The sequence below is a fragment of the Veillonella sp. genome, assembly GCF_015058545.1.
Classification (GTDB): Bacteria; Bacillota; Negativicutes; order Veillonellales; family Veillonellaceae; genus Veillonella_A.
This window is the reverse complement of the sequence record NZ_SVCB01000147.1, coordinates 1-57,671: the sequence shown is the minus strand read 5'-3', so window position 1 is coordinate 57,671 and position 57,671 is coordinate 1. Positions and strand designations below refer to the sequence as shown.

The following is a 57,671-nucleotide window of genomic DNA, read 5'->3' as shown; positions in this document are numbered from 1 at the left end:
TATCGTATACTTTCTGATACGGATAGGCATGAATTTCAGCCAAAGCAGCTTCGCCGTAAATAATATTGGCTGCTGCGGTCACCCGAATCGTCATCGGTTCCGTAGCACTGGCCACCTGTTTGGCTACTTCTTCCAAATTATTGCGACTTACATAAATAACGGCACGGTTTTCATCAATACCGAGACGGCGCAAAATCAAACCGTTTGTGTCATTCAAAATGCTCGTAATCGCCTTAGCGCTTTCATCTTCGGACAAGCCCGGGCGAACCAAGGCCCCACTTAATACTTCACCGACACGGAAAAGAACGGTGCCCTCACGAACATGGGTAATCCCTTCTTCCAAGCGTTTTGTCGTTACCCGTAAGTCTTCAATATGTTGTTCCAATTCGGTTCTGGTACTTTCCAAAGTTTGAATATCTTTGGCCGATTGAGCCAAGCGTGCATCAGCCTGACGGTACGCTTCTTGTACAGAAACGAGCTCTTCACTCATAGCATTACGGGCGGCACGAGCTTCTTCCAATTCTTCCTGCGTTGCCTGCACATCTTTACGCATCGTATTTAAAGCGACAGTCTTTTCACTTAATTCTTTTTTGCCCGCTTCCAATTCTCTATTCTTGGCTGCGACATCACTGTTAAGTTGATCCATTTCCGCCCGCAACTGCTCCATGCCAAAGAGGGCTATCCGAACATTTTCCGATGCAATAGCCAACACCCCTAGGGTAAAGGCGGAAATTAAAATCCCCGTAACAATTGTCATAATAATGGATGTATGTTTAGGCCTGAGGCCAAAAATGGACATACGACGCTTCCCGATTTTAGTACCTAATTTATCGCCAATGAAAGCAATGGCGCCGCCCATGATAGCAATAATTAAAATAATATTTAAACCGACCAACATGTCGAGCGCACTCCTTCCTCTTATAATCAAAATTACCAATTTATCATTAAAACATTTATGGGAGAGACTTATAATAAACCTTTATGCCAAGTCCCGAGGTTTTTATCGTCTTATTAACTCTGCTAATTGAAAACTGAAATATATAGTTTCCGTTTCTATTGTACTCTATTTTCAAGAAAAGAAAAAGTAAACTTCATGAAAAAAATAACCTTGGCAAAACAAATACCAAGGTCATTGTATTTATGTCCCATATTTTATTGCAAAACTTCCTGCATCTACTGTAATCAGCAGCCTGTCGTTTGCCTTTTATTTAGACACTTTCCAGTTAAGCCACAAACCGGCGATAATCCCCAGCGTATCAGGAATAGCGGCCGCCACAAGCGGTGGCAACGCGCCCCCTTTACCAAGCGCACCGGCAAAGGTCATTACCCCGTAATACACGAAGATAATGATAACGCTGAGACCAAACCCGATGGACGAGCTGGAACGCTGTTTTTGAAGGCCTAACGGCGCCCCAACCAAGGCAAATACGAAGCTAGCAATCGGAATGGTAAAACGTTGATACATTTCCATTTCCCATTTAGTAGTACTTACATAGCTTGAACTTAACGCTTTAATTTGCTGACGAAGTTCTTTAATCGTCATTTCGTCAGGATCGCGTTGTTCCTGTGAAATCTGGTCCGGATCTTTAGCGATTGGCAATATCTGGTCTTTAAAACGCATTGTACGTTCTACACCATTGCCGTCAGCCGCCAAATCATAAATGACACCATTGTGCATTACCCAATAAGTACCGTTCCAGGTTGCCGTATCGGCATGTTCAATCTGGGTTACTTCACCATTGGTAAAGAGCTGTGCCGTAACGCCGTTAATAAGCTTGGTAGTGGAGTCATAACGTTTCGCGTACATGAGGGTACTGATATTGTCCCCTTCCATGGTTTTCAAAACAATATGTTCCTGAGCCGGCGGTTCCGCCTGCTTCTTAATTTCATTACGAATAATGTTTTGGTACGCATGGTTAGCGGCCGGCACTACATATTCATTGAACGCAATGGCGCCGATAGAAATGAAGAATGCCGCAATATACACCGGCATGGCTAAGCGCAAGAAGCTCATACCGCCGGCGCGCATTACGATAATCTCACTGGTGCCGCTCAAACGGCCGAAAGCCAAGAGCGAGGCCAAAAGGACCGCCATCGGGAATGTAAGTACCACAATGCTCGGCAAGGCTAAAATAAAGGCCCTGGTTACCGACCATAAGGAGGCCCCGTATTCCGTAATATATTGAGCGATACGGAATAAAGTACCGGTCCCTACGAAAATACTGGTAAAGGCAAAAATACCGAAAAGAAAGGGGCCTATAAAACTTTTTAAAATATATTTATCTAATATTCGCATGTTCTTATATCACCAGCCCCTACATATTAAAACTGTCGCCTAAATAATGCTTACGAGCTATCGGACTGTTAGCCACTTCATCAGCGGAACCTTCCAGCAAAATTTTACCGTTGCTCAAAATATAAGCACGGTCAACGATGCCCAAGGTTTCACGCACATTATGGTCCGTAATTAAGACGCCGATGCCACGTGCTTTCAGATGGCGAATGATGGATTGAATGTCGGCTACGGCAATAGGATCGACCCCGGCAAACGGTTCATCCAACAAAATAAACCGCGGTGCCAAGGCGATACAACGGGCAATTTCCACACGGCGTCGTTCACCGCCGGATAATTGCATCCCCGTGCGTTGGCGCACATGTTCAATGTGGAATTCCTGCAATAACGCTTCTACCGTTTCCTCAATCTCCGCCTTCGATTTAGTCGTTGTTTCCAACATGGCGCGGATATTGTCTTCCACGGAGAGTGAACGAAATACAGATGCTTCCTGCGGCAAGTAACCGATGCCCTGATCGGCTCTTTTATACATAGGCATTCTGGTAATGTCTTTCTCACCGATGGTAATTGTACCGCTATTTGGTTTTTCAATGCCAATAATCATGTAGAAGGTGGTTGTCTTACCGGCCCCGTTAGGGCCCAACAAGCCCACTACTTCGCCTTCTTCGACACGAACACTGACACCATCTACAACATTGCGCCCTTTATAGGTTTTTACTAAATCTCGGGTTTCAATAAACATTCAAGTTACTCCTTACTGCTGCGGCGTGATAATCAACGTACTACGTCCACCTACAGTTTGTACCGAATTATCTTTCATTTCTAATTTTAATTCCGGCGCATTAAGCACATTACCGTTTTGAACGGCATGGGCATTACCGGTTAAATACGCTACCCCATCATCCTGACCGGGCGTCTGGGTGTACACCGCATTATCGGCGCTGGCATCCAAATTGTGCTTAGCACTGTGCAAGGTTACATTGCCCTGTGCAGTGGCACGAATTTCATTGAGCCAACCCTGCACATAGTCACCGGTCAAAACGGCATCATCCATAACGAGTTTGGCATTGCCGCGGGATGTACCGTATTCCGTTTTAGTATTATACGTTACTATATCACCGAAAACTTGCTTATTTTCTTTTTGCAAACGTACATTACCGGTCGCCTGAAGCTGTTCATTATTGGTACTGTGAAGCGTCTGAGCGGATAAGGATGTATCCGAACCAATCATGCTGACACCGCCGGACAAATCAGCTTCCTGCGTTTTTGTATTATACCAGCCGGTTTTACCGGTCATCGTCTTGTCTTCATTGATAATTACCACATTGCCGTTGGCTCTGGCAATACCGCTGTTACCGTCATATTCCAAGGTATCGGCGGTAATGGACAGATTGGACTGAGCCGCCCAAACCGGCACGGCAAGGCCTATTGCAAGCGCGGTAACCGCCATTATTTTTGACAATTTCATCTGTCAAATCCTCCCATCACTTCTTAACTAATTTAGCATGACCTTTAGCCATGACTTTATTCAATACCACATCGGCTTCCAATTGATCACCGGTCACGACAGCATCGCTGTTAGAGAATGTAAACGGTGTTTCAGAAGTCAATTTCTTCGTTTTATTATCAAAAGCGATTGAATCCGTTACCAACTCCGTATCAACGCCGTTTGTGCCTTTAACACCACCGGCCAATTGCATTTTATTATGGTCCCCCGTCATGTAACCGCGCGGTGCCGTTACAACGAGTGTTTTATCACCATCATAAAATGTTCCTTTCATATTCGTCAGGTAAATTTCCTTAGTGTTCGGATTTACTTTAATTTGTTCCGCCGAAACAGACCAAGCCGTCTTACCGTCTTGTTCTTCTGTGATGGTCGATCCTTCAAACGTCACTAAATTCCCCTTCGGTTGTGTCGGATCCGTTTTCGTTTCCGCTTCACCGCTTAGTAATATCCAGATAAACGCCCCTACCAGAGCAAGTACGATGGCTATGACTAAAATCGTCTTCTTATTTTTTAGCATGAACTGCGTCCCTCACCTTCAGTTTTGCCTCAATATCCACTATTTCATTCAGTTTGGTATTCCAACGATGTTGGAACCATAACCATTCGGTAGGATGCTGTCTGATAAAGTCTTCCGTAACGCGTACGGTGGCTTCCGTCAAGCGGTAAATATCTTCTTCTTCATTCCCCGTATCTTCATAGTAAAGCGGTGGCAGTATTTCCACTACATGGCCTACGCCATCCGGCTTGCGATGCGTAAATACAGGTACCACGGGGGCTTTAAATTTCTGAGCAAAGGTGGCCGGACCGGTTACAGCCGATGATTCCTGTCCCAAAAATTCAACCGGTAATCCCTGAATGTAACCATCCTGATCCGCCAAGAAACCTAACAGTTTCTTTTGTTTCATCGCTTTTACGGCGCGAATCATTTCGGAGCCGCCTCGAGCAAACACTTCAAGCCCTACCATTTCACGATATTCATTAAGCAATCGTGTAACTTGTGCATTCGGCTGTTTTTTAACAATCGTTGTGGACGGATAACCGCTGGCAGCCAAAGCTGCGCCCATCCATTCCCAGTTGCCTACATGAGCCGTCAAAATTACAACGCCTCGCTTCTCGGCCAATGCTTTATCCAAATATTCCATACCGTGCATTTCAATATGCTCGGCAATAAATTCCTTCGTTAAGTTTGGCATGTATAAAATTTCCAAAGCGGAGCGACCCAAATTCTTAAATAATTCACAGAGAATTTGTTCCGCTTCTTTTTCTGAAACATTCATGCCCTTCATGACATTATAAACGCCACGTTTAATTTGTTTTTTAGCAAATAGCGAATATAAAGGCCCTAAGCCTGCCCCTATACGAAGTATCGTGCGATACGACAACTTACAAGTCAATGCGCTTAAGCCTTTTAACAGTTTATATTGCCATTCATTTGACATACCGTACGTACCTCCTTTCGCTATTGACCTTGACTATATATTTCATTCTTATAATCTTCAACCAATTCGTCCCAACGTCCGGCTTCTTTAAAAATATGTTCAATGGCTTCACGAATGGCCCCATGGCCGCCCGCTTTAGAAGCCGTGAACTTAGCAATCGCTTTTACTTCCGCTACACCGTTAGCCGGTGCCATAGGATACCCCACCGTGGTAAGGGCTCCCAAATCATTTAAATCATCGCCCATATAGGCCATTTCAGCCGTAGAAATACCTAATTCCTCGGCCAGTTCTTTAATGGCAGCCGTCTTATTATGACAGGCCATGCGAACAAAATCAAACTTTAATTCTTCCGTGCGACGCTCTACCATCTTGGAGTAACGCCCCGTAATAACGGCCAGCTTCAAGCCGCCGCGACGGGCTAAGGCGAGGCCCAGTCCATCCTGTGCATTGAACACTTTTATTTCATCACCGGTGGCGGTATAAATGATACCGCCTTCGGTCATGACGCCGTCCACATCTAAGATTAAACAGCGTACTTTCATTATACAATACCTCGACGCAATAAGTCTGTAATATGTACAATTCCCAAACATTCTTTCTTATCATTAACTACCGGCAACACCGTAATAGGTCGCGGTTGATTCTTTTCCATTAAGTGAAGTGCTTCGGCGGCTAATTTATCCTTCGTAATGGTGCGCGGCATAGCCGTCATCATGTCCTCTACGGGCCATTCCAAGAAATTGCTGCCCGCATCAAGACCGCGGCGAATATCACCGTCCGTAACGAGACCGATTAAACGACCTTCTTCGTCTACCACATTGGTAGCACCAAGGCCTTTTTCCGTCATTACGAATAAGGCATCGCGCACGCTGGCACCTTTATGAACCACCGGATTGTCTTCACCGCTATGCATAATATTTTCAACCGTTAAGAGCAATTTTCGGCCCAACGATCCGCCCGGATGGAAAATGGCAAAATTTTCCGGTGTAAATTTATGACGATCCAACAAGCATACCGCGAGGGCGTCGCCTAAAGCGAGGGCTACCGTCGTACTGGTAGTCGGTGCCAAACCCAAAGGACAAGCTTCTTTTTCCACTTCCACCAACAATACAATATCCGAATTCTTGGCTAAGGTAGAATTATGCTTGCCGACTACACTGATTAACTTCGCCCCGATACGACGTAATGAAGGCAATAAACTAATCACTTCGCCGGTTTCACCGCTATTGGAAAACGCCAGCACGATGTCTTCCGACGTAACCATACCAAGGTCTCCGTGCACACCTTCGCCGGGATGTAAAAATAACGCCGGGGTGCCCGTGGATGCCAAGGTAGCTGCCACTTTACGGGCAATGTGACCGGATTTACCCATACCCGTACAAACTACGCGACCATGGGAATTTAAAATCATATTCACCGCATCGATGAAATTACCGTCTAAAGTTGTGATTAATTTTTCAATGGCTTGTGCTTCTTCATGAAGCACTTGAGCCGCTTGCTCCAAAACGTTCATGGATGTTCCATCCCCTCTATTCGTATTCTTCAATTAGCCTTTAACAATTTTGTCGATAGCTACCAAATCACGTAACATTGCTTCCAAATCGTCCAAACGAACCATGTTAGGGCCATCGGACAAAGCTTCTTCCGGATTATCATGAACTTCCATGAAGAAACCGTCAACGCCGGCGCCGGCAGCGGCTCTTGCCAAATTAGGCACGAACTCACGCTGACCGGAAGAGCTGGTGCCCGCACCGCCCGGCAACTGCACACTGTGCGTAGCATCAAAAACTACCGGATAACCGAAACTGCGCATGATTGGGAAGGAGCGCATATCCACAACTAAGTTATTGTAACCAAAGCTGGCCCCACGTTCCGTTAAGAACAAATTAGGATTGCCTGCTTCTTCTACTTTTTTAACAACATTGCTCATATCCTTCGGCGCCAAGAACTGGCCTTTTTTAATGCTGATTGCTTTGCCGGTTTTGGCAGCACCGTATACGAGGTCGGTCTGACGACATAAGAACGCCGGAATCTGCAATACGTCGAGTACTTCAGCGGCCGGTTCAATCTGTTCAATGGAGTGAATATCGCTGATAACCGGAACCTGTAATTCTTTTTTAATATGAGCTAAAATTTTAAGACCTTCTACAAGACCGGGTCCGCGGAAAGAATTAAAGCTGGAACGATTGGCTTTATCGAAGGAAGCCTTAAAGATATAAGGAATGCCTACGCGTTCACAGATTTCTTTGGCACGACGACCAATATTGAGCGTCCGTTCCGGATCTTCAATTACACAAGGACCGGCCATTAGGAAAAGACCTTTACCACCACCAAGGGTTAAGTTGCCTACTTTAACTTCTTTCATGAGTATCTCCTTATATAATACACTTCAAATTTAAAATTTTTATGGAAAAACCGATATTTTTGCTCTTAGCGGCCTTGTTTTTTTAAAATTTCATTAACAGCAGCCAAATCTTCCGGCGTATCAACACCGATAAAACGAGCATCGGTTTTTATAACTTGAATAGCAATTCCATTTTCTAAAGCACGAAGTTGTTCCAATGATTCCGTAAGTTCTGCCGGAGTTGGCTCCATCTTCGCAAATTCCAGTAGAAAATCGCGCGTATAGGCGTAAATGCCGATATGCTTAAGCGGTGCATTCTTAAAAGCATTGCGAGGATAGGGAATCAAAGAGCGTGAGAAATACATGGCCTGCCCTTTAAGATTGCAAATAACCTTTACTGCTGACGGCTCATTATATTCCGCTTCAGCCAATGGGGCGCCTACGGTCGCCATTTTAAGCGCACCGTCATGACGGAATAAATCACCCAAGCTATCGATTAAACCCGGCGCAATCAAAGGTTCGTCGCCCTGTACATTGATGATTACATCAATATCAGGTCTTGCTTCAGCCACTTCCGCCAAGCGATCGGTACCGGTCAAATGATCGGCCTTCGTCATAATAGCTTTGCCGCCAAAGCCCGTAACAGCATCAAATACGCGCTGATCGTCCGTAGCCACAATGACTTCATCAGGCACCGCAGCCTGCGATACTTGCTCGTAGACACGCTGAATCATCGGTTTGCCCGCAATATCCGCCAATGGCTTACCGGGTAAACGGGTTGACGCATATCGTGCGGGAATGACACAAGCTATTTTCATAAAGTATCCTTCTTTCCTACGCCTTTAATATAGGCCTTAAACTCTTCTTCCCCTTTGGCAAATTCAATGCCGATAGGGATTACATATACCGGTATCTTCAAATCATGCACGGCTTGCATTTGACTTAATTTAACCGCATCTTTTTCTGTCGTCACAATGGCTGTAGCACCTTTGGCAAACGCGGTACACCACATTTTAACCACATCATCGGTAGTATATTCATGATGATCGCCAAAATCCAAACTTTCAATCACTTCATAGCCAAGGCTGTTTACAGTATGCTGAAAGGATTCCGGACGACCGATACCGCTCACCGTTAAAAACTTGTGAGACACTACGAGCGAAGGTTGTGCTTCTTCATTGCGCTCCCAAGAATCCAAAGTTTGCATGCCCAACGGCTTGTGAATGGTTTCTACAATCGGAATATTCGGCGCCAACTGAGTGAGGCGATGTTTAATACCGAATAAAATATCTGCTGGTACCTGATCCGTCTTAGTCAAAACGAATACATCGGCACGCCGCAAACCGTCCAGCGGTTCACGCAAAAGGCCGCGCGGTAATACATGGTCATAGCCGAACGGATTGGCCGCATCAATAAGCACGATATCTAGATCGCGAGCCAGTTTGCGATGCTGAAAACCATCGTCTAATACAAGTATATCACTACCGAGCGTTGCTGTCGCTACTTTGGCCGACGCTGCACGCTCACGACCGATAACCACACTGGTGTGCCCCAGCCCTTTACCTAAGAGCCAAGCTTCATCACCACTCACGGCAGGGGTAACTTCCAAGCGACCGCGGCGCGATACAATGATGGTATCCTGATTATCCTCGGCCCGATAGCCTCGACTCAGTACAGCCGGTGCCATATTAAGCGATTCTAAATATTGACAAATATAGCGCACCATCGGTGTTTTGCCGGTACCGCCGGCCGTAATATTGCCAACGCTGATAACAGGCACGGTAGCCCTGGTAACGCCTTGGAGCTTATCAAATTTCTGATTGCGATAAGTCGCCCCTTGCGCATATACCTTACTTAACAAACCGAGACCGCCTCTGGCAACGTCTGCCAACGGCCCTTTCGCCCGACCGCTCACCAACTCTTTGAATAGTTGTTCCCCTTTCATGAGCTCTTACCTCCTTTGCCGTAACTTTATAATTCAATTCAAGTTACGGAATGATGTGATAGTTTTCAAATAATTTACGCAACTCTTCCGTATTGCGCTGGGTGGCACCGCGGTTTTCATAAATGATTTCCAAACAATTCCACCCCATCGCTTCGCGTCGCTCCTTATCGCGGCAAAGCTCGAGCATTGTGTCGGTCAATGCTTTGCCGTCCTTAACCATAAGACACGCATCTCTTGAGCTTAAGAGTGAGTAAATTTCTTTAAAGTTGAACATATGCGGCCCTACCAAAATCGGTTTGCCGTGAGCCGCCGGTTCTAAAATGTTATGGCCCCCGGTCCGTACTAAGGAACCACCTACAAATATAATATCACCTAAGCTGTAAAGCCTACCCAATTCACCGATTGTATCGAGTACCACCACCGGCGTTTTCTCGTGAACCGGTCCGGTCATAACACTGCGACAAATCGCCTTGAGACCATACTTTTCAGCCAAACTTTTAACGTCATTGCCGCGCATAATTTCACGAGGCGCAATGAGTAAACGAGCTTCCGGATATACCTTTAAAATCTCATTAAAGGCTGTCAAAACAGCATCTTCCTCGCCGCGATGGGTACTGCCGGCTACAATAATCGGATGATTGCGACCAAAGCCGAATTCATCTTGAAGTTTCTTTTTCTCTTCGTCCGTTACCTGAGCGTAAGTCTGATCATACTTCGTATTACCGGTTACAGTAATGCGGTCCTTAGCCGCGCCGAGGTATTCGATATATTCCGCATCCAATTTAGACTGCATGCAGAAATACTGAATGGACGCGAGCATTTCTTTCGTAAAAGAACGAATCATCCAGTACCGTTTCATACTGCGATCGCTGATGCGGCCGTTTACCATCATAACCGGAATTTTTTCATCTTCCGCAATACGCAAGAAGTTCGGCCAGATTTCCGTTTCTACGAGTAAAATCGTAATCGGTTTAATGATATCCAAAATACGACGGGTCAAAAACGGCAAATCCAACGGGAAGAAAATAATCCCCTCCGCTTCCGGAATAATGCGATGGGCCATAGCATGGCCGGTAGCGGTAACTACCGATACGACTACGACCGCTTCTGGGAATTTCTTTTTAATATCTTTTACAATCGGACTGGTTGCCACAATTTCACCTACCGATGCGGCATGTACCCAAATAGCACGACGACCTTCGATTTTGCGCATCAATGAATCGGGCATAAAACCAGCACTCTGCCGAATACGCTCATAGAAACCTTCTTCAAACGCCAGTCGATAGAGGATGACCGGTATCAAACCAATCCAATATATAATTAGTAATACGTTGTATACCCAATACATCCTTAATGTCCTTTACTTGCAAATTGCACGGAATATAAATGTTGATAGAGACCATTTTGAGCGAGGAGCTCTTCATGGGTTCCCACTTCTTCAATATGTCCCTGACGCAACACAATAATTTGATCTGCATTCTTGATTGTGCTGAGACGGTGAGCAATAACGAACGCCGTACGGCCTTTCATCAATCGCTCCAACGCTTCCTGCACGAGCTTTTCGCTTTCCGTATCGAGGGCCGACGTAGCTTCGTCCAAAATCAAGATTTTCGGATTTTTCAAAATCGCACGGGCGATGGCAATGCGTTGACGCTGACCGCCGGATAAGGAGCTGCCCCGCTCGCCTACCAGGGTATCAAAGCCGTGCGGTAATTTTTCAATAAATTCCAGCGCATTAGCCGCTTTCGCTGCGGCATACACTTCCTCTTCCGTACCGTCTAAACGACCGTATAAGATGTTATCGCGAATGGTGGCGTTAAAGAGCATTGTTTCCTGCGGTACCAAGCCTACCTGTTCACGCAAGGAGTTAAACGTCACATCGCGCACATCAATGCCGTCGATACGGAGTGCCCCCGCCGTTACATCGTAAAAACGCGGCAACAAATTGGCAATGGTTGTCTTGCCCGCACCGGATGGACCAACAATGGCCACTACACGACCGGCCGGTACGGTAATGGATACATCCGTTAAAGCCGGTTTTTCACCATCATAGGAGAAGGACACATGGTCAAATTCAACTTGACCAGAGAGTTCCGGTAAGGCAATCGCATTCGGCTTCTCCTTAACCTGTGGCTCAGTGTCCAAAATTTCAAAAACACGGTCGCCCGCAGCCATGGCTTTTTGAATATTGCCGTATACTTGACTCAAGCGTTTTACCGGATTCGATAAGTTAATCGCATAGATTAAGAAGGCGATTAAGGAACCGGCGGAAATAGCCCCCGTTACTACATTATAACCGCCATACCAGAGAATGACCGTTACCGCAATGGCTGCAGAAAATTCAACGAGCGGACTCAATAAGGCGGATAACTTAGTGGCTTTCATAGCAGCCAAAAAGTTACGCTTATTTTCCTTCTCAAAACGCACCACTTCATAATCTTCACGGGCAAAAGAGCGCACTACGCGAATACCGGAAATAACTTCCTGCAAAAGGGATGTAATATCCGCAATACGGCCCTGCACATCATGACCGGCCAAGCGAAGTCGCTTGCCGAAAACATTGATAAGGCCAAGCACGACCGGTACGATGATGAAGGTTACCAAGGTCAACTTCCAATCGATGAGAATCATGGAAACCAAGGAACCGATTAAGGTAACCCCTTCCGTAATGAAGGAGATCAAATTATCGACGATGGCCGTCTGCAAAGCACCGACGTCATTGGTTAAATTACTCATGACTACGCCCGTTTTACGACGGTCGAAATAAGCTTGATCGAGGCGCTGTAACTTTTTAAACAAGGCTTCGCGAATATCGATGATAACTCGCTGACCTACATAACTCATGGTATAGGTCTGACCGTAAGTGGCAAAACCGCGCACCAAAAAGACCAATAAAATGGCAACCACGATGAGATTTAACATCTGCATATCTTTCGCCTGCAGCACATCATCCACTACATTTTTGATGAGCCAAGGCACCACTAAATAAGCGGCTGCCGCTATAATCATACAAATTAAACCGAAAATCAAACGTCCGATATACGGTTTAATGTACACTAATAATCGTTTATAACTTCCCATTCATATCCTCCGGAACCATTTATTTTGCAGCGCCGGCCACAGTAGCTACCAATTGAGCTACCCGCTTAACCGCGCCTTCACCGCCTAAGGCTTCTTTGACGGCCTGCAAATCATCAATCATGGTATTTCGTCTAACTGAATCCTCCAATAAAGAGGTCAATTCCTTAGCAATATTCACAGGAGTTACCTGCCCTTGCAATAATTCGGGAATCACTTCGCGGCCCGCCACAATATTCGGCAAGCCCACATGGGTTAAATTCACCAATAGTTTGCCCAACATAAAGGTAACCGGTGACAGACGGTACAATAAAATTGTGGGTAAACCCATAAGTGCCGTCTCCAGCGTGGCCGTCCCTGATGCAGCGAGACACACATCACAGCTTTGCATCAAATCATAAGTATGGTCTTCCGTAATCGTAACGGGCACCTTATAGTTAGCAACAATAGCTTCTAATTCTTCTTTGTCAATCGTATGGGCCCGAGGCAAGAAAAACGCCAAATTGTTATGCTTTTGTATAACAATCTCCGCCCCTTTGAGCATGCGGTCGAGGAGCCCCAGCACTTCCTGCTTACGGCTTCCCGGCATAAGCAGCACCCGCTTAGTGGCGGGATCCATATGGAAGTAAGCCATCGCTTCGTCCTTCGTCATGGACGGTTTCACAATGTCCACCAAAGGATTACCTACAAATTCCACATCTACGCCGAATTCACGATAGGCCGCCGCTTCAAAAGGAAATATGGACGCCACTTTGGTCACCGTCTTGGCAATATCCTTGCCGCGACTGCGATGCCATGCCCATATGGTGGGCGCAATATAATAGACAACGGGAATCCCCAAATCATGAGCGACTTTCGCCAGTTTCATATTGAAGCCGGGATAATCAACACAAACCAAAACATCCGGCTTTTCCCGAATCATAATATCTTTTAAATAGGCTCTCAGTTTGAAAAAAGAAGGCAAGGCCTTAACAATTTCCACGATGCCGATATAGCCGAGCTGTTTAATATCGTACACAATATTAACGCCCGCATCAGCCATGCGCGAACCGCCCATGCCAAGCATGGTTACCTCGGGATATAAGGTTTTTAACGCGCCGGCAACACTGGCCGCATGCGTATCGCCCGATGCTTCTCCGGCGGAAAACATGACTTTCATCAGAACCTCCAAGACATTAATTACGCTCTATCAAATTGTAATTCAAACATCTTTGCCATTTGAATTACAATGTATTCTCTATCAGAATTATTCTTCTTCCGGCCCGTCAACGGCACAGATAATAAGGCCTTTTTCGTTAGCCAATTTAATAACTTCGGCCTGCTCCACAAAGATAGTGCGCTCCGCTTCCATAGCCAGAATTTTGCAATCACTCTCCAACATGGATTGAATGGTTGTAAGGCCTACAGCGGGCACGTCAAAACGCACATCCTGTCGCGGTTTGGCTGTTTTTACCACAACCGCATTACCACGACCCAAAGCACCGCCGCGCTTAATACACGCATCGGTCCCTTCAATCGCTTCAATGGCCATAACCGCCATATCTTTGACGACAACGGTTTGACCGATGTCGAGTCCGCCCATTTGTTTTGCCACATCAAAACCGAAGAGGATATCCGCCATTTGTTCCTTATTAGGTTTGGCCTTCGTCAGAACACCCGCTTTCGGCATAAGAGGTTTCATATAAACGGTTTGGTCCACCACCTGAATACCTTCTTTAGCCAATTCCTCCACGATAGTCAACATAATCGTGTCGTCCTTGCGATTGCGAAGTTTCGTGAGTAACTTAATGGTCCGCAAATCAGGCATAACCAACCCTTTAAATAAAATCTCTTTGGTTACTTTGCCGAGCATGGTCACTTCCGTGATGCCTTCCTTATGAAGTGTTTTAAAAATTTTATCTATCTTCGCCACATTGATTTCATAGAAAGCATCAGCTTCCGCTTTCAGCTCCGGTTCCGTGTCGGGAATAACAGCAATAACGACTACTTCATAGCCTTCCGATTGCGCTGCTCGTAAAAATTCCACCGGCAATTTACCTACGCCGGCCAGTAATCCGACTTTTGCCATCGTTTCCTCCCAGTTCTTTGTATTTAAAGACATAATATATAATATTATATCAAATTTTACCTCATTTTTGAACAAAAAGAGCCTTCCCTTTCAGGGTCAAACCACTCTTTTGACCCGTCAAGGCAAGACTCTTACTTTTTAATCGCGGCGAAGACGCATAATGCCACGGTCTGCATTGCGCAAGAAACGCAATAAGTTCTCAATTTCTACGGAAGAGTTTAATTGCATTTCCATTTCTTCAATCGCTCTGGACAAACTGAAACCGGAGCGATAAATGATGCGGAATGCCTGTTTCAAATCATGGCGTACTTCTTCAGAAATTCCGGCGCGGGATAAACCTACGGAATTAAGACCGATTACACGAGCCGGCTGGCCGTCGGCAATTACGTAAGGCGGAATATCCTGCACTACTTTAGCCATACCGCCGACCATGGCGTTACGACCGATTTTTACAAACTGATGAATGCCCGCAATACCGCCGATAACTACTCGATCTTCGACGATAACATGACCGGCGAGACCGGCACAGTTACTCATAATTACATTGTTGCCTACGATGCAGTTATGGGCCACATGAGTGCATGCCTGGAATAGGCAGTTATTGCCTACGCGAGTTTCTTCACCTTCACCGGTAGCACGACTGATGGTAACGCATTCACGAATGACCGTTTCATCACCAATATTGCAAAAGCTCTTTTCACCTTTGAACTTTAGATCTTGAGGTTCTAAACCTACAGCCGAACCCGGGTAAAGTTCACAACGTTGTCCAATGGTAGTCCAACCGCCTACGACTACATTGGCACCGATTTTGGTTCCGTCACCGATGGATACATTTTCACCGATTACGGCACCGGGGCCGATAATTACCCCTTGGCCAATCTTAGCGTCCGGATGAACCACCGCGGTGCTATGTATATTAGAGGTAGCATTCTCCATGCCTACTACTATCATCTATGTCACTCCTTGCTCTGTTGAGATTGCGACTATTACGCTAAATGTTGCTTTATTAATAACATAATCGTAATAAACTTAAATTAGTGAACATTCATTTTAGAAAGTTTTACAATCAAGAACAGAGAAATTTTATAATAATTACGAGAAAATATATGTTTATCACATTTTATCTCGATTTTTTAAGGTTTTACTTCTTAACAAGTGCAAACATGTACTCGCCACTGGCTACCAATTTATCACCAACGTAAGCTCGGCCTTCTACCTTACCCATCATGCCCTTAATTTTTACAACATCCGCTTCCATGCGAACTTGGTCGCCCGGTTTTACAGGATGACGGAAACGTACTTTATCAATGCCGGTAAACATAGGTGTAAGACCACGGTTTTCTTCCGGATACAGAAGGGCAATGCCGCCAACTTGAGCAATCGCTTCCGTTAACAATACGCCCGGCATTACCGGATTACCCGGGAAATGACCTTGGAAGAATAATTCATTCATCGTAGCATTTTTAATGCCTACGGCACGTTTCATAGGTTCCAATTCAATAATACGATCAACCAATAATAGCGGGTATCGATGCGGTAAAATTTCCATAATGTCTTCAACTGTAAGAATCATCTTAATCCTCCTTCATTTCTTGCAAAATTTCACGGGCCAAGCGCGAATTTAATTCATGACTGGACTTCAACGCAATAATGTGTCCTTTAATCGGACCGAGGAGAAATAAGTCCCCCAGAATATCCAATATCTTATGTCGAACCAATTCGTCATCAAAACGCGGTACGGATAAACATTTGGTATCATCATAAACCAAAACATTATCTATATTGCCACCTTTAGCCAATCCCATGGCTTGCAACTGCTTTAACTCACTCATAAAACCAATGGTTCGAGCCGGTGAAATTTCACGGGCAAACACGTCAGAATCTATATCAATATCCACCTGTTGCGTCCCCAGTAGCGGATGATTGTTGACCGAAGTAAAAGTTACTCGTAAACCATCATAAGGTACAATTAAAATATAACGATCGCCGTCGTATACAGTATGAGCCTGTTTTACGGCATATACCTTGCGCTCCGCAGCCAATTCTTTAACGCCTGCGGTTTGCATCAAATCGACAAACACAGCTGCACTGCCGTCACCAATCGGTGGTTCCGGCGAATTCAATTCTACATAGCAGTTATCTATGCCCAATCCATAAAAAGCAGCCAATAAATGTTCTACCGTAAATACTTTGGCTTCACCCGATTCCAAGGTGGTTGCTCGGTTTGTATTGGTAACATTGGCCGGAGTTGCTTTAACTGAAGGATTCCCCGGTAAATCAGTGCGCACAAACACAATCCCTGTATCAGCTGTTGCCGGACGTAATGTCATGGTCACCGGCAGACCGCTATGGAGTCCTGTGCCTTCATAGGCAATTTCTTTAACGAGGGTCTTTTGCTTAAGTACCATCAGACTCCTCCTTTCCTTGTCATAACCTGGGAACGATAAGAGTGACCCCACTATTCGATTGCACATACATTGCGAAAGGTCACTCTTTAATACACTGTCTTTTATTATATACTATTCTCAAAAGACATGGCAAGTATGGCGTCAGTCCTTCATTGGATCCGGTGGTACTTCCATTTTACCTGCATAATAACGGCGTGTCCACTTCCAACGATTATGAAGCCAGAACCAGTCTTCCGGATAGCGTCTGATATAGTCTTCAATCCATTCATTCAAGCGAGTCAACGTAACCGCCGTATCTCGTTTTTTGTCATCCGTATGTTCCGCATAGAACGGCGGATGAGCGGTAACGATGTATTTTTCTTCAAATTCATCGTAGCGAATGGTTACCGGTATAATCGGAACATCTTGCATACGGCCCATTACGGCCGGTCCTACAGGGGTCAAGGTTTCATAGCCGAAGAACGGCACCAATTGCCCTTGAGCCGCCGGATCCTGGTCCATAATAAGACCAATCATTGAACCTTTTTGAAGCTCTCTGATCATTTCGCGCACACCGGTTTTATACGTCACATGCTGATGCATGAGCGCTCTATATTCATTGATAAATTTATCGGCGTCCCCATTTTGTCTCATGGCAACCGATATTAACGGATAGCCTTCGGATGCTAAAATACCGCCCAGAAGTTCCCAGTTGCTGCTGTGAATCGCCATGAGCACAGCCCCTTTACCGCCTTCTTGAGCATCATCCAAATATTCACGGTCAACCCATTCGAACATCTCTTTATATTTGCCATCCTTAATTTCAGGATAACGCAATACATCGATAATCATACGTCCGAAGCGGGTTGTACTCTTTTTAGCTATTCGTCTTGCTTCTTTAGGATCGTCTGTAATATTGCAGAATAAAATCTGCCCTATAGCCAGTTTGCGGCGTTTTGGCGGCAAAAACAGCCAAAAAATCTCGCCCAGCAAATAGCCAATACCATATTGTATACTATGAGGCATCATACAGATAAAAGCACTAAAGAGCTTCATAAACCTATACATATACTCTCCTATTTCGCCGCCAATTCTTCTTTTAAGGCAGCCAGTTCTTTTTCTAAACGCTTAATTGTTTTGGCCATATCCGGCAAACGATTTTCATAAGCAGCCAATTTAAGCCATTCCTTATGAGGTCGATGCGGATAGCCGGCATAGGTTCCGTTGGCCGGAACATTCCCGACAATGCCTGTTTTCCCTGCAAAAGTAACATTGTCACCAATGGTAATGTGGCCGGTACAACCGGTCTGACCGGCAAAAATTACATGATTGCCGCATTTGGTACTGCCTGCAATACCAACCTGCGCAATGAGGAAGCAATCTTCACCGATTTCAACATTGTGCCCTAAATGCACCAAATTGTCAATCTTAGTGCCTCGTCGAACCAATGTGGAGCCCATGGTTGCATTATCAATACAGGAGCAAGAGCCTACTTCCACATCATCTTCAAGGATTACATTGCCAACTTGTGGGATATGCGTATGTTTCCCCGCTTCGGTAGCAAAACCGAAGCCTTCACCGCCAATAACGGCTTTAGCTCTAAGAATTACGCGTTTACCTAAAATACAATTTTCATGAACAATGGCACCGCTGTATAAAGCGGAGTCATCGCCGATGCGTACATTATGACCTACGTAAACATACGGATGTAATACGACATTGTCACCGATAACCGCATTATCATAAATAATGCAGTATGGTCCTACCGTTACATTCTTGCCCAATGTTACATTGTTGCCGATAATCGCCGTTTCATGAATACCGGTAGGAAATACTACCGGCGGATGGAATATCTGTAAAATCTGCGCAAAAGCGGCCTTAGCATTATGAACTACAATTTGAGGAATGCTCACATCGGCCAACGGTGCTTCTACAATGACAGCGCCTGCTTTGCTTTGCCCTACATGTTCACAATATTCGCCTATGGCAAATGAAATTGCCTGCGGTGCCGCTTGATCGAGACCACGGGTTTCTGTAATCTCAACGCTGCCGTCACCTACTACTTTACCTTCTACACTCTTTGCCAGTTCCTCAACTGTATACTTCACCGTGAAAGTCTCCTCTCGCTGCCCCTATTAATCGTTATTATTTGTTAGCTTCAGTGCTGCCGGATGCTGCGGAACTTGCTGCACCGTTATTGGCATCACTGCTTGCTGCCTGGTTAGCATTGGCATCGCTGGCATTAGCCGCTTTGCCCATTTTGTTCAATACTTCTTCAGTCAAATCAACGCCACCGCTGATTAACGCATTCTTTTCAACTACGGCAGTAATATTTTTTTCTTTCGCAATCGCCTGTACATTCGTATCTACAGCGTTACGGAAATCATTAATCATAGCCTGCTGATACGCCTGGAATTCCTGCTGTGCTTTTTGCTGATTCTGCATCATAGTGTTGGCATCCTGGCCGGCACTCTGATCCTGAGCCAAACGAGCATTAATTTCAGTAAATTTAGCCTGCAATTTAGTATTCGTATCCTGACCTTTTTGGCTGTCAGTCATGATTTTTTGCATATCTACATAACCAACCTGTTCAGCAGTACCGCAACCGGCAACCACACCTACAGATACCATCATAGTTAAACCGGCCAAAATACGTTTTACATTCTTATTCATTGTAAAAAACTCCTTTTATTGAGCAACCGAATAGGATGCAATAATAGCATCGGTCACATCAGTTGCATTAACATTTGAAACTTCATCAATAACTATTAAATCAAGGTTCTTTTCCTTTGCCACCACCATGGCGCGCATGCGTACATCTTCCAAAATGGCGTCATGAAGGGCTTCTACTTCACTTTGTTTTGCTTTCATGCGTGAATCCCAGGCCGTATTCCACTCTAGCGGGTTTGGCAGATTATTGGTTGCCATAATAGATTCCGCTTTAGCTTTTACCATCATATCACGACGGGTGAGTAATTCTTTTTGAAGATTAGCCGCATAGTCATCCAGTTCTTTTTGACCGGCTGCGCGAATCGGGGTCAACTCGGCATCGACTTTCTGCTCTAAGTCTTGCAAATTACCCTGTACGGATTGACTGCGCGATGCCAAGAGTTCTTGTAACTCTTTCTCTTTGGCAGCCCGTTCGGCCTCAATAACAGCCTTTTGTTCTTCCGTTACCGCTATCGGTGCCGTATTACTGCTTAATTCCAATTGTAAATTAACAATTCGCAAATCCGCTTCCGTCATTTCCGTTTTAACTTCACCGCGATACTTATTGATTAAAGCGATACGCTGTTTTTGATAAGCTACATTCAGTTCCTGTTCTTTAGCTTTTATCTTAGTCATTAATTCCGTATTCAGCAAATCGGTGATTTCTTTATCGGAACCTAAGGCCTGAAGGGCTAAAGACTGTTGCTGCGATTTTTGCGTTAAGCTTTGCTGCTCATTTTTATATTGAGCTTGCAAATCATCCAATTCTTTTTTGGCTTTCATATATTCATCATAGGAAGGATTAAATTTGATGACCTTTTCCATTTTTACAATACCGATTTTCGGCATATTGGGAGTTGCCTTCGTTTTTTGATTATCCAATCGATTATGAATAAACAAGCCCGCGAGTAAGGCGGCTATGACAACGACAACAACAGAAATCCAACGATACTGCGGCTTCATTGTACCGCCTCCCCTCTATTTCGCAAACAAATCATACTCTCAATTATTTCTGACTGCTTGAAGCGTCAGAATCGGAGTTACCGCTCAATTTACGCTGTACTTGATCGGTAATGTCTACACCGCCGTATAATACGGTACGTTTATCCATAACAATGGATAAACCTTTAGCATCGGCTACTGCTTTAGATGCATCACTTACTTCAGATTGAACCTTTTTCTGAATTTCCATCATTTTATCCTGAAGTTTACCTTGGTATTCAGAGGATAAAGCAGCTTTTTGATTATCATCCATATTGGCGGATTTAGCTGTAAATTCATCGTTTAATTGCTTTTTATAATCATCCAATTCTTTATTGGCTGCTACTATTGCCGGTGAAGCAGCATTCAATACTTTAGTAGTATCGATAACACCGATATTACTGTTAGTATCAGATGCCATGGTTGGCGTAGCCATTTGTGTGTACGCGATGGCGCCAATACCTAAGAGGAATATAACGGCAACAAATAAGGATACAAACTTCTTGTTCTTTTGGTTATTAATTAACCGCATCATAGGTAATATACCTTCTTTCTTTTTTGAAAAAATCTATGCATAATCGACTTAAACTTTATATGTCAAAATTCTTATTTAACATTAAATATAGCCGATAAGGCGTAACCAATTATCGTCATCATTGACCACGTATTCCAAAGTCAAATAATTATTCAAATCATAGGCTAAACCGAACTCATTACGCTTGATTTCAAAATCTCGCTGAGCTCGTACATGCCAACGGTCGCCGATGTCCTGACGGAGCCACATACGACTGTATTTATCGGACAAATTGTACTGATACGCCAAGGTCGTGTCTTTGGTAAAATGATACGCATAGGACGGATAAAACGCCCATTTGTAATCATCGGGGAAGAAATTCGTTTCCAAATAGATATCCCCACGGCCCTGCTTGATACCGGTAAACAATTTAAGCCCCACATTATGATCCGTTTCCGTGCCCATATCGAGATAGGCTTCGCCACGCACGATATAGCGGGATGAATCGACTTGAATCTTGAGCAATAAATCGGTACCCAACTGCAACGACGGCTTCATGGAAATACCGAAACGCTGACTGGCCTTGCTATTGTCGAGGCCTTGTTGGATAACTCCCAGCAAATCGCTTTCATGACGAGCAATGAATGATACCGGCACGCCTTCTAAGCCGACTAAATACTCATCATAATAGCGTTTAGTCGCATAGAAAACCGTACTTGGCAATGTGTTTGAAGCAATTTCCGTACTGCTGTGACGGACCACCGCCCCTTGGGGAATTAAATAAACTTTAACCTTCGTCTTGGCGCCCGGTATAATTTCAACTTGCGGAATAAATTCCGACAAAGCCCCTTCCAGCTCATTACGAACCAACTGACTCGTAACAGCCGTCGCCCAATCCAAGGAATCAAGAGGGGCTCCCAAAAGGATTTGTTCAATCCGCGACTCCACAAAGGAAATATCGCGAGCTACCCATTCTTGGGCAAGAGGGGTTAAATTACCGTAATCCACCGTAACAGCTACGGCTTGAATGGTCTGACCGTACGGTCTGAGTCGCACGTCAAGTTGACTGTTCACCCCCGGTGTTATCGTCAAGGACTCCACCGTATAACCGTATAAAATTCGATCGATAATATCGGTTGTTACTTTCTGATATGTCGCTTGCCCGGCTGCCAATGCTTCCGTATCGGTTCCTACATACAACTTATCGGCCGCTGTTTGCACGGCGGCGGTCATACGTTTAGCCAAAACGGCCGGCAACGGTTGCCAACTACCGGAAAGACTCACCGTTACCGACTCAATGGGCTCAGCCTGAGCAACTGTCGTCACCGACGCCATCATACAGAGAGCGGCGGTGACGCGTAAGCCCCATTGTTTCATAATTAGAACTGTCCACCAAAGCTGAAGTGGAATTTGTTATCATCTTTACTTACACCATAGTCGAGACGGATAGGTCCGATTGGTGTGGAAATACGAACACCGGCACCTACGGAGATATTGAAGGATTTATCACCATCGTACCAAGTTACATTCGGTGCATCCCATGCATCCCCCATATCGGTGAAGAGTACACCGGTTACTTTATTGAAGATAGGCACACGATATTCCAAGGTAGCATTGTACATTTTCTTACCGCGGAACTGATCGTCTTCAAAACCACGCAATGTATCGGCACCACCTAAGGTGTAGAGAGCGCTGTACGGTACATCACCCTGTGCCCAACCTAAACGAGCACGGAACGCGATTACCTGATTGTTGCCAATAGCTTTATAGTTACGATATTCGCCGGTGAATTTGTAGTAATCGAAGTCACCGCCTAAGCCGTGGCCCGCCCATTGAACGGTAGCGGATACACGTTTACCGCGTTTAGGATCGTAGATGTTATCACGGGAGTCGTACACTTTCTGCCAAGATACGCTGTTCGTACGACCGAAGTTGTTCTCGATGTAGTTATCGTCTTTAAAATTATACGAAGTATAAGTTCCATCATCATTTACTTTGCCATTGTTCCAACGATAACTACCATATTTCTCTGGCATATAACCTTCTCCACCATTTTCAGCATAGTTATAACCGCTGTTTTCATCTTCGTCAAACTTCCAGCCGTCTTTACGGGTTTCCAACGTTACATAGTCACGGGTATATTCGCCGGTCTGACGACCTAAGGACACGTTAATCCCTTTCTGCGTTTTTACATATTGAGAAATTTCATCCCCGTCCGAGTTATAGTCGGTATAAGTATCTTCACGGTCGAAAATAGTTAAGCCAAGGGATGTACCCTTGCTGTCAATCCAAGGACGCAAGTAGGATACGGAGTAGTTTTTATAACCGGCCGTACCGCCGAATTCCCAGTGAACTTTGATTTTGTCACCGGTACCACGCAAGTTATCTTCCCCAACTTCTACGATACCAACGAAACCGTCGGAATCAGAGTAACCGGCACCTAAAGTAATCGTACCTGTTTTATGTTCCAATACGTCGATTTCGATAACTACTTTGTCAGGTGTGGAACCTTCCAACAAACGTACGTTAACGTCATCGAAGTAACCTAAGTTATATACTTTTTCAACGGAACGACGAACGAGGAATTTATTGAATGGCTGACCTTTTTTCTGGTTGAATTCACGAAGAATTACATAATCTTTAGTCTTTTTATTACCATGTGGCACAATATCTTCTACGATACCTTCCGTAATGGAAATATGAAGGACACCGTCTTGGTCAACGGCCATATCGTTAACACGAGCCAAAATGTAACCGTCACGGTTATAAGCGGCGTTGATCCCTTGAATACGTTCGCCTACTCGAACTGTATTAAGCACTGTATTCGGCTGTACGTTCAAATAGTTAACAAGCATTTCGTTGCTGTAAACTGTATTGCCTTCGAACTGTACGGATTTTACAACCGGGTTAACCGTTACTTTGTAAGCCACTTTAACGCCTTCCGGTACAACAGTAATCACCGGATTAATTTCGGACAAATAGCCGCTGGAACTTAACGCGGAAATATCCGCTTTAATGGCATCAGCCGTTAAGGTGTCACCAATGTGGCTTTTTAACAAGGCGAGGTATTCATCCTGCACTTCAGCCGGTAAACCTTCAATAGAAAAACCGGTCATTACTTTGCCTTCATAAGGCTTTAATTCTTCATCCGTAACGCCGGAGAAATAGCGTGCGTCCGGTGTGGTAATGGCTGTCTGTACGCCGGCTGCCTGTTGTTCTTCTAAACGGGCCCCTTCACCTTTGGCAACGGTCAAAACCGCTGAGTCGGTAGTAGCTAACGATGAATTGTCCAACTCGATACGTTTGGCTTCTTGTTCGTCAGATTTCTGTGCTTCTTCAATCCCGCCACGAGCCGCTGTAATAGCGTCTTGAGCCGCTTGGTCTTGAGCACTTACCGCTGTAACTGCGGCAGTTGAATTCTGCGTAGTTGCTGTACTCGTTTCATCCGCAGCCCATACGGTAGTACCGCTCAACGCGGCTACCACTGCTACAGCCAACATGTTTTTATAGGCTCTCTTATTCATCATTTACTACATCCTCCTAAAATAATGCCTTCTTATTTATAAACACATTGCTTTTAATGCTTTTAATGTTCTCATTCCATTATTTTCACTGACCTATGGCCAGCTTATATATCCTGATTCTCTATTGTTCTTGTCCGCGCAGACTTCGTCCCCCTTCACGTACGGCTTCTTGAATCTGAGTTGTACTGATTACCGGTGCCGCTACTGATTCGCTAGTTTGTGATTCAGGTGTTGCCGTCTGAACAGCTTCTTCCGTAGCTTGTGGTGTTGCCACAGCATTGTCCGCTTGTGTCGTTACCGCTTCCACATTTTGATTCGTATCAGCAGTAGCTGTTTCAGCTGAAGCATTGACTGTGCCGCCCGCTGTATTCGTTGTGCTATTAGGCGCATCAACAGAATTTGTCGGGGTTTGTGAAACGGCCGGCATATTGCTATGAGGCGTTTCAGACATCGGTTGGTTCTGCTCTTCCATCACGGGTGCTGTATTTTTGACATCACCTTGATGTTGCCATACATAATAACCGCCACCCACCAGCAAAGCCAAACCTACGGCAATGGACCAATAGCCTAAGCGTTGCCACAAAGCGGGTGCTCGTTTTTCGTTAAGATGTTGCATCTCCGCCTGAGCCAGCATCAATTGTAATTGACCTTTAGTGGCAGAATCATCCGCATAAGCCTGCTCAGCTTTATCCAGCCAAGTCTTAACGGAGCGGATTCGTTTCTCCATATTGTCGCCAGTCTTATTCATAACGGCCTCCTTTCATACATTTATATTCGTAAGAAAGGATGATTTTGTGAACCATTTATATCACATTAATCGAAATTATTATATCATATTTACGCTTATTTATTAACAATTTATTGCAATCTTCGCCCTTTTTACCGTAATCAGTCCTTATATTTTAAACGATTCGTATAGAAAACCAATGAATAAAAATCTATAACAGCCAAAATTATAGTTCGTAACTCAAATTAAACGTATTGGCTAGTGTAAAAAAGAATATAGGACAACATCCAACTAAGAAGATACGACCAAGTCAAAATAAAGCAGACAGGAACAATAAGCCGGACAAAACAAAAAGGTTGCAACCCGTTCAGCTTGGCCCTATGTCTGACCTTGCTGCAACAGATTACAACCTTCATCTCTGAATGCTATTTTAATTGAACTTATTAATCATTCCAGAATTTTCGCGTACGACTGAGCATACCGCGCAAACGCTTAATCCCCTGGCGGTGCAAACGATGGATATAGCTGTTGCTCGTATCCAGTTCACCGGCTACAGACGCAATGGAGCGATCCGCTAAATACACTTGCTCCATTACATGCCGTTCTTTGCCCGGCAAGCGTTCCAACGCTTCTACCACCACCTGCTGAAAAGCTTTCGTTTCTACCGCCGATTCAATGGACGGCCCTTCATCAGGAAGCTGTTCCCACCAATATTCATCCTCATCGGCAGAACCGGCTAACACGACACCGCCCTTGCCTTCTTTACGAAGGTAATCCAAGATACGCCCGCGTACGCGATGGACCGCATATAACGAAAAGGCTACCCCCTTCGCATAGTCAAAACGTTCCACCGCTTCAATGAGGCCTACCGTACCTTCCTGGACACAGTCCATCACATCCGGTACCACACGATAATACGCCATGGCTTCACGGAAAACAAGGGGCTGATAATGTTCAATAAGGGCCGTACGTGCCGACTCATCATCATGCTCTTTGTATGCCTGCCATAAAGCACGCTCTTCTTCAGGCGACAATAATTTAATTTTCTCTAATTCCGCTAAATATGAGTCAAGCATGCCGACCCTCCTTTCTTAATTAAAACTGAGTAGTCCACTGACCGCCAAAGTATGAATGGCCATTACTGTTCATCCACCCGTTAACGCTATAGTGGCTATTAATATCATACATAATCCCATAAGCTTGGGTATCATTATTAATACCCGTACTAAAGGTTACCATTAAATCCGGTAACAAGTATTTGCCGATTTCAATATTATAGTAACTGTTTGTATCTTCATTTACCGGTTCATTCGGATCCAACGAGCCCGTAGTAATGTTGATTAAATCCAGACCTAAGGTATCCTTAAAGGCCCCTTCAATATAACCCATTAAAGCTGATCGTACACCGGCTGCAAACAAGGCGTTTACATCATCGGACGATACACTGCTGTCATTACCGGAGCTGTAACCGAATGTTAAGAGCGATACAATTTGACGTTGTTCCAGATGCGGATCGGATGTCAATTTTAAATCCATCTGTTCCACCGGACCGTTTACTTCAAGATATACGCGATAAGAGCGAACCCGGGATTCCGCTTTTACACTTAAAATCGGCAAGAAGGATCCGCGTACAAAGTCGGTTTTACCTTCCGTAATCTTAAACGTATTGTTAAGATACTTCAAATTACCTTCTACGACATGGAATTCGCCGTCAATAAACGGATCTGTCGTAGTACCGCCGATATGAGCCCCGCCGCCGAGGGTGAAGTCATAAAGACCACCGCTGTAGAGGCGAACTTTTTTGCCCACATTCACAGTGAAATCAAGTCCTATCGGAGAACCGCCTTCCTCACTGGTGAGGGATAACGGAATCGTCATGGTATCATTTTCCAGATCAAGGTGACCTACCACCGTCGGCAAGCCGTCTTTGAGCATAACGCCAACTTCACCGTTCAACGGACCCTTGAAGAATTCATGTTCCACTTCAAGGTCGTTCATTTGGATAACGCCGGCGTAATTCGTCAAGGTTGTTCCATTCCAGCTGAATTCACCGGAAAGGCCCGCATTACCTTTACCCATGGACGCACCGCCGATTAACTCGGCTTTTTGCCCTTTAAAAATAAGTTGCGCCGATATATCAGATAAATCTTTTTTAACATCTTTAAAATGTACCAAACCATGGTCCACACTAAGAGTGCCGTTAACCATTGGTTGATCATAGGTACCGGTAATATGAAGGGCACCTTTTAACGGCCCCGTCCCCTCCGTAACAGCTGGGAATAAAAGCGGTAATACGCCAAGATCCGCTTCATTTACATCAAAGGTCAAATCCATAGCCGATTTATCGCCCGGTGGCAAATAACCGGATTTATAAAAAGCGGCTAACGGTACATCACCGCGAAGTTTCGCTTTATACTCACCTCGTTGACCTACCAATTGTTGCAGATGAATAACTTTGTCCTCCATCGTCGCCATAGCGTAGAGGCGATCGATTTGTACTCCGTTAAGACTGGCATTTGTCAACTCTGTGGATAATTCAACATGCGGATTTAACGTTTCGCCGGTCACATTGGCAATTAAATGAATATTGCCGGATGCCGGAACCGACGTTTTAAACAGTGGCATTAAGGAGTCGATAGCTACATTATTGGCCGCAATCTGAATGTCACTTTGACCATCCAAATCAGCCGTACCCAAAGCGGCCAACATACCGTCGCCGATTGGTAACTCTCCTTTATGAATCGTTAATTTGCGGTTTTGCAAAGCCACGTCCACATTGGCAGTGCCCCATGGCTTACCGCCCATAACGATATCATCGATAGTGCCGATTAAGCGGAGATCCGGATTCTTAAGTGTACCGCCTAAATCGAGACGACCGTTAATATGTCCATCCGATTCAGGCACATCAAGTTTGGCCAGTTTCATGAAATTAACCAACTCACCATTACTGATGGTGGCATAGCCGAATAATCGTTGCTCGCCGTTTAATGTCATGCCGCCATCGATGTTGAATTTACCATGTTCCCCTTCTTCAAAGGACACATTTTGCAAATGAACTACCGTCGGGTCTGCATATACATTACCGGAGATATTTTTCAAAGCCATGTCATTAACGACTACATCATTGGAACCTAATCGGCCCTGTACAATCGGCTTATCAATCGTACCGGTGAGCGTCCCTTCAAGCGTCATATAGCCTTCCACATCGGCATAGTCTTTAAGCCATGGTCGTAAATAAATCGTATCGCCGAAGAACTTAAAGTCTAAGCCGCCGTTTTGATAGCGGCCGGCAGCATAGAAAGTAGCCCCATAGGCCTGCGCTACCAAATCACGAACGCCGAGGAAGTCATTAGCGTAACGGAACCCGAAACGAACATCACTGTATAATTTGCCCTGTACCGAACCGTCCCAAGCATGGACAAAACCGCGAATTTGCGGATTGTCTAAAGTACCGCCTATTTCCGTACGCACATCGAGCCAACCGGTAACCTGTAAGTCAGGGTCAACCATGCCGGCTATATTTTCAATACGAACCGTATTGGCATTCGCCTGTAGCTGTAAAGCCTTCGACGGTCCCATATCAATAGTACCGTTTAAGCTGTAGTAACCGTGGCCGTCTTGAACAAAGCCGTTGTTAACAGTTATCAATTTATTACTTACAGTTGCTTCCGCATAGGCATTATCGAAACGAATCCGACCTACATGACCACCGTCGGATGCGACAATAGCCATAACATTCGGATTATCCATTGGTCCCGTCACACGACCGGTAACGGTAGCTTTACCGTCAAGATCCTGTTTAGCATAATCACTAAACAAATCAAGCGGAACATCTTTGGCATCGAAAGCTATGTCGAGGGCATCCTGACTTACATTGCCATAGGCACTAAAGGATCCGGAACCGATTGTCCCGTTGAGATAGTTAATAAAATAATTGCCATTGGCGCCGGCAATTTGACCGGATAAAGAATCGGTCGCAATCGAATCATAGCCAATACCGTTACCTTCAAAAGTAGCCGTAATCGCCGGTAAGGAATCCGTACCGATCCCCTTAAGATAAGCTTTACCGTTAACAGTACCGAATAACGGCTGATCCACAGCCTGCCCCACTAAGGCCAACGGAATATTGGTGCCTTCCAGTGATGCCTCGTACTCTTGCGTTTTCGTATTAAAAGTACCGCGCCCACCGGCCTCACCGCCATTCAAACTAAGTCGAATATCGGATATATCCACAATATCATTTTGATAGGCTAAGGTTGCCAAGCCTTTTTCTAAAATATAGCCTTCGTAATTAACATTGGATGCTTCAACCGTAGCATTCACAATCGGCGATGCCGCTGTGCCATACACATGAGCCACAGTGCCTACAGAGCCGGTAATCCCCTTATCAATTAAGGATTCGATTTGAATATCCTGACCACGCAAGGTAAGATTAAAGTTTGGCTCCGCCAAGTCCGTAATATCAACATTGCCGTGAGCAAAGAATTGCTGATCGTTAATGGCCACACGACCATCCGCTACCATAATATTCGTGCCGTTAAAGGTAACATGAGCCGCCCCTTGGCGAATCTCATACGACTTAGGACTTATGGAATCATTCTGATAATCGGCGGCCAAATTATTAATATCAACGGCCCCTTCAAAATTAAATAGATTATCATTGCGACTGATGGTTAAAGCTATATTCTTAGCGGTACCGCCAATTACTTTGGCATTAATATCGCTTGGAATCAAGTCATTCACATAATCTAAACGCAAGCTGTCTGCTTTAACAAAAAGGGTAAAGTCAGCAGAATCATCATTAGTATAGGAGCCCTTAAGCGTTACAGCCTGCTTATCCACATTAGCTGACAAAGCGCCGTCCAACTTAGGATAATCTGCAAACTTAACAGCCCCGTTAATAGCTTCAACCGCTGTGTGGCGACCATTTAGCCAATCAAGGGTTGCTATGCCGTCATTGACTATGACATTCCCTCTAAACTGCAACGGTTCTTCACTGTCACTCTTTTTGATGAGGGACGTAATATTCCACGAACGGTCTGCCTTCTCTACGGCATGCACGGTTGGGTTATTAAGGGTAACCGATTTTATCAATCGAAGCGGAGCCGACTGACCGAACGGCAACTTTACCGCTTCCAACATGTCGAGCGATACTTCCGTACTCGGCACATCGGCCACGACTTTGCCTTCGGTGTCCTTAATAGACAGGTCGCCAATATGAACGGTACCATCCCAACCGATGTTAAAGGATGAATAATCCGCCTGCCCATTAATTGCTGTATTCAATTGTTCTTGTACGATAGGTCCCACTATCTGCTCCCCAACGGGGCGCAATAGTTGTGCTCCGCCAAAGGCTACGGCCAACACAACCGCACCGGCGAGCCATTTACGCTGTCCCTTTTTCATTTAAAACTCCTCGCACAAAACAGTATCTTACAAACAAATTTACTTCACATCACACACTTACAAGGATTTATTATTTATTCGTTTTAGCCGCTTGATCGGCAACCAAAGTATTCAATGTCTGAGTCGGATTGGCTTCATTAACGAGTGGAGCGGCGCCACCGATTGGTGTTTCCAAAGGCACGCCCATCGCGTATTCCAAGGAGGCTACCGCTGTATTGTAGTTAAACAAAGCATCTACATAGTTATTACGAGCCGTTTCCAATTCAGTTTCCGCATCAAGTACATCAAGGTTGGTACCAACGCCGGCACGATAACGTAAGGAAGCAATACGGAAGTTTTCCTGACCTTGTTCTACCGCCACACGCGTGCTGTCAATTGTCTGTTCAGCGGATTTCATATTTAAATAAGCCTTACGAACAGCTAAATTAATGCTATCCATAACCTGGTAGTTAGCTTCTTTATAACGTTCTAAGTTGGCTTCCTGAACTTTAATGCCTTCACTGGTAGCACCGCCGTCCCAGAGGCTCCAAGATACAGCCGCACCGATACTCCAATTGTCATTGGAGGTACCGCCCCAATCACTACCGGACCAAGCCTGGGTGGCCGTAGCACTTAAGGTTGGCAAGTAACCGGATTTAGCGGATTTAATAGCTTCTTCTGCTGCTTTTACCGCCATGGTGCTCTGAATGAGTTCCGCACGATGCAAGAGTGCATACGCCTGGGCATCGGCCAAAGTTACAGGATACGGTGTATAACCGAGTGAATTATCCGCCGTTTCTACGCTCGTATTAACCGGTAAGCCGATGGAGTTATTAAGGGTTGCTTCCGCCAAATTAGCCGCATTTTGTGCTTCTACCAGGGAAGTCTGAGCATTGGCCAATGATGTTTGGGATGCCAATACATCGGATTTGGCCACGATACCTACATTATATTGCTGATTTACATTTGTTAAATGACCTTCATAATCGCGAACCGATTGTTGGGCAATATCCACCTTATTACGAGCCTGAATCAAGGAGTAATAATTGCTGGCTGCATTTAATTTAGCTGTTTGACGCGCTACTTCCAAGGCTGCATTATAACCTTCACGGGAATAACGAGCCGATTCGATAGCTGCTTCTGCTTTACCGCCGGTATATATTGGTATTGCTAATGAGAACGTATTGCTAGCCGAATCGCCGATTGCGGTGGCTCCGGTCTGTAAAGTACTACTTCCGCGTCCGCCTTTATAGGCATAGCTTACGGTAGGGTTCTTAGCCGCTGCCGCTACACTTACCTGTGCACGAGCTGCTTCATACTGCCATTCGGACTGTCTTACATCACGGTTATTAGCCAAAGCCAATTCCACCGTATGAGGTAATGTTAAGGACACTTTGTCGCCTACTACTTCGTCTTTAACGATTCGATCTGCCAAAGTTTGCTGTGTAATCACTAATGCTGCCTGCTGATATTTGGCAATTTTGGCATCATCATTAGAACCGGCGGCCAATACGCCGGTTACTGTCAAAGACATTGCAATGGCTAAAGAAAGAGCTTTTTTATTTAACATGGTATTACCTCCCAAAATTAAAAGACATATCGAATGCCGTAGAAATTACCACCATTTTCTTCGCTAAACGGACGAATGAATTGAGCGATGGCATATACATCATCAAACAATCTCACTTCACTGCGAATCCGATAGCGCACATCATTTAAATCCATAACGGCCGCGGATATTGTAAACGGACCGCCCATGCCGTAATCGACACCGACACCTACGTCACCGTCAAACAGTCCGCCGCGAATCGAAAAATCATCCGCTACGTATTTGCCATATGTAAGTTCCAAGCGGCTGCCGTTACCAATATTATTCGCTCCCAAGGTGAATAAATTTTGACCGAATTGCAAACGAAAATCCGCGTTCGGATTATATTTATTCTTCGTTGTATTATATAAGAGCTCCATATTGGCGCTTGCCTTAAAAGGGTACTTTTTTCCGGATTCACGACTATCTACGTCGCCACCGGTGAGACGATTTAACTTAGTAGTCAACTGCGCCGTATTATGCAAAGTTTCCTTAATATCCTGACTGCTCTGCGGATCCGTTACGATACCCTGCATAGAAGCGGCCATGGAATTCAAGCTGTCAGTTGTTGTTTTCAAATTATCTAAAATAGTACGCATATCACGAGATGCCTGCCCGTCGCCATCCAAGTTTTGTAAGGATGTATCAAGCTGACCCGTAATCGCCGTCATATTACGTGTAATATCAGTCATGTTGGCTGTAATTTCATTAATGTTGCCCTGATTATCCAGAGCCATTTGATTAAAACGAGCCGTAAGTTCCGCCGTATTATTGGCGATGATTTCCGTAGAGCGAAGGGCATTGCGAAGTGATGTCTGGGTCTGCGCATCGCCGATAATATTATTAATGGAGCCCAAGGTTTTATTGGCTTCTTCCATCAATATGGTAGCTTGCTGCATCGTTTTATCAATATCGCTATGACCGTCACCGCGAATCATGTCACCGTCTTTTAAAAAGACTTGGGATCGTCCCGGCGTAATTTGAATGAATTTATCGCCCAAAATGCCGTCATTGGCCAAGGCAAACTCGGAGTCAATCGGAATCTCCGTATCTTTATCAATATCCATAGTAAGCGTTACCCCTTTGGCGGTAACTTCCATAGAGCTCACGCGGCCCACCGTAACGCCGGAATATTTAACCTGGTTACCGGTCTTAAGACCCGTAACCGACTGAAAATCGCCGGTAATATGCATCCGCGGCGGTTCAAATAATTCCAAACGGCCTACAAAAATGATCGCCGCCGCAAATAAGCAAAGGCCGATAATGGTGAACAAGCCCACCTTAGCCTCTGTATTAAACTTCATCTGTTTTCTCCCCCTTACCGGCGTCATCCATAATATCGCCGCCATGTATAAACTGCTGGACCAACTTATTTTTAGATTTCCTAAATTCAGTCGGACTCGAAACTTCTATAAATTTGCCCTTATCCAATAAGGCAATGCGATCGGCCACATAAAAAGCCGATTGCATATCGTGAGTTACTACAATCGAAGTGCAGTGAAGATGCTTTTGCATACTCCGAATGAGTTTACTGATTGTTCCCGATGTTATAGGATCAAGTCCCGACGTCGGTTCATCATATAAAATAATGCGAGGATTTAAAGCAATGGCCCGGGCCAAGCTGATGCGTTTTTTCATGCCCCCGGACAATTCATTCGGCATGTAGTCGCCCGTATTAGGCAGCTCCACCAAATCCAATTTTTCCTGCACAATGTCCTTAATTTGAGTATTGGTTAATTCAGTATGCTGTCTTAGCCCGAAAGCTACATTTTCAGCCACTGTCATGGAGTCGAAAAGCGCCGAGTATTGGAACACCATGCCCATTTTTTCACGAACTTTGTTAAATTCGTCTTCGCTTAAGCCGACTACATCGACGCCGTCCACCAGAATACGTCCGCTGTTCGGCCGTTGCAAACCGATTATGAGACGCAGAATCGTACTCTTACCTGCGCCACTGCCGCCCAGAACAACTAAGGTTTCCCCATCTTCTATTGTCAAATCTACGTGGTCGAGGATAACCCTATCGCCGTAGGCAACGACCACATCCTGTAATTCAATCATGAATCTCCGGCCTCAATTAATCTCAAACTATAAGTCCAATTTTTAAGCGAACCTATAGTTACTACTATAATTATAAAATATCTGTTTCAAAATTCAATGATAAAACGCCCGCCTTTTAGGTAGGGGAGCAATATTTTTCATGAAAAAAATACCAACGCCAACCGGCGTATCAAAATAATAACTAGAATAACGCCATGGATAAGAAATAATTTAATACGAATACTAAAATAATACTGGTTACCACGGAGCTGGTAGTTGCATTACCTACCGCTTCGGCCCCCATTTTAGTATACATGCCCTTGTAGGAACCAACAAGAGCAATTACGGCGCCAAATACACTGGCTTTGATTAAACCGTAAGTTAAATCACTAGTAACGGCAAAAAGTTGAATGGAATCGGTATACGTCATACCCGCCATGCCTTTAAACAGCGTCGCTACCACATAGCCGCCGCCGATACCGATAATAACACCGTAAAAAGCCAGAATCGGCACCATAATCATGCACGCAATCACACGGGGCACCACGAGGTATCCGATAGGATTAACGGCCATTACTTTGAGGGCATCGATTTGCTCGGTTACCTTCATGGTACCAATCTCGGCGGTAATCGCTGCGCCTACGCGCCCCGATAACACGACGCCTACCAGTACCGGTCCCAATTCACGCCCCATGGCAATGGCCATGATGCCGCCAACCGTACCTTGTGCACCGTAACGAATCAAAATATCGGCAATTTGCAAGGTCATTACAGCCCCGGCAAACAATAAAGTTAAACTGATAATCGGTAACGAATCTACACCCAAATGAGCCATTTGAAATATAACATGGCGCCAATTGGCCTTTGATAATTGTTTAATGGTTTGGCCGATTAATATTACAGCTTCACCGCAACGTGCCAACCAACGTATCACTTCACGGCCAAGCGCTTCTAACCACTGCAAAAGCTTTCCTCCTCTTACATCACATCTATTGAAGTTCATCATATCTGCTTATAATTGAGTATGATTACTACCCCTCATTTTATCACAAAACTTTAGCCATTGTCATCAGTACCAACGATGAATATATCTAAATTTTACAATCTTTTTGAAAAAAAGTTGTATTTCCTTTCAAACTGTGGTCCGGCAATGTAAAAAGGCGATGAACAACATAGTCCATCGCCTTCATTGCTTACTATTCAGTTTAATTTTATTGACTTACAATTTCAGTAGATTCATCCGATTCTACATCAGGTGTATTCGTTGAAGAATCCGGTGCTTTTGTTACCGTATTAGCATCCGCTTCGTTTTTAGCCGGTTTAGTCGAAGACTCATCAGCCTTTTTAGCCGCTTCCTTCAACTTTTTCGCATTTTCACGAGCAAGGCGAGCCTTCTCTTTATCACGATCGGCCGGCGACATAACTTTCAATACGAATTGACCGTCACCGCGGATAACATATTCCGTATCGATTTTAGCCTTATACGGTTCTTTGTCATCTTTGTCGTCAATGCCCGGAATATTTTCCTTCGCTTTGCCTTTCGGTACAGCGCCCGGAATTTTAGTCTCATCGGCTACATCAATTTTAGCGCCCTTCGTATCGGCTTTTTCACCGTCTTCTACCATGCTGACGCCATCTTCCAAGATTTCGACCACAATCTGATTATTCGTATCCGTATTGCGCAGTTCTTTGTAGAACTCGTCAAAATCTTTATACGTTTTCAAACGACGAATAATTTCATCGGTTAAATTGTACTTTTGTTTTTCCAAAAGATATGGCAATGGTACTACGCCGCCACCGCGAACTTCCAAGGTTACTTCCCCATACGGCTGATCCTTCGGCACGGTGAAGAAGATTTCCTTCGTTACCGGTTCTTCACGGAACGGTTGTAATTTCACATTAATTACCACCGTATCCCCCGGTGAGGCTACAGCCGGTGATAACGTAGCATCACCGATTACGGCGGTTTTCTTTTCCTTCGTCAGCGATGCATCTACCTGAATCCCCGCAATTTCATAATTGATAAAACGGTTATTCATGAGCACGTCGATAATATTGTAAAATTCATCAACACTCTTGATGCCGATGGAATCATTGGAATAGAACATATTCGTCCGTTCCAACGGCGGAATATTGATATCTCGCGGTTGGATTTTAAGGGTTAAGGTGGAAGTACCTTCGCCATTGCGGTCCAATGTTTTACTGATAAAATTATAAACCGCCGTCGTGCTTAATGTCGGTGTCAACTCATCCGCTTCCACCACTTTAACACCCGCTTCGCGAGTCCGGTTCATATCGAGATCGCGCACTGTAATCGCCATAGGAATACCGCTCGTAATCTTGCCCGATGTACCGGCAATACCGGCACCGCGGTCTTCTGTAACAGTCCCTACTTCAGCGCCCATGGAGCCGAGCTTAAAGCCGGAATCCAAGCTTTTTACAACGGTAAAAATAGACGCATTATGCATAAAGTAGCCTACGGAGCCGCGTTTTAAAAACGGATGGCCGAATGCGACCACTTTATCTTGATCTACATAGGTTACCGTACCGATAGCACCCAGCTTTAAATCGCCGTCAACGAGCAACGCCGCTACGGAACCGCCCGCTTTAAGCGGTTTAGCCACATCATCGCCGTCGGCCGCCGCCGTATCATAAGTGCTGTACTCATATTCCGGCAACTTTTCCTTCATAAACTTAAGAGCCGACGGATCGAAGCCATAGGCCATAAGCGGTGTGCCCAGCGGAATCAACTGGCTGTCGCGCCAAGGATTGGCTAAGTTCTTTTCATAGGGAATATTCCAAAGCTTAACCATATCTTCGATAGGCGTAATCATACCGATAGTGCCGTCCGCAAAGCCCCAACCGTAGGCAACGGCGCCTACCAACTTGCCGTCAATATACGCGGGACTGCCACTCATACCGTGCACGATGCCGCCCGTTTCATCAATAACGGGGCCGGAAAATTTAGCTAAAATTAAATCGCCCGACGGACCACGGTCTTTCATGACGCCTAAAACTTTCATATTAAAACTGGAGATGTCATCTCCCGTTACTACTGTATCAACGTGTCCTTCCATGCCTGTACGCACATCGGTTACGGGCAGAAAATCAACTGCCTGTGCCGAAGCGGCTACAGTGCAACAAAAGAAAAGCGCCAGTACACCTTTCATATACCGGCGTGATGAACGAAATGGCTTCATTCATAGCTCCTCTCTAAAACTATATGTCAACTGTTTTAACTGAATACTTCAGCGGAATTGCTTTGATTATTTACCATCAACCACAGCTACAACTTGTGCGCGGTTTACTTGGTCGCCGTTTTTAACCGTTACATTCGTTACTACACCGTTAACAGTGGAACGAGCTGCCGGCATTGGGCCTGTTAAGGATTGTACTGTTACCAATACGTCCCCTTCTTTAACAACTGTACCTACCGGTACAACCGATACAACCTGACCGGTTAATACGGATTCCTGGTTGACATTGGCTGCGGAGGCCGTGAAAACAAAGCCGGTCGCCAGGCTTACGCCAACAGCAGCCATTACTAAAAATTTCATATATTTTTTCATACGTAAATCCTCCTTTGACTAACGTCTACATATATTATATCACGGATAAGCAAATTTATTACTAAATCCGCCTCCAATCATTAAAAATTCACATCAGAGGCAACGAGCCCATTAAGGGAAAATTATGATTTCCCCATAGCGCGCCGTGCCAAAACTTGTCTCATCGCGATGAAGATAGGTACCGTTGGCATATAGATCATTATCCCGCTGGTAGCCCGCATCAATGCCCGTAACCGCCCCAAACTCTGACAGCATACGGCCGCCCTGTTCCAAGGTTATACCGGTAGACGCCCGATAATTGCCGGATGCCAAAAGGACAATCAAGGTACCGTCAGGTCGCACCCCTAATAAGGTATGACCGCGATAATTGTCACCGTCAAAATTCGTCACCATACCATTAGTGAGCACAATGCGCTTACTTTGAGCCAAAGTGGTGCCGGCCGCACTGATTTTAACAATCGTAGGCACCACTTGTAAATTCACAATATCGCCGATGCGTAACGCATCAATTACCGGCACCATGGCACCGTGGCCGGACAACACGATATCCGCATCCGCCAATTTAGAATCGTTCGTACCTTTAGCTACAACCACATTGCGCCGCAGCGTTACCTCTTTGCCGTACACATTGGTATGTGTCGATGAGCCGTAAGCCGCATTATAGGCTATGAGTTCATCCGCCCCGCGGGTACGGTTAACGCCGCTGACGATATAGGTTTTGTCCCCTTCTTTTAATTGCAATTTAGGCGTTTCCACACTGATGGTATACCCTTGATTAGGGATATAACGAAGCACCCCTACCGGCGTTATTTGATAGCCCGGTACAACAGGGATTTTTTCACCGGAAGCGAGCTGTACCGTGCCCTCCGCTAAGCTTTCACCGTTAAGGCCGGCCCCTACATCAGCTGCATTGACAAGTCCCACCGAAATGGCACCGGTAGGCGTCACCTCGGCCAAGGTCTCCGCCTTATCGCCGTCCGCTTTAATCACCGCCGGCTCTGTCGGCGCTACCGTAAGAGCATCTACTTTTACGCGCCCCGTATCGGTACTGGTATCCCATTTAGTATACACTACGCCATCCTTCAAAGGCTTTGTAGTTCGTTGGTCATAATTATTAAACAAATCCAAGACTATGCGGTCCGGATTTTGCAATGTGAACATATGATAACGAACAGGTTGATTTACACTGAGTGATAAATCGAGGCCTGTATCTGTGCTCGCCAGGCCTACACCTTGCAAAACACCGCTATTGCGATTGTTATATTGAACCGGTCCACTCGTGCGATTTGTAGTGCCCGCAAAATGGATGCGTACCTGCTGTGCTTTTTCATTATAAATAGAACTCCAGCCATCCGGTAATCCCTTCATGTCAAGGACAATGCGGGTGTGCCCCACTTCATTGGTAGCGCGTACGGCTGTCAAATCCGCTGCATCCGCAGCGCCGCCTACGAGCCAACTCATTATCCCTGCCATTAAGACTGCACTTATCTTCTTACAGGCTTTCATAGTTCCCTCCTTTGAAAAAATCTATAAACTATTATCCTTATTTTAGTACCATTTTATCTATTATAACACATATACCTACTGACTACTTGAAATATTATGTGAAAATAAAAAAAGATTGCAAACGACCTTGCCGCTCACAATCTTCTTCGTATTTATTATTTAATGACCAAATTGCTTTACTGCAATTCTTCCAAACTGTCTTGCAAACGATCCATCTCACGCAAGGCGCGACCGGTTCCGACGATAACCGAGTAACGGGGATTGTCCACCAAATAGGCAGCTACCCCGATAGCGCGGGTAATGAGTCGGTCAAAACCACTGATTAAGGCGCCGCCACCGGTTAGGATGATACCATGATCACAGATTTCCGCTACCAACTCCGGTGGCGTTTTTTCCAAAATATCCTTGATACCTTCCAAGATAACATTCACCGGTTTTTCCAGCGCCATCTGTACTTCCTTGGAACTTACTTTAATAGCCTGCGGCAAGCCGCTCACAATATCGCAACCGCGCACGGTGATTTCTTCTACCGGCGCTTTACGATCTACCGTACCGACGGCAATTTTTACTTCTTCCGCCGTACGACGACCGATTAATAGCTTACGACGTCGTTTGATATAGCTGATAATGGCTTCATCAAACTTATCACCGCCCATGCGCAAAGACTTACTCACTACGACACCGGTGGTGCAAAGTACGGCAATATCCGTAGTACCGCCGCCTACGTCAACCACAATGGCACCGGCAGACGCAGCTTTATCAAGGCCTGTCCCCAAAGCGGCCGCCAACGGCTCTTCGATGAGTACGGTTTTACGAGCACCCGTTTGAAGCACCGCTTCGATAACCGCCCTTTTCTCAACCGGCGTAATGCCTGACGGCACGCATATAACGATGCGCGGTTTGAATAAAGTAGAAGCCGGTAACACGCTTTTAATATAGTAGCGAAGCATAAACTCCGTCATGTCATAGTTATTGATAACACCGTCCTGAAGTGGGCGAATGACTTCAATGTCCGCCGGCGTGCGCCCCAGCATAATGCGCGCGTCCTCACCGACAGCCACCACTTCATGAGTGTGAATGTTCCAAGCTACATAGGCCGGTTCATCAAGCACAACACCTTTGCCCTTAATGTAAATCAATACATTCGTGGTGCCTAAGTCAATGCCTACGTCATAGGCCCACCACAGCGCCAATTTTTCAAAAGGGGATACCCATTTATCGGCTTTCTTAGCTACTGTTTTAGGCGTGGTCGTCGCAATGGGTTGCGTGCTTCGTTTGCGTCGCTCTTCGCGTTTTTGCAAAACTTCGGCACGACTTACCTTTTTCTTACTCGTCCACCCGAACAATGTCAGCACCTAACCCTTTTAATTTGCCTACCAAGTTGTCATAACCTCGGTCGATGTGCGACAACTGGGTTACTTTGGTAACACCTTCCGCCGCCAATCCGGCACACACTAAAGCGGCTCCGGCACGCAAATCGGTAGCACGTACTTCGGTGCCCTTCAATTTAGGTACACCGTCAACAATAGCACGACGCTCTTCAATGCGAATCTGAGCACCCATTTTCTTCAATTCATCCACATGCATAAAGCGATTTTCAAAAACCGTTTCCATAACCGTACTGGTTCCCTTGGCAATGGTCGTAAAGGCCATGAATTGAGCCTGCATATCCGTCGGAAAACCCGGGTATGGTAATGTCTTAATATCTACAGCTTTTACATTGCCGTCGGAAATAACGCGAATACCGTCCACATCTTCCTGCACGGTTACGCCCGCTTCTTTCAATTTCGCCACAACCGGTTTTAAATGCTCGGATAAAGCATTTTCAACATACACGTCACCGCCGGCCATCGCCGCCGCGATGAGATACGTACCGGCTTCAATGCGGTCAGGAATTACCGTATGAGTAGCCCCTTTTAATTCTTTAACGCCTTGGATACGAATTACATTCGTGCCGGCGCCGCGAATATCGGCACCCATACTATTTAAGTAAGTTACTAAATCTACAATTTCAGGTTCTTCCGCAGCGTTTTCGATAATCGTTTTACCTTCCGCCATGGAAGCGGCCATGATTACGTTTTCAGTAGCCCCAACACTTGGGAAATCAAGGTAAATCTGATTCCCTTTAAGGCCTTCCGGAGCGGATGCCAGTACATAACCGTCACCCATTTCGATAGTAGCACCTAGCGCTTCAAACGCTTTTAAGTGTAAATCAATCGGACGCGAGCCGATGGCACAGCCACCGGGCAAAGAAATACGGGCTTCACGACGACGCGCCAATAAAGGTCCCATAACTAAAAACGACGCACGCATGCGACGAACTAATTCATAGGGAGCTTCTGTAGCCGTAATTTCCGAAGCATCAAAACGGATTTCCTGATTAGCTTCATCCTTGGTAACTTTAACGCCTAATGCGGAAATTACCTCACAAATCGTATGTACATCCTCCAAATGAGGTACTTCTACTAATCGACTTGGCGTCGATGCCAACATGGTGGCCGCAATAATCGGCAACACCGCATTTTTTGCGCTACTTACACGAACGCGACCATTCAACGGTTTACCGCCGTTAATGACGAGCTTTTCCAACAATACTTCCTCCCATAATGCAATCTATTAAGCTATAGTCTTACATGCAATCTATTATTCTATAGTATGATAGTTCTTCTTTAAATTCTACCTTATAGTATACTTTAAAACAGGCTGTTCATCAAGTGCCGCGCACACACAAAACACACATAAAAAACGGCCTTATATCAAAAGATATAAAGCCGTTTTGTTATAATCTTTACGCGAAAGTCAACGATTATTTTGCTTTCATAGATTTTAACTTGCGGTCCAAACGATGAATAGTATCAACAAAGCGAACCGTTCCTGTCTTATAACGCATTACGACGGATTCCGTGCGAGCACCGCCGGCAAAGTATTTAATGCCGGATAAGATGTTGCCTTCCGTAATAGCCGTTGCAGAGAAAATTACGTCTTCCCCATGTACGAGGTCATCAATAGTCAATACTTTATTTAAATCGGTAATGCCCATAGCATGACAACGACGAACTTCTTCGTCATTTTCAGGCAACAAGCGCGCTTGCATATCGCCACCCGTACATTTTAAAGCAGCCGCTGCCAAAACGCCTTCCGGAGCCCCGCCGGTACCGATAACCATATGAATACCGGAACCTTCAAGACCACATTCCATCGCCGGATTTACGTCACCGTCGGTGATTAAACGAATACGAGCACCCGCTTCACGAGCTTCGCGCATAATCGCTTCATGACGCGGACGATCAAGCATAACGATGGTCATATCATCAATACCGCGTTCCATTTTTTCAGCTACGCGACGCAAGTTTTCAGTAACACTGGCATTCAAATCGATAACGCCCTTGGCACGAGGACCTACGCAAAGCTTCTGCATGTACATATCAGGCGCATGCAACAAACCGCCTTTAGGAGCGATGGCCAATACTGCGATAGCACCATTTTGACCTTTAGCAATCAGATTCGTACCTTCAATCGGATCCACCGCGATGTCCACAGCTTCACCGCCGGCACCCACTTCTTCACCGATGTAAAGCATAGGGGCTTCATCGATTTCCCCTTCCCCGATAACAACGGTACCCGAAATAGGTACTGTATCAAAGGTTTGACGCATAGCATCTACAGCGAGTTGATCGGCGCCGTCTTTCTCACCGCGACCAAGCAAACGACCACTGCGAAGCGCTGCCGCTTCCGTTACACGTACAAATTCCAAAGCTAATGTTCTATCCACAGTTTTTACCTCCTTAAAATGCCCTCTTACGTAGCAGGGCAACACGATTCCTTAATTATTTGTTGGCTGCTTCCCAATCTGCTAAGAATCTGGCAAGACCTGCATCCGTTAAAGGATGTTTCATCGAGGCAGTTAACACCTTGTATGGCACCGTGGCAATATGAGCGCCCGCTTTCGCACACTGTGTCATATGCATTGGTGTACGAACGGAGGCGGCAATAATTTCAGCCTTAATGTCATGCATAATAAAGATTTCCGCAATATCTTCAATCAAAGTAATGCCGTCCATGCTCATATCATCGATACGGCCTACGAAAGGACTAACGAAGGTAGCACCGGCACGAGCGGCCAAGAGAGCCTGGTTTGCGGAGAAAATCAAAGTAACGTTGGTTTTGATGCCTTCTTTGGAAAGAATCGAAACGGCTTTGAGGCCTTCTTCCGTCATAGGCACTTTGATGACAACGTTTTTGCCCAATTTTACGAGCTCATGAGCTTCCTTAACCATTTCAGGTGCTTCGGTAGCAATAACTTCAGCACTTACAGGGCCGTCAACGAGTTCGGCAATCTGTTTGATTACTTCTTTAAGATCGCGTTTTTCTTTAACAATCAAAGACGGGTTGGTCGTTACACCGGCAACGAAGCCCATTTCATAAGCGGCTTTAATTTCATCAAAATTGGCAGTATCAATAAAAATTTTCATAGGAACTCCTTTTTAAAAACACTGTAGACCGTTGAATTATATACATCCCGGAAGATTGCCTCAGTTAGCTACAACAAGTCATTGCAACTGCATCGGCGGTTTCCGAAATTGCATAGGTGAAGGTCTGACATACGTCAGACCTTATGCCTTACACTTCTATTTTACAGGTTTAATTACTTCTGCGCCACCCATATATGGCTGTAAAACTTTAGGAATGCGAACGGAGCCGTCAGCTTCTTGGAAGTTTTCCAAAATAGCGGCTACTGTACGACCTACAGCCAAACCGGAGCCATTCAAAGTATGAACGAATTCAGGTTTGCTCTTCGCATCGCGACGGAATTTGATGTTACCGCGGCGTGCTTGGAAATCGGTTATGTTGGAGCAAGACGAAATTTCACGGTAGCAATCCTGAGCCGGCATCCAAACTTCTACGTCATAGGTTTTAGCGGAACTGAAACCGATATCACCGGTACAAAGGGTAATTACACGATGCGGTAATTCCAATAAACGCAATACTTCTTCCGCATTATCCGTCAAGGATTCGAGTTCCTGATAGGATGTTTCAGGGGTAGCGAATTTTACCATTTCAACTTTGTTGAACTGATGCTGACGAATGAGACCGCGTGTATCGCGACCGGCCGAACCGGCTTCCGCACGGAAACAAGCAGTGAAGGCCGTGTAGTATTTAGGCAATTCATCAGAGCTCAAAATTTCGCCGGCATGGAAGTTGGTAAGGGTAACTTCAGCGGTCGGAATGAGGAAGTATTCCGTGTTTTCTACTTTATACATATCTTCGGCAAATTTAGGCAATTGGCCGGTGTTGGTTAAAGTCTGACGAGTTACCATGTACGGTGTCATCATTTCGGTATACCCTTGTTTTTCGGTGTGAAGATCAAGCATGAAGTTGATAAGCGCACGTTCCAAACGAGCACCGAGGCCTTTGTAGAATGTAAAACGGGCACCACTTTCTTTAGCGGCACGTTCCCAATCTAAAATATCGAGGCTTTCGCCTAAATCCCAGTGAGCCTGAATAGGGAAATCGAATTCACGAGGTTTGCCCCAACGACGCATTTCAGGATTGTCGTTTTCATCTTCCCCTACCGGTACGGATGCATCGCACATATTTGGCAACATGAGGGCAATGTTTTGGAGTGAAGATTCAGTTTCACGAATTTTGCCGTCAAGCTCAGCAATTTTGTCGCCCACTTTCTGCATTTCCGCAATTTTGTCGTCCGCATTTTCTTTATTGCGTTTTAACGCACTGATTTCTGCGGTTACTGAGTTGCGCTGTGCTTTTAATTGTTCTACTTCTTGAATTAAATCCTTGCGCAAATCATACAATTTGGCAAAGTTTTCCAAATCGCCGGTAGTATGGCGATTGTCCAAGTTTTGCTGTACTGCTTCCAGATTTTCTCTTACGAAACGTAAATCTAACATATCCATAACCTCTTACTTAAAATGCGTGCCCAATGGCACAATGTATTATTAATTACACTTAATCATACCACATCTGAATAGTTTTTACCATGAAAAAAGCCGGTAACAGCATAAATCTTCAACGAAGTTTTTTTAAACCTTTTACAAATAATTTACGCCGCTCAGACTTTAAATAGTTTAACCATTGCTCTCCTTCATCTTCTAATTGCTCAAAAATTAATTGATCAGACTCAGTAAAATCTGCAAAAGAATCATATAGAATAAACCTATCACCGTAAGATTCTTTTAATTTAGGAATCGTTGTCTGATAAGGGTTATGTGGTGGTTCCTTTAAATTATATGTATACACTGTCATATTAGGAAGTTTCTCAATTTTATTAAAAAATGGAATTGTAGTCACTTTTGTATAGCCTGTTATTCCATAAATGTATAAATAGGGAAACCTCCATTCTGTACTCAGAGCATATTCTTCAAGGCCTTCACCAGTTGAAATATCCCTAATCTCTGTATATCGCAACATACGATATCTACCATAATACCAATATGTAAAATCAAATATACGAATTTCATGTATCCATGTAAAATAAGTTATAAATATATAACATATTACCAAGAATATCCCTATTTTTCTTTTTTTCGTCATTTCAGAACTCTTTTCTATACTAAATAATATTAAATTGTTTATGAAGTTTATGCCACCTTGGTCGCCCACATGCGACCGGACTTCTTAATATGCATATCCATAATGATATAAAATTAAACGGACAATTATATTTAGTCTATTTAATAACTATCCACTCATTCATTTCAATAAAATGTTTCAATTCATTAATTTGAGATAATGTGATATCATCTCCAGATTTTACATTTTCTTCTATAATCATCTGTGGATTATATTTTTCTTTAGTAGAAAGACTCTTCAAAACTTCCCAATTATTTAATTTTACTATTCCTCCTGTAAAAGGTCCTAAGCGTTCATATGGATAATCAATAAAATACCAAGTACTATAAGCTTCTCTATATATCAAATATGCCGGTTTTTCATTGCTTTCACCCTTTATTATCAGTACTCTGCTTAATTCTGAACCAATAGGTTCTTCTTCAACAATCTTATATGCTTTAGCATTCGTAGTAATAACATAATCTTTTTTCTGATTCAAATCTAAAACCATACCATCGTTCAAAACTTGAATATTATAGTTATCAACTTCAGCTATCATACCAACACTCGCTTTAAATACGCCCGTATTTATATATGAATGAAGTAAAATTACTATAAAAATTATGATGCTAAACACTATATAGAACTTTAATAGGATACTTAAATATTTACTTTTATTTAGCATCTCTTTTATCAACCCCTACAATCAATTCTCTATTTCAATTAAAATCATCTCACATAATAAAAAAAGCACTCTACCATCCACTGCACACATTGCTGCAATAGACGTAGGGATGCCTTCTATCTCTACTCGTTCAATTTATCTTCGTTTATTGCTGTTAATTTAATATAGACCTGTTTCATACCAACACTCCCTAAGTAATTTAAGAATATAGTCACAAGAAAAAACAGCATTCTCATTTATTAAAACGATTATATCCGAAGGAAATCAATTTGTAAATATGCAATAACAATAAAAGATATACAATCACTTTGTCACATGCCTGCAAACAAAACAAAAAACACAAAGGCGACCACTCATAATACGCGGTCGCCCTATATCTGTTTCAGTATAAAATTATATCTTACTTATTCAGTTTTGTCTGCTTTATCAGCTTCGTCTGCTTCAACAGCTTTAGTTTCTGTTTCCGGTTTCATGAGTGGGAATAACAATACGTCACGAATAGAAGCGGAATCAGTTAAGAACATAACGAGACGGTCGATACCGATACCGAGACCGGCTGTTGGAGGTAAACCGTATTCCAAAGCGGTTACGAAATCTTCATCCATGCGGTGAGCTTCATCGTCACCGGCAGCACGTTCCTGTAACTGTTTTTCAAAACGTTGACGCTGATCGATTGGGTCATTCAACTCGGAATAACCGTTAGCCAATTCACGACCGTATACGAACGCTTCAAAACGTTCCGTTGTTAATGGTTTTTCACGGTTCTGTTTAGCCAATGGCGAGATTTCCAACGGATGACCGTACACGATGGTTGGCTCAATCAAGTTTTCTTCTACATAATCTTCGAAGCAAAGGTTGATGATTTTGCCGATGCCGTCGCGATCTGTATATTCTACGTTCAAACGGTCCGCAATAGCGCGTGCTTCTTCCAACGTTTCAACGGCGTCGAAATCTTCGCCCGTATATTTCTTGATACCTTCCTGCATCGTAATGCGGTTCCAAGGCGGCGTCAAATCAATTTCAGTGCCCTGGTAGTTGATTTTAGTCGTACCGAGAACTTCCTGCGCACAGTAAGCCACGATATTTTCAGTCAACATAATGGCATCTTCGAAGTTGCCGTAAGCCTGGTAAGATTCCATCATGGTGAATTCAGGGTTATGGCGGTTATCGATACCTTCGTTACGGAAGGAACGGTTAATTTCGAATACGCGTTCCAAACCGCCTACGATAAGGCGTTTTAAGTGTAATTCAGGGGAAATACGCATGTAAATGTCGATATCAAGCGCATTGTGATGGGTAATGAACGGACGAGCCGCAGCACCACCCGGAATAGCGTGGAGCATTGGAGTTTCCACTTCCATGAACTGATGAGCGTTCATGTATTGACGCATTTTAGCCACGATTTGGGTACGTTTAATAAAGGTATCGCGCACTTCCGGATTTACAATCAAATCCACATAGCGTTGACGATAGCGAAGTTCCGTATCCTTTAAGCCATGCCATTTTTCAGGTAATGGACGCAAAGATTTAGAAAGCAACGTAATTTTGTTAACTTTAATGGTGATTTCGCCCATATGCGTACGGAATACGTGCCCTTCGATGCCTACGATATCGCCCATGTCAAGCATTTTAACGTGTTTGTATACGTCTTCACCCAACACGTCTTTACGCAAGTAAATCTGGATATCACCGGTTAAATCACGAATATTGGCAAACGCCGTTTTACCGTGGGATCGAATCGTCATAAGACGACCGGCAACGGTTACCGGCTGATCTTCAAAATCACGGAAGTTGTCTTTTATTGTTGCCGCATGCTGCTGTACTACAAAACGCTGGCCAAAAGGATACACTCCGTCTGCCTCGTATTGTGCAAGCTTATCGCGACGAATTAACATTTGATCATTTAATTCCTGCTGTTGTTCTTGTACTGTAGTCGCTTTTTCTTCGCTCACTTACATGGCCTCCTAACTTCATCTGCTCAAATACGGTATTACTTATAGTATAACAGTTTTGAGCCCATTTTTGGTATATTTTATTGGCTGCCACCTTATTAGCTGGCTACTGCCGTATTAGCTGATTGCTAAAATTTTGAAAGTCGCTACACCATCCGGTGTATTCACTTCAACGGTAGCACCTTTTTTCTTACCGAGAATAGCGCTGCCTACCGGGGATTCATTGGAAATACGGTTGTTGAAAGGATCCGCTTCGGAGGAACCTACAATTACATACTCCAATTCTTCGTTAAATTCTTCGTCTAATAATTTAACTTTACTGCCCACGGATACTACATTTTTACGAGTTTTTTCATCAATAATTTTAGCCGTGTTAATTTTATTTTCTAATTCAATGATATGACCTTCGATAAAAGCCTGTTCATTTTTTGCATCATCATATTCAGAGTTTTCACTGATGTCGCCATATTCGATAGCCGTTTTAATACGCTGCGCTACTTCAATACGACGAACAGATTTGTAATGAGCTAATTCTTCTTCAAGTTTCTTAAGACCTTCTGCGGTTAACAGTGTTTCTTTAACTTCTGCCATAATAGGACTCCTCTTCCAATAGTTGTTTAGCTATAAAGAAAAAGTGTCATACACTGACACCTTTGCTTTACATCACATATTTTTACGCTTTTTACGTAATTTACGTAATATTATAACAATAATTTTACTGCATTGTCAATTTTACTACAGTGCAATTTTACTGCCTTGTCAATTCGGCAGCATACGTGGCAATAGCCTCTTTAAAGGCTGCTTCCGTATATAATGTATTGATTCGATTACGCCATTTAGCCGACTCCGGCAGCCCCTTAATATACCAACCTGCGTGGGTACGAATTTCACGTACGCCCAGCACCGTTCCCTTATATTTACACAAGAGTTCAAAATGACGCAACAACATGTTCAAACGTTCATGAGCCGTTGGTTTCGGTAGCAAGGTGCCGGTTGCCAAATACTCGTTTACTTCGTTAAAAATCCACGGATTGCCCTGAGCACCGCGACCGATGAGTACCGCGTCACAACCTGTTTCATCAAGCAGCGCTTTAGCGGATAAAGCATCCACCACATCACCGTTCCCCATTACAGGAATCTTCAACGCCTCTTTTACTTCTTTAATATAGGACCAATCGACATGCCCCATGTACATCTGCTCCCGCGTACGGCCGTGAACGGCTACGGCGGCAACGCCCACCGATTCCATACGCTTTGCAAAATCCAGTACATTCTTGGATGTATCATCCCAGCCGAGGCGCATCTTTACCGTTACCGGTACTTTTACAGCTTTAACGGCGGCTTCCGCCACACGGGCTGCCAAATCCGGTGTTTTCATAAGAGCTGAACCGTCGCCGGATGATACTACTTTTTTAACCGGACAACCCATATTGATATCCACAATATCGGCACCGGCGCGCTCCACCACTTGCGACGCCAAAGCAATCGCTTCCGGGTCGGAGCCGAAAATTTGCATCGATACAGGATGTTCCACATCCTCCATGAAGAGCAAATCCTTTGTGTGTTCGTTTTCGTATTTAATGCCCATGGCACTCACCATTTCAGTGCACACCAAGGCAGCGCCGTGCTCCTTTGCCAGGAGCCGATACGCAATATCGCTGACCCCCGCCATGGGAGCCAGCACAGCCCGACCGGCAATCGGCACATTGCCGATATACCAGGTCGAATTATTTGTTTCGTTCATACAACAATCGTAATCCTTCTAGGGTCAACATCGGCTCGATATAATCGATAACGTCCGTTTCCGCATTGATTAAATGAGCCAAACCGCCGGTGGCAATGACCTTTACACCTTCCGGCATTTCTTTTTTCATGCGCGCCACAATGCCTTCCACCTGGCCCACATAACCGAAGAGAACACCGGATTGCATGGAGGTTACCGTGCTTTTACAAATAACCTGACCCGGATTTTTCACTTCAATACGCGGCAATTTAGCGGCACGCTGGAAGAGGGCTTCCGCCGAAATCTGCACGCCCGGTGCGATGGCACCGCCGATATAATCGCCGTTTGCCAAAATGGCGCAATAAGTTGTGGCCGTACCGAAATCGATGACGATTAACGGGCCGCCGTACTTTTCATAAGCCGACACAGCATTAACAATGCGGTCTGCCCCCACTTCGCGAGGATTATCGTATTTAATGGCCATCCCCGTTTTGGTTCCGGGGCCTACAATAATCGGTTTAACATTAAAATAGCGCAGGCAAACACGCTCTAATGTAGGCATCAACGGTGGAACTACCGAGGAAATAATAATTGCCTCAATGTCGTTGATATTGACTTGGCGATCGTGAAAAAACAAGTTCATCAACAATACGCCATATTCGTCGGTCGTACGGACGCGGTCCGTGGAAATTCGCCAATGCCCGACTAATTCTTTCTTCTTATATACGCCGAGTACAATATTTGTGTTACCTACATCAACCACTAATAACATGTTTATGTCAGCCTCCTACTTTATGTGCTGGTCGTATGGACACGTCACCGGCCACCACTCGTTCTACGGAGCCATCAGCACGTTCTATCATAAGATTGCCATCGCAATCAAGGTCGATGGCTTTACCTTCATAGGTATTCCCCGGCGCGCGTACTTCTACGTCCTGCCCCAAGGTAATACTAAATTCCTTCCATTCTGCCAAAGTGCTGTCAAACCCTTCAGCCAACACTTTATTATACTGCATTTCCATCTCTTGTAAAATAATATTTAATGCCTCACGGCGATCAACTTCAACGCCTTCCATGGCAAAGGAAGTAGCTATATCTTTAATAAATTCAGGCAATTCGTCCTGCGTACTGCCCGTATTAATGCCGATACCCATGACAATATAGGAGATGGCTTCCATGGTACCGTTCATTTCTGTCAAAATACCCACCAGTTTACGGCCGTTGACCAAAATGTCATTCGGCCATTTAATGCCTGCTGTATGGAGGCCTAAACGGCGGAATGCCTTAATGAGTGCCACCGCCGCCATGAGCGTACATTTAGGAGCTTCAATCGGCAAGAAAGACGGGCGCAATACGATACTGAACCAAAGGCCTTTGCCATATGGTGAAAACCATCCGCGATTCAAACGGCCGCGACCGGCTACCTGTTCTTCCGCTACTACAACGGTACCCTCCGGCGCACCTTCCGTGGCCAATTGACGGGCTGCTGCATTACTGGATTCCAGACTTGGTACATAGTGATAATTGCGTCCGAATGTTTTTGTCGTCAAAACCGACTCCATTTCAAGAGGACTCATTAAATCGGGCTCATCCACCAAGCGATAGCCTTTTTTGGTGAATGATTCAATAGTATACCCTTTTTTACGCAAAGCTTCAATATGTTTCCAAATAGCCGTACGCGAAACTTTGCACCGTTCCGACATGCGTTGTCCCGATACAAATTCACCTTTATTCTCACGAAGCAGCTCTAATATTGCATCTCTCATCCTAATTGATGCCTCCTTTATGAAAAAGGGCCGCCTTACCGGCGGCCCTATGCCAATCGGTGTATACCGATTATTATTTGTTTGTGTCAGATGTGTCGCCGTTAGCAGTATTGGAATTGGCACCTTCAGATTCGGTGGCAATAGCGTCAGGAACAATAATTCCTGCAGCTTCCAAGGCACTCTTAGCGCCATTTACTTCCACTGTATTTGGGTCCGTAATGGTTCCGTATTTATACAAGTTCTCAATTTGAGTATGGTCGATAGTTTCTTCTTCCAAGAGCACATTCGCCATATTATGTAAGAACTCGATATTATCGGATAACAACTGCATTACGTCATTATAAGCTTCAGAAACGATTTTATGCATTTCCGCATCGATTTTTTCAGCAACCGCCTCACCGTAGTTGCGTTCATGACCGAGACTGCGGCCTAAGAACACTTGTTCCTGATGTTCGCCGAATACGAGTGGTCCCAATTCATCACTCATACCGAGGCGCGTAATCATATGACGTACGATGTTCGTAACTTGCTGTAAGTCACCGGACGCACCGCTACTGATTTCTTTCAATACGAGCGCTTCCGCACAACGACCGCCCAAGGCTACGCGAATACGTGCGAGCATCTGGGATTTTGTCATATAATTCTGTTCTTCCACAGGTAACATCATGGTGTAACCGCCGGCACGACCACGCGGAATAATTGTTACTTTGTGAACCGGATCGGCATCAGGCAATAAATGGGCCACAATGGCATGACCTGATTCGTGATACGCCGTTAAACGACGTTCTTTGTCACTTACTACATGACTGCGGCGTTCCGGACCGTAACTTACCTTTTCACTGGCTTCTTCCAAATCATCCATAGTAACTTGTTTACGGTTCTGACGAGCAGCCAACAAAGCGGCTTCGTTCAACAAGTTGCTCAAATCGGCACCGGTAAAGCCCGGAGTCTTTTTAGCAATGGTACGTAAATCCACATCCTCAGCCAACGGTTTGTTGCGAGCATGTACTTTTAAGATAGCTTCACGACCGCGTAAATCAGGTTTGTCTACGGTTACCTGACGGTCGAAACGACCCGGACGAAGTAAGGCCGGATCCAAGATATCAGGTCGGTTGGTAGCGGCGATGGTAATAATACCTTCGTTAGCACCGAAACCGTCCATTTCAACGAGTAACTGGTTCAACGTCTGTTCGCGTTCATCATGACCGCCGCCGAGACCGGCACCACGTTGACGACCTACCGCATCAATTTCGTCGATGAAAATGATACAAGGCGCATTTTTCTTAGCTTGTCCGAAGAGGTCACGTACACGCGAGGCACCGACACCAACGAACATTTCTACGAAGTCGGAACCACTGATGCTGAAGAACGGTACGCCCGCTTCCCCGGCTACGGCACGAGCCAATAAAGTTTTACCTGTACCCGGAGGTCCGAATAAAAGAACACCTTTAGGAATTTTTGCGCCGATAGCATTAAATTTGCCCGGATTGCGCAAGAATTCTACAACTTCTTCCAATTCCTGTTTGGCTTCATCCGCACCGGCTACGTCTTTAAACGTTACATTAACTTTGCCTTCGCCCTGCATTTTAGCACGGCTTTTGCCAAAGTTCATAACACGACCGCCGCTGCCCTGCGTCTGCTGCATGATAAAGAACCAAACACCAATCAACAAGAAGATTGGCAATACAGAGCTCAATAAGCCCATCCACCAGGAAGGTTGTTCCGGTGGTTTTGCAGTGATTTGTACTTCATTTGTAGTCAGCTGATTCATCAAAGTAGGATCGGTTGGCGCATACGTGCTGAACTCCGTACCGTTCTTAAGCTTACCAACAATGGCATGATTATCCGTAATGGTAATACTGTCTACTTTCTTCTGCGTTACATACTGTAAAAAGCTGGTGTAACTAATCTCTGACTTTGCCGTATTTGTACTGGAGAACGAATTGATAACTGTAGCCGCTGCCACAATAATCAAAATGTACAACAGTGCATTTTTCATAAAACGACCCAATCTATTACCCCTTTCAAAATGTCTCAATATGATTTGTTTTCATCACTATATCGAAAAAATATATTCTGACAAACATATTACCATATTTTAGGTTAACATACAATGTATTTGTAATTTACATTGAATATTGTCTATATTATTTACCTGCGTATACTTCTTCTTTAAGTACGCCGATATATGGCAAATTACGGAATCTTTCAGCGTAATCAAGGCCATAGCCGACTACGAAATAATCAGGAATTACAAAGCCCTGATAATCTACATGCACGTCAACCGTGCGGCGATCCGGTTTGTTGAGTAACGCCACGAGGCGAACACTCTTAGCATTACGGAATTTTAAGTTTTCCAATAAATAATGAAGGGTATTGCCTGTATCCACAATATCTTCAACAACGATGACATGCTTGCCTTCTACCGGTTTATCCAAGTCTTTCATAATGCGCACTACACCGCTGCTTACAGTGCTGTTGCCATAGCTGGAGCAAGAGATAAAATCCAATGCTACATTGCCTTCAATGGCACGTGCCAAATCGGCAAAGAAAACTACGGCCCCTTTTAATACGCACACGAGAACTACGTCCTCGCCTTTATAATCAGCAGAAATCTGTTTGCCCAGTTCGGCAACCCGTTCCCGCAAGGCTTCTTCAGTGATTAATACTTCCTTAATGGAATCTAACATTTACTTTTCCTCCTCGATAGAACAAGCCCAATATTCACTCGTTTGCTCATCCCACACAATTGTGGTCGTCTTCGGCTGCACTTTTGAAAAAACTACGTCATCACCGCACACAAACCATAAAGCATCCCGCTCCTCAGTCGGTACTTTACGATCTATGAGCCAGTCTTTCAGCTTTTTGTGTCCCCATATTTGACCGTCGCGGCGCGTCAACACTATGCGGTCGCCCGCCCGGCGATGCCTAATTTCAGGGCCCTTAGTTGCCAATTGGCGCGGAATTAACAAATTCTCCCCGGTTTTTAAAGGCATCGGCTCCTCCGCCGGCCCTGCCCATGTGAGCGCTCGTAATCCCCGTATGCGATATTGAGTCATTTTCAAATCAAATGCTACTAAACGTCCAATTTGTATTATATCATATTGCGCCGCAACCTTCACCTGTGAACGCATAAATTGTTTTCTTTTTTTGCCCTCTGTTACCTGCCTAAGTTCGGCCACATGAGCACTACTAAAAGTATTTTTTATGTCAAAAAGACCAAACACATATCGCCACAAACGATAAAATAAAGCATCCGGCAAAGCAGCCACTTCATGACGCTTTAACTCGATATAGGGCGACGCGTCTTCTTTTTTGGTAAAAACAATGCACAATTCGTTAAATTTTCGCTTTACTTCAGCCGTTAAATAGGCTTCATCGCGATTCATATTTTCTCCCAAACGCGCCAAGGTGGCTACCATATTGGGATTAAATTCTTTTAATAAAGGTAGCACTTCCAGGCGTAAGCGGTTGCGCATATAAATAGGCTCATCATTCGTCTTGTCATGAGCAAACGGAATATCCAAGGCTTTAACATAGGCCATTATCTCTTCTTTCGTAACGCCCAAGAAAGGTCGCCAAAGATCCCCGTCGAGGACGCGCATCCCTTGTAAGCCCGTCGTGCCGCTGCCGCGAATCAGGTGGGCTAAAATAGTTTCCGCCTGGTCATTTTCATGATGAGCCGTGGCAATATAATCGTAGCCTTCAGATTGACAGATATGTCTGAAAAATTCATAGCGTAAACGGCGACTCACCGTTTCGATGGATTCGCCGGATTTCTCGGCCTCCGCGGCCGCATCAATAGTCAACGGATAGAACGGTAAATCATGATTCCTTGCATAGCGCGCTACCATAGCCAGCTCGTCTTTACTTTCAATGCGTAAGGAGTGGTCCACACAGGCTACACCGATTGTCAGCGCCGCCTCAATGCCTTCACTGTTTGTCAAAGCCGCCTTAGTGCCTTCACCGTTTGTCAGCCCGGCCTCAATGTCTTCTCCTTTAGCTGTAATAAGCCAGTGCAACAACGCCATCGAATCGGGACCGCCGGAACAAGCTACCAGTACTTTACTGTTTGGCGGCACCGTACCATGCTTTTGGGCAAAGGCTGCTACTTTATTTTCAAAGGATGCAATAATATGCTCCTTCTTTTCAATGTTAACCATGTGTCCACCTCCCTTCTCACTATCTTTTCAGCACTATATATTTATTTCACCAAACGTTGTTGCATTCCTTCCATGCCGTCTCGTTCACTCACGATAACATGAGGGATTTCGTGCCAATCCATGAAGGATGTTAAAATTTCGGCGCCGGCCACAATAATATCCGCTCTGGTAGCCGGTAAGCCCGGTACCTGTAACCGTTCTTCCGGCGTCATATAACGAAGTTCCAAAATCATGCCTTCAATGACGGCACGCGTCAACTGATGCCCGTGAATGAGGCCCGGATTATATTCCGTCATTTTAAGATGCATAGCCGCCAAGGTCGTAGCCGTGCCGCCTACAGCAATGAACTCGCCAAAAGGACCTTCGATTGGCAACGGATCAAACCAAGGCCGCGTCTCCTGCCACACTTCCTGCGGTCCTTCATCGGAACGTTCTTTGAGACGTACCGCTCCAATCGGGTAGGAGCGATTCCAGTAGGCACCTTCGGCTGTACCGAGCGCTATTTCCGTACTGCCCCCGCCGATATCGATTAAACCGAAATGGCGTTCATCACCGGGAAATGAGCTTATAGCGCCGGCAAACCCTAAGGCCGCCTCTTCTTCACCGGTAATCACATTCGGCTCCATAGGACAAACTTTAACCGCCTCTGCCATGAATGCCTCACCGTTAGCTGCTTCGCGCACGGCACTGGTAGCCACCCCTACTACACGGGTAGCGCCGTAACTTTCAATGAGCTCTTGAATTTCTTTTAACGCAGCCAAACTGCGCGTCATCGACTCCTCGGTCAATTGTCCATCGGCCGCTCTTTTGCCGAGGCGCGTAGTCCAAAGGCGTTTCGGCTCATTGTGCCACTCTTTACCATCATAAGTGCCGAGCAACAAACGCAACGAATTGGAGCCTAAATCAACGATTGCCGCTTTTACTGCTGTATCTGCCATAGTTTTCCTCCAAAATATACCGGAATAATAAGCTAATCATCAATCACAATTAAAACTCAATACCCATCGGCTCTAATAATTTAATCCATAACAACCGGCTATAATAATTAAATCCAATACCCGCCGGCTATAAATCATAACCACCCGTAGAACGGGTGGTTTGCTCTGACCCTATAAGGGTCTTTCTCTAGTGGTTGCCCTCTAAAGAGGGCTTTGAGTAATCTGACAACCACTCTATTACCACTGGCTGCCCCCTACTCGGGGGCTTTT

The 57,671-nt window shown here is 44.9% G+C and carries 51 protein-coding genes (1 of these 51 running past the window's edge); all 51 read right to left on the bottom strand.

The genetic code is table 11. From position 1 onward, the window contains the following. Positions 1-898: the 5' portion of a DUF3084 domain-containing protein gene (locus E7204_RS09415; RefSeq protein WP_295184014.1), read on the bottom strand. It extends 299 nt beyond the left edge of the window; the window shows 898 of its 1,197 coding nt (coding positions 1-898); its start codon is at positions 896-898; the stop codon falls past the left edge of the window. 306 nt (positions 899-1,204) lie between these two features. Further along, positions 1,205-2,296: an LptF/LptG family permease gene (locus tag E7204_RS09410; protein ID WP_295184011.1), complete on the bottom strand. Its 1,092-nt coding sequence runs from the start codon at positions 2,294-2,296 to the stop codon at positions 1,205-1,207. A 19-nt stretch (positions 2,297-2,315) separates the two neighbouring features. Beyond that, the gene (lptB, locus tag E7204_RS09405) at positions 2,316-3,035 is read right to left on the bottom strand and encodes an LPS export ABC transporter ATP-binding protein (protein ID WP_295184008.1); all 720 of its coding nucleotides are present in this window, start codon (positions 3,033-3,035) and stop codon (positions 2,316-2,318) included. Between the two features lie 12 nt (positions 3,036-3,047). Further along, positions 3,048-3,761 (bottom strand): LptA/OstA family protein, encoded by a 714-nt coding sequence (locus E7204_RS09400; protein WP_295184005.1) that lies wholly within the window; start codon positions 3,759-3,761, stop codon positions 3,048-3,050. Between the two features lie 16 nt (positions 3,762-3,777). Then, positions 3,778-4,317, bottom strand: a complete 540-nt coding sequence (lptC, locus tag E7204_RS09395) for an LPS export ABC transporter periplasmic protein LptC (protein ID WP_295184002.1) — start codon at positions 4,315-4,317, stop codon at positions 3,778-3,780. Further along, entirely contained in the window at positions 4,304-5,239 is a 936-nt protein-coding gene (locus E7204_RS09390) for a lysophospholipid acyltransferase family protein (RefSeq protein ID WP_295183998.1), read from the bottom strand. The genes lptC and E7204_RS09390 overlap by 14 nt, the downstream gene beginning before the upstream one ends. Positions 5,240-5,259: 20 nt before the next feature. Continuing rightward, positions 5,260-5,781 (bottom strand): HAD-IIIA family hydrolase, encoded by a 522-nt coding sequence (locus E7204_RS09385; protein ID WP_295183995.1) that lies wholly within the window; start codon positions 5,779-5,781, stop codon positions 5,260-5,262. Further along, positions 5,781-6,752, bottom strand: a complete 972-nt coding sequence (locus tag E7204_RS09380; protein WP_295183992.1) for a KpsF/GutQ family sugar-phosphate isomerase — start codon at positions 6,750-6,752, stop codon at positions 5,781-5,783. Before E7204_RS09380 ends, E7204_RS09385 begins: the two co-directional genes overlap by 1 nt. Positions 6,753-6,785: 33 nt before the next feature. Continuing rightward, positions 6,786-7,604, bottom strand: coding sequence for a 3-deoxy-8-phosphooctulonate synthase (kdsA, locus tag E7204_RS09375; protein WP_021840893.1), 819 nt, complete (start codon positions 7,602-7,604; stop codon positions 6,786-6,788). A 65-nt stretch (positions 7,605-7,669) separates the two neighbouring features. Continuing rightward, complete coding sequence (gene kdsB, locus E7204_RS09370) at positions 7,670-8,401, bottom strand: 3-deoxy-manno-octulosonate cytidylyltransferase (RefSeq protein WP_295183990.1); 732 nt, start codon at positions 8,399-8,401, stop codon at positions 7,670-7,672. Next, positions 8,398-9,528 carry a tetraacyldisaccharide 4'-kinase gene (lpxK, locus tag E7204_RS09365; RefSeq protein ID WP_295183988.1) on the bottom strand — a complete coding sequence of 377 codons (1,131 nt, stop codon included), beginning with the start codon at positions 9,526-9,528 and terminating at the stop codon, positions 8,398-8,400. The genes kdsB and lpxK overlap by 4 nt, the downstream gene beginning before the upstream one ends. Positions 9,529-9,571: 43 nt before the next feature. Continuing rightward, complete coding sequence (locus E7204_RS09360) at positions 9,572-10,876, bottom strand: 3-deoxy-D-manno-octulosonic acid transferase (RefSeq protein WP_295183985.1); 1,305 nt, start codon at positions 10,874-10,876, stop codon at positions 9,572-9,574. Between the two features lie 2 nt (positions 10,877-10,878). After that, a complete protein-coding gene (msbA, locus tag E7204_RS09355; RefSeq protein WP_021840889.1) occupies positions 10,879-12,609 on the bottom strand; it encodes a lipid A export permease/ATP-binding protein MsbA in 1,731 nt (576 codons plus the stop codon). Between the two features lie 19 nt (positions 12,610-12,628). Then, positions 12,629-13,765 (bottom strand): lipid-A-disaccharide synthase, encoded by a 1,137-nt coding sequence (gene lpxB, locus E7204_RS09350; protein WP_295183979.1) that lies wholly within the window; start codon positions 13,763-13,765, stop codon positions 12,629-12,631. Between the two features lie 87 nt (positions 13,766-13,852). Next, positions 13,853-14,674, bottom strand: coding sequence for a UDP-2,3-diacylglucosamine diphosphatase LpxI (lpxI, locus tag E7204_RS09345; protein WP_295183975.1), 822 nt, complete (start codon positions 14,672-14,674; stop codon positions 13,853-13,855). A gap of 138 nt (positions 14,675-14,812) precedes the next feature. Beyond that, positions 14,813-15,625, bottom strand: a complete 813-nt coding sequence (lpxA, locus tag E7204_RS09340; protein WP_295183973.1) for an acyl-ACP--UDP-N-acetylglucosamine O-acyltransferase — start codon at positions 15,623-15,625, stop codon at positions 14,813-14,815. 190 nt (positions 15,626-15,815) lie between these two features. Further along, on the bottom strand, positions 15,816-16,247 hold the full coding sequence (fabZ, locus tag E7204_RS09335) for a 3-hydroxyacyl-ACP dehydratase FabZ (RefSeq protein WP_021840885.1): 432 nt from the start codon (positions 16,245-16,247) through the stop codon (positions 15,816-15,818). A gap of 1 nt (position 16,248) precedes the next feature. After that, complete coding sequence (lpxC, locus tag E7204_RS09330) at positions 16,249-17,082, bottom strand: UDP-3-O-acyl-N-acetylglucosamine deacetylase (RefSeq protein ID WP_295183970.1); 834 nt, start codon at positions 17,080-17,082, stop codon at positions 16,249-16,251. Between the two features lie 141 nt (positions 17,083-17,223). Beyond that, positions 17,224-18,129 (bottom strand): lipid A biosynthesis (KDO)2-(lauroyl)-lipid IVA acyltransferase, encoded by a 906-nt coding sequence (locus E7204_RS09325; protein ID WP_021840883.1) that lies wholly within the window; start codon positions 18,127-18,129, stop codon positions 17,224-17,226. 8 nt (positions 18,130-18,137) lie between these two features. Beyond that, positions 18,138-19,169 (bottom strand): UDP-3-O-(3-hydroxymyristoyl)glucosamine N-acyltransferase, encoded by a 1,032-nt coding sequence (lpxD, locus tag E7204_RS09320; protein WP_295183966.1) that lies wholly within the window; start codon positions 19,167-19,169, stop codon positions 18,138-18,140. 37 nt (positions 19,170-19,206) lie between these two features. Further along, positions 19,207-19,734, bottom strand: coding sequence for an OmpH family outer membrane protein (locus E7204_RS09315; protein WP_295183964.1), 528 nt, complete (start codon positions 19,732-19,734; stop codon positions 19,207-19,209). Between the two features lie 15 nt (positions 19,735-19,749). Beyond that, positions 19,750-20,733 (bottom strand): hypothetical protein, encoded by a 984-nt coding sequence (locus tag E7204_RS09310; protein ID WP_295183961.1) that lies wholly within the window; start codon positions 20,731-20,733, stop codon positions 19,750-19,752. A gap of 43 nt (positions 20,734-20,776) precedes the next feature. After that, positions 20,777-21,286, bottom strand: a complete 510-nt coding sequence (locus E7204_RS09305; protein ID WP_295183958.1) for an OmpH family outer membrane protein — start codon at positions 21,284-21,286, stop codon at positions 20,777-20,779. A gap of 81 nt (positions 21,287-21,367) precedes the next feature. Continuing rightward, positions 21,368-22,642, bottom strand: coding sequence for a hypothetical protein (locus E7204_RS09300; RefSeq protein WP_295183955.1), 1,275 nt, complete (start codon positions 22,640-22,642; stop codon positions 21,368-21,370). Between the two features lie 2 nt (positions 22,643-22,644). Continuing rightward, positions 22,645-24,792, bottom strand: coding sequence for a BamA/TamA family outer membrane protein (locus tag E7204_RS09295; protein WP_295183952.1), 2,148 nt, complete (start codon positions 24,790-24,792; stop codon positions 22,645-22,647). Between the two features lie 118 nt (positions 24,793-24,910). Continuing rightward, entirely contained in the window at positions 24,911-25,537 is a 627-nt protein-coding gene (locus tag E7204_RS09290; RefSeq protein ID WP_295183950.1) for a hypothetical protein, read from the bottom strand. Positions 25,538-25,959: 422 nt separating this feature from the next. Then, entirely contained in the window at positions 25,960-26,592 is a 633-nt protein-coding gene (locus tag E7204_RS09285; protein WP_295183948.1) for a sigma-70 family RNA polymerase sigma factor, read from the bottom strand. Positions 26,593-26,611: 19 nt separating this feature from the next. Continuing rightward, a complete protein-coding gene (locus E7204_RS09280; RefSeq protein ID WP_295183945.1) occupies positions 26,612-30,922 on the bottom strand; it encodes a translocation/assembly module TamB domain-containing protein in 4,311 nt (1,436 codons plus the stop codon). Positions 30,923-30,992: 70 nt separating this feature from the next. After that, positions 30,993-32,471 carry a TolC family protein gene (locus tag E7204_RS09275; protein WP_295183943.1) on the bottom strand — a complete coding sequence of 493 codons (1,479 nt, stop codon included), beginning with the start codon at positions 32,469-32,471 and terminating at the stop codon, positions 30,993-30,995. A gap of 17 nt (positions 32,472-32,488) precedes the next feature. Continuing rightward, a complete protein-coding gene (locus tag E7204_RS09270; protein WP_295183940.1) occupies positions 32,489-33,793 on the bottom strand; it encodes an MlaD family protein in 1,305 nt (434 codons plus the stop codon). Next, positions 33,783-34,550 (bottom strand): ABC transporter ATP-binding protein, encoded by a 768-nt coding sequence (locus E7204_RS09265; protein WP_295183936.1) that lies wholly within the window; start codon positions 34,548-34,550, stop codon positions 33,783-33,785. The genes E7204_RS09270 and E7204_RS09265 overlap by 11 nt, the downstream gene beginning before the upstream one ends. A 181-nt stretch (positions 34,551-34,731) precedes the next feature. Beyond that, positions 34,732-35,493 carry an ABC transporter permease gene (locus E7204_RS09260; RefSeq protein WP_247239750.1) on the bottom strand — a complete coding sequence of 254 codons (762 nt, stop codon included), beginning with the start codon at positions 35,491-35,493 and terminating at the stop codon, positions 34,732-34,734. Positions 35,494-35,740: 247 nt separating this feature from the next. Next, positions 35,741-37,729: a SpoIVB peptidase S55 domain-containing protein gene (locus tag E7204_RS09255; protein ID WP_295183931.1), complete on the bottom strand. Its 1,989-nt coding sequence runs from the start codon at positions 37,727-37,729 to the stop codon at positions 35,741-35,743. Between the two features lie 66 nt (positions 37,730-37,795). Continuing rightward, positions 37,796-38,098: a hypothetical protein gene (locus tag E7204_RS09250; protein ID WP_021840868.1), complete on the bottom strand. Its 303-nt coding sequence runs from the start codon at positions 38,096-38,098 to the stop codon at positions 37,796-37,798. A gap of 111 nt (positions 38,099-38,209) precedes the next feature. Next, positions 38,210-39,604 carry an AMIN domain-containing protein gene (locus E7204_RS09245; protein WP_295183928.1) on the bottom strand — a complete coding sequence of 465 codons (1,395 nt, stop codon included), beginning with the start codon at positions 39,602-39,604 and terminating at the stop codon, positions 38,210-38,212. A gap of 176 nt (positions 39,605-39,780) precedes the next feature. Continuing rightward, positions 39,781-40,959, bottom strand: a complete 1,179-nt coding sequence (locus tag E7204_RS09240) for a rod shape-determining protein (RefSeq protein WP_295183925.1) — start codon at positions 40,957-40,959, stop codon at positions 39,781-39,783. Further along, a complete protein-coding gene (gene murA, locus E7204_RS09235) occupies positions 40,931-42,193 on the bottom strand; it encodes a UDP-N-acetylglucosamine 1-carboxyvinyltransferase (RefSeq protein ID WP_127058437.1) in 1,263 nt (420 codons plus the stop codon). The genes E7204_RS09240 and murA overlap by 29 nt, the downstream gene beginning before the upstream one ends. A gap of 217 nt (positions 42,194-42,410) precedes the next feature. Continuing rightward, the gene (gene glpX, locus E7204_RS09230) at positions 42,411-43,376 is read right to left on the bottom strand and encodes a class II fructose-bisphosphatase (RefSeq protein WP_021840864.1); all 966 of its coding nucleotides are present in this window, start codon (positions 43,374-43,376) and stop codon (positions 42,411-42,413) included. A gap of 55 nt (positions 43,377-43,431) precedes the next feature. Continuing rightward, a complete protein-coding gene (gene fsa, locus E7204_RS09225) occupies positions 43,432-44,076 on the bottom strand; it encodes a fructose-6-phosphate aldolase (RefSeq protein ID WP_021840863.1) in 645 nt (214 codons plus the stop codon). 156 nt (positions 44,077-44,232) lie between these two features. Further along, entirely contained in the window at positions 44,233-45,513 is a 1,281-nt protein-coding gene (gene serS, locus E7204_RS09220) for a serine--tRNA ligase (RefSeq protein ID WP_295183920.1), read from the bottom strand. Positions 45,514-45,631: 118 nt separating this feature from the next. Next, positions 45,632-46,156 carry a hypothetical protein gene (locus E7204_RS09215; protein WP_295183917.1) on the bottom strand — a complete coding sequence of 175 codons (525 nt, stop codon included), beginning with the start codon at positions 46,154-46,156 and terminating at the stop codon, positions 45,632-45,634. Positions 46,157-46,292: 136 nt separating this feature from the next. Then, positions 46,293-46,733, bottom strand: coding sequence for a hypothetical protein (locus E7204_RS09210; RefSeq protein WP_295183914.1), 441 nt, complete (start codon positions 46,731-46,733; stop codon positions 46,293-46,295). 530 nt (positions 46,734-47,263) lie between these two features. Then, a complete protein-coding gene (gene lysS / locus E7204_RS09205) occupies positions 47,264-48,811 on the bottom strand; it encodes a lysine--tRNA ligase (RefSeq protein ID WP_295183913.1) in 1,548 nt (515 codons plus the stop codon). Between the two features lie 117 nt (positions 48,812-48,928). Continuing rightward, positions 48,929-49,402: a transcription elongation factor GreA gene (gene greA / locus E7204_RS09200; protein WP_295183911.1), complete on the bottom strand. Its 474-nt coding sequence runs from the start codon at positions 49,400-49,402 to the stop codon at positions 48,929-48,931. A gap of 157 nt (positions 49,403-49,559) precedes the next feature. Beyond that, positions 49,560-50,555 carry a tRNA dihydrouridine synthase DusB gene (gene dusB / locus E7204_RS09195; RefSeq protein ID WP_295183908.1) on the bottom strand — a complete coding sequence of 332 codons (996 nt, stop codon included), beginning with the start codon at positions 50,553-50,555 and terminating at the stop codon, positions 49,560-49,562. Beyond that, a complete protein-coding gene (locus tag E7204_RS09190) occupies positions 50,539-51,306 on the bottom strand; it encodes a type III pantothenate kinase (protein ID WP_006556385.1) in 768 nt (255 codons plus the stop codon). Before E7204_RS09190 ends, dusB begins: the two co-directional genes overlap by 17 nt. A gap of 7 nt (positions 51,307-51,313) precedes the next feature. Further along, on the bottom strand, positions 51,314-52,300 hold the full coding sequence (locus E7204_RS09185; protein ID WP_295183904.1) for a biotin--[acetyl-CoA-carboxylase] ligase: 987 nt from the start codon (positions 52,298-52,300) through the stop codon (positions 51,314-51,316). A 73-nt stretch (positions 52,301-52,373) separates the two neighbouring features. Beyond that, positions 52,374-54,311, bottom strand: a complete 1,938-nt coding sequence (gene ftsH, locus E7204_RS09180) for an ATP-dependent zinc metalloprotease FtsH (protein WP_295183901.1) — start codon at positions 54,309-54,311, stop codon at positions 52,374-52,376. A 136-nt stretch (positions 54,312-54,447) separates the two neighbouring features. After that, positions 54,448-54,990: a hypoxanthine phosphoribosyltransferase gene (gene hpt / locus E7204_RS09175; RefSeq protein WP_295183898.1), complete on the bottom strand. Its 543-nt coding sequence runs from the start codon at positions 54,988-54,990 to the stop codon at positions 54,448-54,450. After that, entirely contained in the window at positions 54,991-56,463 is a 1,473-nt protein-coding gene (gene tilS / locus E7204_RS09170; RefSeq protein ID WP_295183896.1) for a tRNA lysidine(34) synthetase TilS, read from the bottom strand. It abuts the gene before it with no gap. Between the two features lie 41 nt (positions 56,464-56,504). Continuing rightward, entirely contained in the window at positions 56,505-57,401 is an 897-nt protein-coding gene (locus E7204_RS09165) for a phosphatase (RefSeq protein ID WP_295183893.1), read from the bottom strand. Between the last annotated feature and the right edge of the window lie 270 nt (positions 57,402-57,671).

Excerpts from the sequence above, each read along its gene's own strand:
- E7204_RS09410 (WP_295184011.1), bottom strand. The coding sequence starts at position 2,296 with ATGCGAATATTAGATAAATATATTTTAAAAAGTTTTATAGGCCCCTTT.
- lptB (WP_295184008.1), bottom strand. The coding sequence starts at position 3,035 with ATGTTTATTGAAACCCGAGATTTAGTAAAAACCTATAAAGGGCGCAAT.
- E7204_RS09400 (WP_295184005.1), bottom strand. The coding sequence starts at position 3,761 with ATGAAATTGTCAAAAATAATGGCGGTTACCGCGCTTGCAATAGGCCTT.
- lptC (WP_295184002.1), bottom strand. The coding sequence starts at position 4,317 with ATGCTAAAAAATAAGAAGACGATTTTAGTCATAGCCATCGTACTTGCT.
- E7204_RS09390 (WP_295183998.1), bottom strand. The coding sequence starts at position 5,239 with ATGTCAAATGAATGGCAATATAAACTGTTAAAAGGCTTAAGCGCATTG.
- E7204_RS09385 (WP_295183995.1), bottom strand. The coding sequence starts at position 5,781 with ATGAAAGTACGCTGTTTAATCTTAGATGTGGACGGCGTCATGACCGAA.
- E7204_RS09380 (WP_295183992.1), bottom strand. The coding sequence starts at position 6,752 with ATGAACGTTTTGGAGCAAGCGGCTCAAGTGCTTCATGAAGAAGCACAA.
- kdsA (WP_021840893.1), bottom strand. The coding sequence starts at position 7,604 with ATGAAAGAAGTTAAAGTAGGCAACTTAACCCTTGGTGGTGGTAAAGGT.
- kdsB (WP_295183990.1), bottom strand. The coding sequence starts at position 8,401 with ATGAAAATAGCTTGTGTCATTCCCGCACGATATGCGTCAACCCGTTTA.
- lpxK (WP_295183988.1), bottom strand. The coding sequence starts at position 9,528 with ATGAAAGGGGAACAACTATTCAAAGAGTTGGTGAGCGGTCGGGCGAAA.
- E7204_RS09360 (WP_295183985.1), bottom strand. The coding sequence starts at position 10,876 with ATGTATTGGGTATACAACGTATTACTAATTATATATTGGATTGGTTTG.
- msbA (WP_021840889.1), bottom strand. The coding sequence starts at position 12,609 with ATGGGAAGTTATAAACGATTATTAGTGTACATTAAACCGTATATCGGA.
- lpxB (WP_295183979.1), bottom strand. The coding sequence starts at position 13,765 with ATGAAAGTCATGTTTTCCGCCGGAGAAGCATCGGGCGATACGCATGCG.
- lpxI (WP_295183975.1), bottom strand. The coding sequence starts at position 14,674 with ATGGCAAAAGTCGGATTACTGGCCGGCGTAGGTAAATTGCCGGTGGAA.
- lpxA (WP_295183973.1), bottom strand. The coding sequence starts at position 15,625 with ATGATAGTAGTAGGCATGGAGAATGCTACCTCTAATATACATAGCACC.
- fabZ (WP_021840885.1), bottom strand. The coding sequence starts at position 16,247 with ATGATTCTTACAGTTGAAGACATTATGGAAATTTTACCGCATCGATAC.
- lpxC (WP_295183970.1), bottom strand. The coding sequence starts at position 17,082 with ATGGTACTTAAGCAAAAGACCCTCGTTAAAGAAATTGCCTATGAAGGC.
- E7204_RS09325 (WP_021840883.1), bottom strand. The coding sequence starts at position 18,129 with ATGTATAGGTTTATGAAGCTCTTTAGTGCTTTTATCTGTATGATGCCT.
- E7204_RS09315 (WP_295183964.1), bottom strand. The coding sequence starts at position 19,734 with ATGAATAAGAATGTAAAACGTATTTTGGCCGGTTTAACTATGATGGTA.
- E7204_RS09310 (WP_295183961.1), bottom strand. The coding sequence starts at position 20,733 with ATGAAGCCGCAGTATCGTTGGATTTCTGTTGTTGTCGTTGTCATAGCC.
- E7204_RS09305 (WP_295183958.1), bottom strand. The coding sequence starts at position 21,286 with ATGATGCGGTTAATTAATAACCAAAAGAACAAGAAGTTTGTATCCTTA.
- E7204_RS09300 (WP_295183955.1), bottom strand. The coding sequence starts at position 22,642 with ATGAAACAATGGGGCTTACGCGTCACCGCCGCTCTCTGTATGATGGCG.
- E7204_RS09295 (WP_295183952.1), bottom strand. The coding sequence starts at position 24,792 with ATGATGAATAAGAGAGCCTATAAAAACATGTTGGCTGTAGCAGTGGTA.
- E7204_RS09290 (WP_295183950.1), bottom strand. The coding sequence starts at position 25,537 with ATGAATAAGACTGGCGACAATATGGAGAAACGAATCCGCTCCGTTAAG.
- E7204_RS09285 (WP_295183948.1), bottom strand. The coding sequence starts at position 26,592 with ATGCTTGACTCATATTTAGCGGAATTAGAGAAAATTAAATTATTGTCG.
- E7204_RS09280 (WP_295183945.1), bottom strand. The coding sequence starts at position 30,922 with ATGAAAAAGGGACAGCGTAAATGGCTCGCCGGTGCGGTTGTGTTGGCC.
- E7204_RS09275 (WP_295183943.1), bottom strand. The coding sequence starts at position 32,471 with ATGTTAAATAAAAAAGCTCTTTCTTTAGCCATTGCAATGTCTTTGACA.
- E7204_RS09270 (WP_295183940.1), bottom strand. The coding sequence starts at position 33,793 with ATGAAGTTTAATACAGAGGCTAAGGTGGGCTTGTTCACCATTATCGGC.
- E7204_RS09265 (WP_295183936.1), bottom strand. The coding sequence starts at position 34,550 with ATGATTGAATTACAGGATGTGGTCGTTGCCTACGGCGATAGGGTTATC.
- E7204_RS09255 (WP_295183931.1), bottom strand. The coding sequence starts at position 37,729 with ATGAAGCCATTTCGTTCATCACGCCGGTATATGAAAGGTGTACTGGCG.
- E7204_RS09250 (WP_021840868.1), bottom strand. The coding sequence starts at position 38,098 with ATGAAAAAATATATGAAATTTTTAGTAATGGCTGCTGTTGGCGTAAGC.
- E7204_RS09245 (WP_295183928.1), bottom strand. The coding sequence starts at position 39,604 with ATGAAAGCCTGTAAGAAGATAAGTGCAGTCTTAATGGCAGGGATAATG.
- fsa (WP_021840863.1), bottom strand. The coding sequence starts at position 44,076 with ATGAAAATTTTTATTGATACTGCCAATTTTGATGAAATTAAAGCCGCT.
- serS (WP_295183920.1), bottom strand. The coding sequence starts at position 45,513 with ATGTTAGATTTACGTTTCGTAAGAGAAAATCTGGAAGCAGTACAGCAA.
- E7204_RS09215 (WP_295183917.1), bottom strand. The coding sequence starts at position 46,156 with ATGACGAAAAAAAGAAAAATAGGGATATTCTTGGTAATATGTTATATA.
- E7204_RS09210 (WP_295183914.1), bottom strand. The coding sequence starts at position 46,733 with ATGATAGCTGAAGTTGATAACTATAATATTCAAGTTTTGAACGATGGT.
- greA (WP_295183911.1), bottom strand. The coding sequence starts at position 49,402 with ATGGCAGAAGTTAAAGAAACACTGTTAACCGCAGAAGGTCTTAAGAAA.
- dusB (WP_295183908.1), bottom strand. The coding sequence starts at position 50,555 with ATGAACGAAACAAATAATTCGACCTGGTATATCGGCAATGTGCCGATT.
- E7204_RS09190 (WP_006556385.1), bottom strand. The coding sequence starts at position 51,306 with ATGTTATTAGTGGTTGATGTAGGTAACACAAATATTGTACTCGGCGTA.
- E7204_RS09185 (WP_295183904.1), bottom strand. The coding sequence starts at position 52,300 with ATGAGAGATGCAATATTAGAGCTGCTTCGTGAGAATAAAGGTGAATTT.
- hpt (WP_295183898.1), bottom strand. The coding sequence starts at position 54,990 with ATGTTAGATTCCATTAAGGAAGTATTAATCACTGAAGAAGCCTTGCGG.
- tilS (WP_295183896.1), bottom strand. The coding sequence starts at position 56,463 with ATGGTTAACATTGAAAAGAAGGAGCATATTATTGCATCCTTTGAAAAT.
- E7204_RS09165 (WP_295183893.1), bottom strand. The coding sequence starts at position 57,401 with ATGGCAGATACAGCAGTAAAAGCGGCAATCGTTGATTTAGGCTCCAAT.